33 protein-coding genes and 4 pseudogenes are annotated in these 46,140 nt (G+C 38.5%); 9 read left to right on the forward strand and 28 right to left on the reverse strand.

The window, feature by feature from the left end:
* Window positions 1-498 precede the first annotated feature (498 nt).
* The 4 genes from pyrF to ACFINK_RS07080 all read left to right on the forward strand — a co-directional run bounded on the left by pyrF (window position 499) and on the right by ACFINK_RS07080 (window position 4,300).
* Window positions 499-1,344 (forward strand): orotidine-5'-phosphate decarboxylase, encoded by an 846-nt coding sequence (gene pyrF, locus ACFINK_RS07065; RefSeq protein ID WP_375627884.1) that lies wholly within the window; start codon window positions 499-501, stop codon window positions 1,342-1,344.
* 49 nt (window positions 1,345-1,393) lie between these two features.
* Window positions 1,394-1,651 (forward strand): hypothetical protein, encoded by a 258-nt coding sequence (locus ACFINK_RS07070; RefSeq protein WP_375627885.1) that lies wholly within the window; start codon window positions 1,394-1,396, stop codon window positions 1,649-1,651.
* A gap of 42 nt (window positions 1,652-1,693) precedes the next feature.
* The gene (gene hisS / locus ACFINK_RS07075; RefSeq protein ID WP_375638515.1) at window positions 1,694-3,178 is read left to right on the forward strand and encodes a histidine--tRNA ligase; all 1,485 of its coding nucleotides are present in this window, start codon (window positions 1,694-1,696) and stop codon (window positions 3,176-3,178) included.
* Between the two features lie 588 nt (window positions 3,179-3,766).
* Window positions 3,767-4,300: a replication protein gene (locus ACFINK_RS07080; protein WP_375613583.1), complete on the forward strand. Its 534-nt coding sequence runs from the start codon at window positions 3,767-3,769 to the stop codon at window positions 4,298-4,300.
* A gap of 882 nt (window positions 4,301-5,182) precedes the next feature.
* Here the strand turns inward: ACFINK_RS07080 and ACFINK_RS07085 are convergent.
* On the reverse strand, window positions 5,183-5,707 hold the full coding sequence (locus tag ACFINK_RS07085) for a peroxiredoxin (RefSeq protein ID WP_375613588.1): 525 nt from the start codon (window positions 5,705-5,707) through the stop codon (window positions 5,183-5,185).
* 217 nt (window positions 5,708-5,924) lie between these two features.
* Between ACFINK_RS07085 and ACFINK_RS07090 the strand changes: the two genes are divergently transcribed.
* The 3 genes and pseudogenes from ACFINK_RS07090 to ACFINK_RS07100 all read left to right on the forward strand — a co-directional run.
* Window positions 5,925-7,553 (forward strand): alpha-D-glucose phosphate-specific phosphoglucomutase, encoded by a 1,629-nt coding sequence (locus ACFINK_RS07090; RefSeq protein WP_375613582.1) that lies wholly within the window; start codon window positions 5,925-5,927, stop codon window positions 7,551-7,553.
* Window positions 7,554-8,637: 1,084 nt separating this feature from the next.
* Window positions 8,638-8,973, forward strand: coding sequence for a zinc ribbon domain-containing protein YjdM (locus tag ACFINK_RS07095; RefSeq protein ID WP_273790940.1), 336 nt, complete (start codon window positions 8,638-8,640; stop codon window positions 8,971-8,973).
* An 875-nt stretch (window positions 8,974-9,848) separates the two neighbouring features.
* Window positions 9,849-9,929, forward strand: a pseudogene (locus tag ACFINK_RS07100) (DUF4102 domain-containing protein); the annotation flags it as partial.
* A gap of 448 nt (window positions 9,930-10,377) precedes the next feature.
* Here ACFINK_RS07100 and ACFINK_RS07105 read toward each other — a convergent pair.
* The 26 genes and pseudogenes from ACFINK_RS07105 to ACFINK_RS07230 all read right to left on the reverse strand — a co-directional run bounded on the left by ACFINK_RS07105 (window position 10,378) and on the right by ACFINK_RS07230 (window position 42,291).
* Window positions 10,378-10,956, reverse strand: coding sequence for a NifU family protein (locus ACFINK_RS07105; protein WP_273723704.1), 579 nt, complete (start codon window positions 10,954-10,956; stop codon window positions 10,378-10,380).
* Between the two features lie 59 nt (window positions 10,957-11,015).
* On the reverse strand, window positions 11,016-11,507 hold the full coding sequence (locus ACFINK_RS07110; protein WP_375612177.1) for a universal stress protein: 492 nt from the start codon (window positions 11,505-11,507) through the stop codon (window positions 11,016-11,018).
* A gap of 62 nt (window positions 11,508-11,569) precedes the next feature.
* Entirely contained in the window at window positions 11,570-12,640 is a 1,071-nt protein-coding gene (trpS, locus tag ACFINK_RS07115) for a tryptophan--tRNA ligase (RefSeq protein WP_375613581.1), read from the reverse strand.
* A gap of 60 nt (window positions 12,641-12,700) precedes the next feature.
* Window positions 12,701-14,272 (reverse strand): murein biosynthesis integral membrane protein MurJ, encoded by a 1,572-nt coding sequence (gene murJ, locus ACFINK_RS07120; protein WP_375638516.1) that lies wholly within the window; start codon window positions 14,270-14,272, stop codon window positions 12,701-12,703.
* Window positions 14,273-15,060: 788 nt separating this feature from the next.
* Entirely contained in the window at window positions 15,061-16,929 is a 1,869-nt protein-coding gene (locus tag ACFINK_RS07125) for a BID domain-containing T4SS effector (RefSeq protein WP_375638517.1), read from the reverse strand.
* A gap of 316 nt (window positions 16,930-17,245) precedes the next feature.
* On the reverse strand, window positions 17,246-19,210 hold the full coding sequence (locus tag ACFINK_RS07130; protein WP_375638518.1) for a BID domain-containing T4SS effector: 1,965 nt from the start codon (window positions 19,208-19,210) through the stop codon (window positions 17,246-17,248).
* Window positions 19,211-19,504: 294 nt separating this feature from the next.
* On the reverse strand, window positions 19,505-20,791 hold the full coding sequence (locus ACFINK_RS07135; protein WP_375638519.1) for a BID domain-containing T4SS effector: 1,287 nt from the start codon (window positions 20,789-20,791) through the stop codon (window positions 19,505-19,507).
* A gap of 354 nt (window positions 20,792-21,145) precedes the next feature.
* Window positions 21,146-21,970, reverse strand: a complete 825-nt coding sequence (locus ACFINK_RS07140) for a BID domain-containing T4SS effector (RefSeq protein WP_375638520.1) — start codon at window positions 21,968-21,970, stop codon at window positions 21,146-21,148.
* A gap of 342 nt (window positions 21,971-22,312) precedes the next feature.
* Window positions 22,313-23,524, reverse strand: coding sequence for a BID domain-containing T4SS effector (locus tag ACFINK_RS07145; RefSeq protein WP_375638521.1), 1,212 nt, complete (start codon window positions 23,522-23,524; stop codon window positions 22,313-22,315).
* Between the two features lie 310 nt (window positions 23,525-23,834).
* Window positions 23,835-25,433, reverse strand: coding sequence for a BID domain-containing T4SS effector (locus tag ACFINK_RS07150; RefSeq protein WP_375638522.1), 1,599 nt, complete (start codon window positions 25,431-25,433; stop codon window positions 23,835-23,837).
* Window positions 25,434-26,291: 858 nt separating this feature from the next.
* Window positions 26,292-26,411: pseudogene (locus ACFINK_RS07155) on the reverse strand (integrase); the annotation flags it as partial.
* Window positions 26,412-26,986: 575 nt separating this feature from the next.
* A pseudogene (locus ACFINK_RS07160) lies at window positions 26,987-27,178 on the reverse strand (type IV secretory system conjugative DNA transfer family protein); the annotation flags it as partial.
* Between the two features lie 248 nt (window positions 27,179-27,426).
* A complete protein-coding gene (locus ACFINK_RS07165) occupies window positions 27,427-29,055 on the reverse strand; it encodes a BID domain-containing T4SS effector (RefSeq protein WP_375638523.1) in 1,629 nt (542 codons plus the stop codon).
* 516 nt (window positions 29,056-29,571) lie between these two features.
* Window positions 29,572-31,488, reverse strand: coding sequence for a Ti-type conjugative transfer system protein TraG (gene traG / locus ACFINK_RS07170; RefSeq protein ID WP_375612187.1), 1,917 nt, complete (start codon window positions 31,486-31,488; stop codon window positions 29,572-29,574).
* 155 nt (window positions 31,489-31,643) lie between these two features.
* Window positions 31,644-33,284: a BID domain-containing T4SS effector gene (locus ACFINK_RS07175; protein ID WP_375638524.1), complete on the reverse strand. Its 1,641-nt coding sequence runs from the start codon at window positions 33,282-33,284 to the stop codon at window positions 31,644-31,646.
* A 10-nt stretch (window positions 33,285-33,294) separates the two neighbouring features.
* Window positions 33,295-33,510, reverse strand: coding sequence for an antitoxin VbhA family protein (locus tag ACFINK_RS07180; protein WP_375612189.1), 216 nt, complete (start codon window positions 33,508-33,510; stop codon window positions 33,295-33,297).
* A 65-nt stretch (window positions 33,511-33,575) separates the two neighbouring features.
* Window positions 33,576-34,646, reverse strand: coding sequence for a P-type DNA transfer ATPase VirB11 (gene virB11 / locus ACFINK_RS07185; protein WP_375638525.1), 1,071 nt, complete (start codon window positions 34,644-34,646; stop codon window positions 33,576-33,578).
* Entirely contained in the window at window positions 34,643-35,803 is a 1,161-nt protein-coding gene (gene virB10 / locus ACFINK_RS07190; protein WP_375627908.1) for a type IV secretion system protein VirB10, read from the reverse strand. Before virB10 ends, virB11 begins: the two co-directional genes overlap by 4 nt.
* Window positions 35,796-36,662, reverse strand: a complete 867-nt coding sequence (virB9, locus tag ACFINK_RS07195; protein ID WP_375612192.1) for a P-type conjugative transfer protein VirB9 — start codon at window positions 36,660-36,662, stop codon at window positions 35,796-35,798. The genes virB10 and virB9 overlap by 8 nt, the downstream gene beginning before the upstream one ends.
* Complete coding sequence (locus tag ACFINK_RS07200; RefSeq protein ID WP_375610599.1) at window positions 36,659-37,363, reverse strand: VirB8 family type IV secretion system protein; 705 nt, start codon at window positions 37,361-37,363, stop codon at window positions 36,659-36,661. Before ACFINK_RS07200 ends, virB9 begins: the two co-directional genes overlap by 4 nt.
* A complete protein-coding gene (locus tag ACFINK_RS07205; protein ID WP_375610598.1) occupies window positions 37,317-37,619 on the reverse strand; it encodes a type IV secretion system protein VirB7 in 303 nt (100 codons plus the stop codon). Before ACFINK_RS07205 ends, ACFINK_RS07200 begins: the two co-directional genes overlap by 47 nt.
* Before the next feature lie 210 nt (window positions 37,620-37,829).
* Entirely contained in the window at window positions 37,830-38,816 is a 987-nt protein-coding gene (locus ACFINK_RS07210; RefSeq protein ID WP_375610597.1) for a TrbL/VirB6 family protein, read from the reverse strand.
* Complete coding sequence (locus ACFINK_RS07215; RefSeq protein WP_375612193.1) at window positions 38,803-39,288, reverse strand: type IV secretion system protein VirB5; 486 nt, start codon at window positions 39,286-39,288, stop codon at window positions 38,803-38,805. Before ACFINK_RS07215 ends, ACFINK_RS07210 begins: the two co-directional genes overlap by 14 nt.
* Window positions 39,285-41,639, reverse strand: coding sequence for a VirB4 family type IV secretion/conjugal transfer ATPase (locus tag ACFINK_RS07220; RefSeq protein WP_375613568.1), 2,355 nt, complete (start codon window positions 41,637-41,639; stop codon window positions 39,285-39,287). The genes ACFINK_RS07215 and ACFINK_RS07220 overlap by 4 nt, the downstream gene beginning before the upstream one ends.
* A gap of 22 nt (window positions 41,640-41,661) precedes the next feature.
* Window positions 41,662-41,970 carry a VirB3 family type IV secretion system protein gene (locus ACFINK_RS07225; RefSeq protein ID WP_273723684.1) on the reverse strand — a complete coding sequence of 103 codons (309 nt, stop codon included), beginning with the start codon at window positions 41,968-41,970 and terminating at the stop codon, window positions 41,662-41,664.
* A complete protein-coding gene (locus tag ACFINK_RS07230; RefSeq protein WP_375638526.1) occupies window positions 41,971-42,291 on the reverse strand; it encodes a TrbC/VirB2 family protein in 321 nt (106 codons plus the stop codon).
* Window positions 42,292-42,689: 398 nt separating this feature from the next.
* On the opposite strand from ACFINK_RS07230, the gene ACFINK_RS07235 reads away from it, so the two are divergent.
* A complete protein-coding gene (locus ACFINK_RS07235) occupies window positions 42,690-43,415 on the forward strand; it encodes a hypothetical protein (protein ID WP_375638527.1) in 726 nt (241 codons plus the stop codon).
* A 1,149-nt stretch (window positions 43,416-44,564) separates the two neighbouring features.
* Window positions 44,565-44,687 (forward strand): annotated as a pseudogene (locus ACFINK_RS07240) (EexN family lipoprotein); the annotation flags it as partial.
* Between the two features lie 358 nt (window positions 44,688-45,045).
* Here ACFINK_RS07240 and ACFINK_RS07245 read toward each other — a convergent pair.
* Window positions 45,046-46,089, reverse strand: coding sequence for a tyrosine-type recombinase/integrase (locus ACFINK_RS07245; RefSeq protein WP_375638528.1), 1,044 nt, complete (start codon window positions 46,087-46,089; stop codon window positions 45,046-45,048).
* Window positions 46,090-46,140 lie beyond the last annotated feature (51 nt).

Below are 46,140 nucleotides of genomic sequence, written 5' to 3' on the forward strand. Positions count from 1 at the left end.
GGAATGCGAGTTTCCATGTTTTATCTCCTTGAATATGCTGGAGATACAATGCCTTTTTGCTAATTATGTTCCAAAAGGGATATAGATATGCGCCAAAAGGAATAGGAAAAATCTAAAGCTAAGATCGAGATCATCATGGTGGGGCATTTTCTTTTGAAACTTTTGTTTAAAGCGCGTTCATAGAGAGTTTTTGTTGATCATAAAAAAGGGGGGTGAAAACGACAAGGCATGCCTATAGGGCTTTATGAGGTCATTATAATATAGATGCTGTTTTGTTTATATTCTTTCATAAATTTGAATTTTTATCTCATGACAACGTCTTGGTCGATAAACATATGATAAGCGTTACGAATGGGAATATATTTATGTTTCATAAATAAAAGCACATTTTGTATAGAGAGCTCTTTCTTTGTGTTTGCGCTATTGTATTCTTTTGACAAATGCTTTTCTTTTTGATTGTATCAAAAAGTTTAAAGAGAGACCTTGTTAGGATATAAAATGTTTCGTTCAACTTTTTTTAAAAATCGTGAAATCTATGGACCTCTTTGTATTGGATTTGATCCGAGCCATAAAGTTTTGCAATCGTGGAAACTAAGCTTTGATTATAAAGGTCTAAAAGATTTTTGTGATATTCTCTTAACAGCAGTTGTTGGTAAAGTAGGTATTATAAAGCCGCAAGTCGCATTTTTTGAATTATATGGTGTGGAAGGTCTTCAAGCTCTCAAAGAACTGATTGAAAATGCACACGAACAAGGCATATTGGTTCTGGCGGATGCAAAAAGGGGGGATATTGGCTCTACTGCTGAAGCCTATGGTAAGGCTTGGCTTGGTCCAAGTAGTGCGTTCAAGGTGGATGCCATGACAGTTAATCCTTTTTTGGGTTTTGATGCTCTTATTCCTCTGATAAAGGTTGCAGAAGAAACAGGAGCAGGGGTTTTTGTGGTTGTTCAGTCTTCTAATCCAGAGGGGAAACAAATACGAAATGCGCTTATTGGTGACCAGACACTCTCTCTTCATCTTGCACAGTGTATTTGTGATTATAATAGTCAGTCTTCGGTTATTCATCATAATATTGGCCCCATAGGTGCGGTTATAGGAGCGACATTAGGATCTGAATCAAAAGACACAATCGAGCAGTTAAAAAATAGTCTGTTTCTCGTTCCGGGTATTGGCGCTCAAGGTGGAACAATGACACAACTAGCAAATCAATTTCCACAAAGACTTTGGCAGAATGTTATTCCCTCTGTATCACGCTCTATTACAGATGCTGGACGAAATATTGTTGATTTAAAAAATGTTATCAATCATTTTGCAGAACAAGCGCAAAGCACACTGATGTCTTGAGGATTTTTGCATCTGTAATAAATCTGAAGAATTCTGAAAGGGAGGGGTTTTGAGGGGGATGCTTCCGATTTATCAAGAATCAACTGTCGCTTTGAGGTTTCTTTCAACAAGCACAGATGTCTTTTCATTGAATGTTAAGCGGGCATTTCATGTTGAGCGGGAGGCTATGTTCCTATTGAAAGTACAAATATTTTCAGTAGATTGCCTTAAGGGTAAAGGTTTGCATCTTTTAAAAGCAAAAGCTTATGCATATTGTTACCAGTTTTCAGTTGATAAAGTTATTGCAGCGTTTGTTTCTATAAGATAGACACACGTTATCGGTGAATATATATTGTTGTTAGAGAAAAATATGTTATCAAAACAAGAAAAAACCAAAGCCCGTTTACCCCGTGGGTTTGTTGATCGTACAAGTGCACAGTTGTATGCAACTGAAACAATGATTGCGCAAATTCGTGAAGTTTATGAACTTTATGGTTTTGAAGCACTGGAAACACCAATTTTTGAATATACAGATGTGCTGGGTAAGTTTTTACCGGATTCAGATCGTCCAAATGCGGGCGTTTTTTCGCTACAAGATGATGATGAGCAATGGATGTCTTTGCGCTATGATCTTACCGCGCCTCTTGCTCGTTATTTTGCCGAGAATTTTGAAGTTTTGCCAAAGCCTTATCGCAGTTATCGTCTTGGCTTTGTTTTTCGCAATGAAAAACCAGGTCCAGGGCGGTTTCGGCAATTTATGCAGTTTGATGCGGATATTGTTGGAACACCAACGGTAGCGGCTGATGCCGAAATTTGCATGATGGCAGCCGATAGTTTGGAAAAATTAGGGTTTCAGCATCATGAATATGCCATTCGTCTGAATAACCGAAAAATTCTCGATTGCGTTTTAGAGAAAATTGGTTTGGGGGGAAATGAGCAGGCTGAAAAGCGCTTAACTGTCTTAAGAGCAATTGATAAACTGGATAAATTTGGTTCTGAAGGGGTGCGTTTGCTTTTGGGAAAAGGGCGTTTGGATGAAAGTGGTGACTTTACAAAAGGGGCGGAGCTTAAGGAAAAAGAGATTGAGTGTATTCTTACCTTAACTGCTGTTGGAGCTGAAACAGCAGAAGAAACGCTTGAGGCTCTTAAAGAAGTGGTTGGTGATCATGTTCAAGGGCGTGAGGGAATTCGTGAGCTTGAGGAAATGCAAGCAATTTTTGCCGCAAATGGCTTTCAGAATCGTATCAAGATTGATCCATCGGTGGTGCGTGGACTGGATTATTATACAGGTCCTGTCTTTGAGGCTACGTTGCTGTTTGATGTTTTCAATGATGATGGGCAGAAAGTTGTTTTTGGCTCCGTTGGTGGTGGTGGGCGCTATGATGGATTGGTGGCACGCTTTCGTGGTGAAAATATTCCGGCAACAGGTTTTTCAATCGGGGTCTCACGCTTGATCGCTGCTTTGCAAAATCTTGAAAAGTTGCCTATGAAGGAGACAACAGGGCCGGTTGTGGTGCTGATGATGGATAAAGAGCCAGAGGCGGTTGCTGGTTATCAAAAAATGGTGATGCAGTTGCGTGGTGCGGGAATTCGTGCTGAGCTCTATTTGGGGGCATCGGGGATAAAAGCGCAGATGAAATATGCAGATCGACGCCAAGCGCCTTGTGTGGTTATCCAAGGCTCACAAGAACGTGAGAGCGGAAAAATACAGATTAAAGATTTGATTGAAGGGGCGCGTTTGTCTCATGAAATTAAGGATAATCAAACATGGCGTGAAAGTCGACCAGCACAAGTGACGGTTGATGAAGATCAATTGGTCAAAACAGTACAGGATATTTTAGCCGCCCAAAAATGATAATGGTAAAAGTCTTTATCGAAGTGATTGTTTGAAATATTTTGGAAATTTGAAATTCAATTTTTAAAATTTGTGCTTTGCTCGTTTATACGTGTTGGTGCACGCGTTCAAAAGCGGGGTTTTGAAGTGCGTGCGGCATAAAAGAGAGATTTTTAAGAGATAAATAAGCACTATTTGCTATAAAACGTGCCCTTCTGAGGATGCGATGATAATGCGTTAAAATGAGCAAAAAAATTGTAACGAACAAAAACTCTGAGAAAATTAAAAGGTTTCACGCAACGCTTTCCCAAAAGTTTATAAAAATATTGACAAGTTCATATTGGCTTCATCTTTGAATTCTCATCTATGAGTATCAAATCCTTTGATGTTCTCTTCTTAGACATTACAAAATTTAGCCTTATTGCAAAAGGAGGAAGAACTAGAGCGTTTTATCCTAAAAGACTTTTTAAGCTTCAAAAAACAATGGAATGACTTAAATCGAACAATTTTTTACAGGAGCATGTTTGGATGAATTGTAAGCTGCCATAATGGTAACTTACTGATAATATGCATTTTTCATAAAGTCAATTCTTTAACGGAGAAATGAAAATGGTCCAATATGATTTTACTCTGCTCTATGAACGAAATCCCTTTATTCTTGAAAGACCTGAGAATATTGGAAAATCATTTAAACTTCCTCCTTCAAATTTCGGATTTGAAGATCTTCCGCAAATTACCTTTTCAGGCGCCTCGTCGTGTCGGCGTATGATTTTTGGGTTATCATTTAGTGGTATGAAAGCATTTTTTGTGATGTTGTGGCAGGTAGGGAAAATGTTAGATGAGGGGGATGATGTGGATTTATGGTTTGATCAGATAACATTGGATCATGATATTCTTGAAGAATTTTTGACTTGCGATCTTTCAATTCAAGAACCAGAATATCTTAATTTTGAAAGTTTTAAAGAAGGTATCAAAGAATTAGAAAAGAATAAAATTGTAGCGAAGGGGACAAAAAAAGATTGTTATTTCATCAATCCAGATATTTTTGGTCTTCCTGAATGTGATGAAGATTTTGAGTTCGATGAAGAGGAAGAGATAGAAGCACACTTTACGGTAGAATACCCGAATAAACAACTCCTTTAATCGTTTTTCTCTTAGAGAAAAATAAAGGCTTAGAATAAATGGCTATGAGAACAGCAATGAGTCTGTTTAGGGTATGTGAATTGGAATGTTTGCGGGATCTGTTTTGATTTAATATTCTCCATGAATGGTTCTTTATGCAGAGCGGTTTTTATGCCATATTTTCTTCTTTTTATGAGACATAAGTTAATTTGAACTGTGCACCTCTTCAAACAAATGTTTGATCTGTATTTTCTTTCTTGGTACTTTTGTGAACTTTGCAGTAATGATGTTCATAGCTCTTGTATTTTGGCGCGTTTACGAGAGGTATTTTTACTCTTTTTAATCGTTTATTCATATGCCAATCCCGCTTGCTAATGAGCAAGAAAATAGTTTTAAGGGATTCAATATAAGAAGGGATAAAATAAAACAATCTTATGATATTCGGCTCCTCTCATTCAATATGCAAAATTATAAATTATCTTTATAAATCAAAGTATTGTTTAATACAAAGTTTTTCTCAGTATGAGAAATTTAGCATTGATCTTGCATATTTCATCAATACGTTAGTCCTTGATGTTTCTGAGAGAGTTTTGCATGAATTTGCGCATTTGGCAATTGCATCCCCATTTTTTGATAGCGTGCAACAGCTTTTAACTCTTTGATTTTTTAGCCCCACAACGGGTCCAGATTTTTCATCAGCAATTTTTCAAACTTTTTCAAAGCAGTTAAAACATAAAATATTTATTGAAAAAATTATTGCTGTAATCTTTTTTCACAGAAGGCGTACAATCAACTTATCGGGTCTGTTTTCACGAATAGATGTTGTAAAAAGTCAACGACACAAATCTTCCTCCTCAGAAAATTTGTGTCGTAAAATTTTGTTTAAATAGACGATTGGGGGAATTAGCTTTTCAATGCTTTTAAAACATGTTGTGGTGAAGAAACTTCATAAGGATCTGTTGCACAATTATCTGAAAAACCTGCTTCTTCGAACCATTGTTCAACCACACCATCATTAATAACAGCTGCATAGCGCCATGATCGCATGCCGAACCCAACATTGTCTTTTGCAACCAGCATACCCATTTTGCGTGTGAATTCACCAGAGCCATCGGGAATTAACTTCACGTTTTTGATATTTTGTGCTTTTCCCCAAGCATTCATGACAAAAGCATCATTGACGGAAAGACAATAAATTTCATCAATACCCGCTTGTTTAAATTCATCATAGAGCTTTTCAAAATCAGGCAGCTGAAAGGTTGAGCAAGTAGGGGTAAAAGCTCCAGGAAGAGAAAAAAGAATAACACGCTTTCCTTTAAAGTAAGCATCGCTGTTAACTTCTTGCCACCGATAAGGATTGTCTCCAGCCACTGATTCATCGCGTACGCGTGTGTGGAATGTTACATTGGGAACTGTTTTTTTCATCATCATGATGCTCCTGTATTCTTTTACGAAAATTTTGTTTTAAAACAGCCTTTGTATTTAAAAACATATGGTAAAAAGCGTTTTAAATAAAAGGGCTTCTTTAAAAATTCTTACTTCTAACGAGTGTGCAAATATTTCACACTTCCGTCAAGTAGAATTAATGGTCGACTTTGGATACTCTTCACCTTAAAATTATAGGAAATCATATAAAGGTATTGATATGACCATAAAGACAGTTTTAACCACGGCTTTTGAGGGGCAAAAACCGGGAACGTCTGGTTTGCGCAAAAAAGTGTCTGTTTTTCAACAACCCCATTATGTAGAAAACTTTATACAGTCTCTTTTTGATAACATTGGGCCTCTTGAAGGAAAAATGTTGATTCTTGGGGGGGATGGGCGCACTTTTAATCGTACTATCCTTCAGATTGTGTTGAAGATGGCAGCGGCGCATGGTGTCTCTTGTGTTAAAATGGGAAGGGGCGGTATTCTTTCTACACCTGCTGTTTCGCATCTTATTCGTAAAACTCATGCCCATGGTGGACTCATTCTTTCTGCAAGCCATAATCCTGGTGGTCCAGAAGGAGATTGTGGTATTAAATATAATATTTCCAATGGGGGACCCGCTCCTAATTCTTTATGTGATGCTATTTTTGCAACATCGCAACGTCTTTCTTTTTATAAAATTCTTGAAGCACCAGATATTGATTTAGATAGGCAAGGTACGATCTTTATGGGAGCCATGCGGATTGATATTATTGATCCTGTCGCTGATTATGTTGCTTTGATGCAGGAGCTTTTTGATTTTGACTGTATTGCCAAGGCTGTTGCTCGAGGTCTTACTTTACGGTTTGATGCCATGCATGCGGTAACAGGGCCTTATGCCCATGAAATTTTTGAAAAATGCTTAGGATTTTCTGAAGGGACGGTGGTTAATGGTATTCCTTTGCCAGATTTTGGAGGCGGTCATCCAGATCCCAATTTGGTTTATGCTAAGGATCTTTATGATTTATTGATGTCAGAGCAAGGACCAGATCTTGGCGCCGCCTCTGATGGTGATGGAGACCGTAACCTCATTATTGGTCGTCAACAATTTGTCTCGCCTTCGGATTCTTTGGCTATTATGGCTGAACATGCACACCTTATTAAAGGATATCGAAAAGGTGTTGTGGGGATAGCGCGCTCTATGCCGACGGGGCGTGCTGCTGATCTAGTTGCGGAAAAACACGGATTAAATTTTTTTGAAACGCCAACGGGATGGAAGTTTTTTGGAACCCTTTTGGATGCGGGAAAAGTAACCTTTTGTGGTGAAGAAAGCTTTGGAACGGGCTCTCATCACATCCGCGAAAAAGATGGTTTATGGGCTGTCCTATTTTGGTTAAATCTTGTAGCGGTAACAGAAAAAACTGTCGCACAGATTGTTCAACAGCATTGGTCCACCTATGGGCGTTTTTACACGTTACGGCATGATTATGAAGAAGTCGAAGCAGATAAAGCTTTGGCATTACTAGAGCATTTGCGTGCGCACTTACCACATGCAGGAACTGAAATTTCTGGATTTTTCGTCAAAAAAGCAGATGATTTTACATATCATGATCCCGTTGATCAGAGCGTTAGCACGCGGCAAGGTATACGTATTTTTTTCGAGAATGGAGCAAGGTTGGTGGTTCGTTTGTCGGGAACAGGGACGCTAGGTGCTACTTTACGACTTTATTTTGAACAGTATGAAAGTGATCCGCGCAAACACAATTTTAATCCGCAAGAAGTTCTCCAACCTTTGCAACAGGTAGCACTAAAACTGTTAAACATACAACAAGCATTGGGGCGAGATCGTCCTGATATTATCACCTAAGATCATTGGAATGTTTTTTTGTAAAGGTATGATGATTGATCACATGGATGTGATTTTAGGGGTGTGATTTTATGTGCATAAGGGAGAGCTTAACTCTATTTTTAGGCGAGACTTGTTTTTTCCACCTTTCCATATCAATCGGATTCCTAAAACTGCGGGATTCTTAAAACTAAATGCTGTAGGAAATTATAATCGAGCATAATCGGATCATTTATGTCCAATGGGTTTGCTCAATGGCTTGATAGCAATTTTTGTTTAATAGGGGAATGTTTCTCATACAAAACAAAATACGATCATTGTTGCACATTTCATATGTTTGTTTTAAAGAATCTTCTCTCTCAAGACACTAAAAACGCATCTTATGCGTGTTGCTTTGAAAGGGATAACCGGCCATCCATCCATTGAGCAGCACCATTTTTACGCTTATGAGAGAGTAAGACGGCACCATTATTCACTTTGCCCGCTTTCAATGTTGGCTCTTATATTTGAGAGTATTTAGTATTTTGGATAATCGTTTTACACGGATTTTCCTACTTGTAACATGCAAACAAAAGGCTTTGGTTGTTTCAATGTAAAAGGGGTTGAGAGAATCTCAGCTTATTTATCGGCTCTCATTCAATATACAAAACCATTAACTATGATCATAAATCAGTCTGTTCTCTAACATTATGACTGTTATCTTTACTTAAATAAAAGGTTAAGTTGGGGACATCATTTTCTTGTTTCTCAATGCTGCAATAGTTTTTAGCTCTCTGAGAACGTTTTATTCAGAGATGTTCCTTTTCTAATTGTTTTGTTATCCATTCGTTAATTGCATTGGTGATGTATAAGAAAATGATTTTGATTAATTTATTAGAGAGAATGCAGTGAGTAAATTTTATGATATGCGGGGGGCTTATTTGAGTTGTATAATGATCAATCATTTTTATAAACTTGTGTATAGTATGTGATGATAGCATTCATGAATACAGTTGGCAGATGAGGATTGAAACAAAGGGAAACATTTTTCTAAAATAATGGACAATAAGCACTTCTTGCTTTATGACCAGTCATAATGAATGTTTTTTCTAAAAAAGGGAAATTTATGACCCAATATCCCAAATGTCCTCGTTGTGATTGTCTTTATACTTATGAAGATGGTGAAAATTTTGTGTGTCCTGAATGCGCGCATGAATGGCCACAAAAAAACGATGATACGGTTCTTGCCAATACTGTTTATGATGCCAATGGTCAGATTTTAACAAACGGAGATACCGTTATGGTGATAAAAGATCTGAAAGTAAAAGGCGCTTCATCTGTTTTAAAAGGGGGGACGAAGGTAAAGAATATTCGCTTGGTGGATGGGGATCATAATATCGATTGCAAAATTCCTGGGATCGGTCAGATGAGTTTAAAGTCGGAGTTTGTGAAAAAAGTTTAGGCATTTATCTTCTTGCAATTGTTTTTGCATTTCGTTGGTTTTCTATTTTTACATTCTTCTCTAATTGGGCATATTTTTCTCCAATGGGCTTCTTTTCTTGTTTCATAGATTACACCAATCAGATAGGAGCAATATGTTTTCCTTTATTGCAAAGCCATGTATAGCAGAGAAATAGCGACTCTTTCTTTTCTTTTAATATGCGGTTATGAGGGGACTGGATGTTGACTCATAAGCAACAATAAAAGTGTGCGTTTTATGAGAAAAACAACGCCGTAAAGTAGACAAACTTATTTCTGCTGAATTGAAAAAATATTCTCATTTTTTTATCAGATAATTTCTCAAACAACCATAATAGATCTGGCTTCAATGTATTTATTTTTTATGGGTAGTTACACCTTTTGCGTCATATTTATGGAAATGAGATTGAAAATGATAGAGGAAATTCTTGATTTTAAGAATGGAAAAAGGACGCTATGATCTTGATAAGGTCTTATTGCCATGCATTTTCCAGCTCTTAGTACTGCAACAGTCTCTTATAAAAGTGTACATAAGAGCTATTAAAAATAGTTTTTGTTATTATCCAGTTTGTGCTGTGTAAGCGGACGATTTTGATTGATGCAATAAAAACAGAATTGAAATAAGAAAAATGTCAGAATTCTCATTCAAGTTGCAAAATGTGATCTTTGTCGAGTGGCTGAAACAACATATTGATTTATAATAATAAATTAGCGTTATTCATATTGAATTAGAACCCCGAATAACGTGGGATTCTCTCATTTCAAATCTGTTCCATGTTGAATCAATTAAAATCACTTGCTTGCACACCACAAGCGGGGCTGGCGTGTGGGTAAAAATGAGGAAAGAAAGGAGTAAAAATGACTCTTATGAATCGTCTTAATGAAAGAGCTGTCGCATCATTAGGGGCTGGCAGATATGATGATGGTGCCGGCTTGCTACAAGAAGTATTTTGCGTGATTTGTCGTTGGGAGCACTGAGAAAGATGAAGCAAATGGGCACTCTATCTTGCAATGTTTTCTTTTTTGGGTTTTCTTTTTTTTAACGAGGTCGTGTTTTCCTCGTTAAAATTGCATGACAAGATTATAAAACAAAATAAATTTAAAGTGCACATCCATGCATTGTACTTCTGTGTACGTATAAATTGGTTTATTGAAACAACTTATGCTCTTAAAAGGGCAGAAAGCTTTTTAAGGCATATGTGGAGGTGAAAGGTGAGTGAAGGTATCATTATTGGACAGATTTTTTTAACAGTACTCTATTTTTATGGCTGCATGGCTTACTTCGAGAATTTCAGGAATAAAATGACGTAAGATCTTTACATTCCATGTTTGAGCGCTGTTGAAGAGGGGCAATCGGTGTGGTTATTTTACCTATTGAGGTCAATATTTATTGTGGCATGGCTTCAACGCCTAAAACTTCAGGGATAAAATGGCGTAAAAGATTTTCAATACCATGTTTGAGGGTTGCCGTTGAAGAGGGACATCCAGCGCAGGAGCCGCGCATATTGAGATAAACAATACCATTTTCAAATCCACGAAAAGTAATATCTCCACCATCATTGGCAACCGCTGGGCGGATACGCGTTTCAAGCAGCTCTTTAATGGTTAAGACAATATCAGCATCTTTTTCGTCATAAAATTCTTCGTTAAGGGCATGGGTTTGTGCTTGTGTTGTAGCGTTGGTAGTGATCACTGGCTCATTGGATAGAAAATGTTCCATGATTGTGCCTAAAATGACGGGCTTGAGATGTTGCCATTCCCCTTCTTTTTTGCTTACGGTGATAAAATCATAGCCTAAAAAGACACCATTGATATTGGGAATATTAAACAGTTTAGCCGCCAAAGGTGAGTTTTTAGCTGCTTCTTCAGGGTCACGAAATTCTAATACGCCCTCAGAAAGAACCACGCGTCCTGGCAAGAATTTAAGAGTTGCAGGATTTGGGGTGGTTTCAGTTTGAATAAACATAGATTCTCCTTTTATAATGAAGGCTTGGGAAGATCTTACATTGTAGAATATTATATTTTTTAGGCAATAGATCTAATATCTTCATCGGCAAGATTGCTAGGAATAACAATGACAGGGATTGAAAAAGCTGTTCCTTTATTCCCGATTAATTGAACAAGGGGTCCTGGTCCTTCTGTATGTCCACTGGCTGCTAAAACAATCAGTGCAATCCTTTTATCTTCGTCGATCAGTTTAGAAATCTCATCAATTTTTTTTCCTTCACGCACTACTATTTCTGTTTCAAGCGCATGGGTGGTGCGGACTTCACTGGCAATGTCTCCTAATATTTTATGAGCACTTTGCTTTGATTCTGTACGCATAACGTTGTTTACACCCAGAAAATGTTGAAATTCTACACTATCAACGACACAAAGTAATACCAATGTTCTACTGGTATTTTGGGCATGCTGTGCGGCAAACGCAACGGCACGCCGACACTCTGGTGTTTCATCGATAATAACTAAGTTTTTTTTCTTTGGTTCTTTTTTCGGATTTTGGGGTTTGGAAATCATGCACTTTCTCTATTTTGTACAAACGATTTTTTTGCTCTCTACAGTTTTTAGTTTTATTATTTTTATGTATCGTGCAAAAATCCAATAATTTCACGAATTTTTTTCATATTTTCTTCTGCGAGCATACTAGCACGTTTAGCGCCATCATGCAAAACAGAGTCGATATAATCATTTTCTTGATGAAGGCGACGTAATTCTTCTGTTATAGGGGCAAGCTTATGGACAACAAGGTCGGCTAGAGCTGTTTTAAAATGCGAAAATTGTTGACCAGAAAATTCTAAAAGAATCTTTTCTTTGCTAACTTTGGCAAAGGCGGCATAAATACCAAGCAGGTTATCTACTTCTGGTCGTTCTTTTAAAGCGGCAAGGGTATCGGGAAGTGGAGCCGAATCCGTTTTGGCTTTGCGTATTTTTTTTGCGATAAGATCAGCGTCATCGGTCAAATTAATGCGTGAAAAATCTGAAGGATCTGATTTTGACATTTTTTTCGTCCCATCGCGCAAAGACATAACGCGTGTGGCTGTTGTTCCAATCAGTGCTTCTGGAAGAGGAAAAAAGCCTTGTCTTTTTTCTTCATCTGTTTGCATAGAGATGCCAAAATTTAATTCGGCAATACGCTGTGCATAGTCGTTGTTAAATTTTTGTGCAATATCGCGTGTGAGTTCAACATGCTGTTTTTGATCTTCGCCTACTGGAACATGCGTTGCACGATAGACTAAAATATCAGCAGCCATCAAAGTGGGATAGGCAAAAAGCCCGATGGATGCTTTTTCGCGATCTTTTCCCGCTTTATCTTTAAATTGTGTCATGCGTTGAAGCCAGCCGATACGGGCAACACAATTAAAAATCCAGGCGAGTTCAGCATGTTGAAAAACACGTGATTGGTTAAAAATAATGTGTTTTTGAGGATCAATACCGGCGGCTAAAAAAGCTGCTGTCACTGTTCTGGTGGATTCGCGTAAAGTAAAGGGATCTGGGTTGACTGTGAGCGCATGCATATCCACAACACAATAGAGGCAGTGATGAGAGTTTTGCAGTTCAACCCAACGCTGAATGGCTCCAAGATAATTGCCAAGATGTAAATGACCACTCGGTTGTACGCCGGAAAAGACAAGTGGTGTGAAGGTATCCATAGGAGTGCTCTTTCTTCAATTAAGGTTATTCATTTTATTGTTTTTGACAAAGTATAGATATTATGAGCGTTTTTTCAAATTTTTAAGCGTGTGAAAAAAGGAACGGGTGTTGAATAAAAAATAGGCACTAAAATAGATCAAAAATATGCCAATCATGATCCCAGCTAAGGTGATCGCGCGCAAGAAAAATGATGCTTGTGAGGATAAAGGAAAAGACAAAAAACCAAACACATTCAATCCGTAATAGAGGGCTAGTGCACTCAAAAGAGTTGCCATCATGAGACATAATATTCGTTTTATCAGTTGGAAGTCGTATTTCCAATAACCGCGTTTGATAAGGACACTCCACAGCAAAAGGGTGTTGGCCCATCCAGAGGTAATTTCAGCAATAACAATGCCTCGTGCAGATAGAATAGGAAATAATGTTAAGGCGAGACTGATATTGATGAAAACGCAAATACCTGTAAAAATCATCGGTGTTTTGGTATCTTCATGGGCAAAAAAATTAGGAATAAAGACCTTAATAAGAACAAAAGCTGGAAGTCCTAATCCATAAAGTTCTAGTAATTGTGCAACATGGTGTGTTGATTGACTGGTAAATTGTCCTCGCTCAAAGAGCAAACTGACAATGGGAGTGGAGAGCAGCAAAAAAGCAATGGATGCTGGAAGTGTTAACAACAATGTTAATTCAATAGAGCGATTTTGTAAATGGTGGGTTTCTTTATGCTTTTTGCTCCGCAAAGCGCGTGTTAACTCTGGTAAAAGAACGGTTGCAACGGCAATGGCAATTACGCCTAAAGGCAATTGATAAAGACGATCAGCATACATCAAAGAAGAGACAGCACCCGATTGACTAGAAGCAATGTTGGTATTAATAAGCAAATTAATTTGCGTGATGCCACCCGTAATGGCTGCGGGGAATGCTAAAGTTAATAGCTTACGAACATTAGGACTTAAATGGGGCTGGCGGAAGGAAATTTTCATGCCACTTTGACGCAAAGCAAGGGCAATTAAGGTGAGTTGAATAAGACCTGCTGCCAATACACCCCAAGAGAGATTTAAGCCGATATGCCAAGCGTCAAGTTTATAGATCCAAGCATAGGCAAGCACACCAATCAGAATAATGTTTAAAAAGAGTGGGGCAATGGCGGCAATAAAATAGCGTCGCAGTGCATTAAGCATGCCCCCCATCATGGCAGCAAGCGACATGCAGGTTAAATAGGGAAACATGATCGCCGTAAAATGAATTGTAGCGTTAAGCTTTGTTGCATCTTCGGTAAAACCTGGAGCAATAATGGTTCGTACCAAAAAAGGCATACTGAGTTCCATCGCAATCGTTAACAGTAAGAGCAGTGAAAAGAGAACGCCAAACACCTCTTCTGCAAACTTGCATGCCGTTTCGTGACCATCTTCAGTGATTTTTTTGGCAAAAAGAGGAATGAAAGCAGCATTAAAGGCTCCTTCAGCAAAAAAACGGCGGAATGTGTTGGGAAAACGGAAAGCAGCATTAAACGCATCAGAAACAGGACCAGTTCCTAGTGCTGCTGCCATAAGCATTTCGCGTACGAAGCCAAAAATACGGCTCATGAGGGTTCCGGAAGCAACTGTTGCAATTTTTTTAATCAATGTCATAAAGATATATCAACTTTGTTGTAAAAGAGAAGCGATGACAGGAGAAATAAAGCGTTTTAAATCGTAAAAATCTGATCTCTATCCTAATCAAGGATACTTTTTGAAAGCGTTTTACGACGGTGTTTATCTTTCTGTCAACAATGGTGCTTGAAGACTTTTTTTATGCTCCTTGTTTACTGTTGCATTAAAATTTTTATTGTTGCCATAAAATAATTAAAATTTCTTTTTCAAACTGAAATATGGGAGTGATATCATAACAGTTTGAAGAGACATGTAGGGATATATAATGATAATTTCTCTTTATGGTGTGATGTCGTGAATAGTGCAACCCAATGCCGTTCTGTTTTATGTGAGGGGTGTGACCCTATTAAAAGAATGCAAATAAAATAAAAGCGTGGAGCAATACGTAATTTCCATTATTTATTCATTATTAAAAAAAACAGCGCTTTAGATGTTTTAAAAAGTCGTAAGGCTAAGCTAAAAGGTGATGGTAAAGCTGGTGATTACTTTTCACTTTTACGGCTTTATGTTCTCCCCAAATGTGGCTGCCTTCCCATTTTAGAGATTACATAAACAAGAGGATAGGAAGACATGATCTTTCAACAGCATTTTTCTTGTTCAGGTTTCTTTTCACAGTTGATGAGGATAAAATCTGAGAAAATAAGATAAAGTTGCTCTCTCATGGTTTCCATTCTCGTTGAGGTGCGATTGATTTGCCGATGAAGGCAAGGGGATAAAGGCTATCATTTTTACCAGAGGGGGCGAAAAAGTTAAAGTTTATGAACCTTTTAGACATTCATTGCCGTTGCTTTTGCGTGCGCCGTTTTGTGAGGTTGAATATTTTCTTGTCTTTTGGGACTCTGATTGACGTTTTCTGTCATTTTTTGCACTTTAATTGCTTCTTTATCAGGCGTGTTGGAACATTTTTTTTCATTGTTTTTCTTTATAGATTGATACTGGTTTGGTGCGAAGCGCTCATCGAATTTATGGTTATAAAAATACATGGGTTGTATATGCTGTTCTATCTCTTTTATCTGCTTGATTATTTCCATAATCTCTTTTGCTTTAATGGTTGATGTGCCAAGACTCTTCGCAAGTCTTTCAGGATTATTTTCTTTTATAGCTTCATGCTCGTTTGAAGATAAGCGCTCATTGATTTTTTTGATATAAGCCCTTATCTCCCCCCTTAATTCAGGAGAGTTTGATAACGTTTCTTGCTGTTGTGCTTTTGACAAGGAAAGGAGATTTTTCATCCAAGCCTTAGGGATTTCTACCGACTGTTCACACCGCCTTTGTTTTACATGATGGGTATGGAGAATGTCTCTTTCTGTTTGTTTAGAAATATTGATATAACGATCAATGGCTCTACAGAGGGGCAAAGTATTTGCTTCAGCATGGGCGCGCGCGTTGTTTTTTATGCCAAATACATTGCTACCAGAAAGCTTAGAAATAGATTGGGGAGAGGTGGCAATTTGATAGGTGAGTTGTTCTCCTTCAGTATGATTTTCATGGATCATCTCAATTCTTTCCCGCAAAATATGACGATTGCCATAAATGATTTGGCACAAAGTTTCTATTTCTTTTCTTCTTGCTTGAATGGAAACGTTGTTTTTTATCCTTGTGGCAATTTCATTGTTGGTAAGGGGGGCTATTGTTTGTGCGGGGATAAGCACTTCTTGCTGGTTTTGAATTTTTGGTGCTGTAAAGGAGAGGGCGTCACCGATTTTTAATGTCTGTATTTGCTCTGGGGTGAGATCTTTTTTATTTCCCAAGATGAAAATGCCGTTGGCATCAAGCATGAAGCCATTGGGTCCACTGCCTCTATAGGTACCATGATAGGTTTCTCCTTCTTTTGCAACGACAGCGAGATGATAATTTTTTTCATCTAATCCAAGCTCTCTCATAGAGTTGGTGAATTCTCGTAATAGGAGCAATTTTTCTGGATTTGAGATATCCTCAAGAAGATGCTTCATAGGCTCTGGGTTGCCATGTTCCATGGCAGCGGCGCGGACAAAGTCTTTACGTTTTTTGCTCACAAGAGAAAAGTCTAGCTCATGTCCTGCTGCTTGAGAGAGTTTTTCAACAAACAGTCTCTTTGTGCGCCTATTGCCCTCTCTGAAAGGATGCAAGTGGTGCAAATCTATCATTATACCAGCTGCTTGTTCAACGAATTCTTCGCGCGTTAAGCCTTGTAAATTATTCTTTTCAGCAAGCGTTTTATCTAACTTTTCTAGTCCCTCCTGTATTTTTCTGCCAATCGCAAAAGTTTTTGTAAATTCTTTTCTTTTCAAAATGGGCATAGAAGCAACAGTGCCATCTTCAAATGTAAAAGGCTTTTCGCGTGTTTGTCCGGCCCATTCAAATGCATGGGAAAAGAGGCGTTGATGAAGGTATTTTAGATAAGAGGCATTAAACTGCTCTGGTAGAGGTTCTTGGTGCAGTTTTATCATTTCTTTTTTTACATCATTAGAACAGCATTCTTTTAATATTTCGTTATCTTTGATGCGGTATTTATTTTTAAGCACTTTGCTATTGGGGTAGAAAAAATTTTGCGCTTCTTCATTGATTTGCTTTGAAATGGCTGCATTAATTGCAGAGTGTTGTTCTTGCAATTCTTCCTGTGTAGAGGAGGCACAATGTTCTGTATTTTCTTTCATGCATATTTCCTTTCAAATGGTAACATTATTTTTGAAATCTTCTTTGTTTACATTTTTTGCCTTATATTATTTTCATAGCGTTTTCTTCAAAGAAGAATGCCTATTTGAATGATTGAAAAAATTGATCTTATTCGCATGGAACAAAGTTAAAGTTTATAATTTTGAAGTATTATCGTGAAATTTTATCAATGAATTCTGTAAAATAATGGGGTGTCTTATTCAAAAATTTCTGTATTTCATACACCGTCTTTGGTGCAATCTTGGCAAGATAATTGCACCAAAGTTTTGGATAAAAAGCCAACAATTAGGAGATTTATCACGACAAAGCCATTGCTTTTGATGTTTCGGCTCTGCGCGGTCGAACATGCGGCTGGTCTTCTTGTCTAGAAGTTGCTGCAACTTCTTGATGCCGCTTTGCTGTTGAGCGTTCAGGTAGCTTCGGGGACTGCGATAAGTTTTGCTGCTGTTGCAATTTTTTATCGAGATCGTTAAGCGGTTGATGACGTTTTTGTTGTTCTGCCTGATGGTTTTGCACAATTGCTTCTCTTAACTGTTTTATCGTATCAGCATAATCCTTAATGGCGGTACAAAGGGTAGGAAGATTTTCTTCAGCAGCTTTTCGTGCTCCGTTTTTTAAGCCAAGGACTTGCTTACCAGCAAGAGGAGCAAAAGATGTACAATCCTTTTCAATTTGAAATACAATTTCTTCTCCTATATCTGGAATTTTGTGCATATCTTCTAGTCTATATTGCAAAATAAATGGATCATTATAAACAATTTGGCACCAATATTGGATCTCTCTTTGACCATATTGAACCGATGGATCTTGTTGAACTCTGCGGGCAATTTCCTCATTTGAGAGAGGCTTTATTTTCTTTTCTGAATTGAGCGGATTTTGTAAATGTTGATTTGTTAGCTCTTCCTCCTGTGCTTGTCGCTGATGTTGTTGTTCCGTGTGAGGACCTTGAGAAATATTTTCACTTTTTGTATATTTTGAAGTATACACATAACCGTTAATAGCAGCACATAGGGTGGGAAGAGTTTCTTCAGCTTGTTTGCGCGCATGATTTTTTATGCCAAGAACTTTTCTACCAGCAAGCTTAGAAATAGACTTAGGCCGTTCTGTAACATCCCATAAGAGCTGTTCTCCCATATCGGGGTTTTCTTTGATTGCTTCTATTCTTTCACTTAAAATAAGCCGTTCGCCATAAACCTTTTCACTCAAAAATCGTATTTCTTCTTGATATGCTACGAGCAATAGCTCTCTTTCCATTGTATTAATAGATGGTTTTTGTTCGTGAGACGGTTTTGGTTGTTCAATTGCTGTGTGTGGAGAGGAAGTTTTTGGGACGACAGTATCGCTTTGTTTTCTGTTTTGTATACGGTGCGGTTTTCTTGAAGGCGGGACGGCATATGTTCCACTGTCTTGTGATGATGAACTGCTTTGCTGCCTGACTTTCATATGTGATGATATTTTGGGTCTAACACTTGGTTCGTGTGTTTCAGGATTTTGAATTTTTGTGCCGTTTTGTACTCTTTCTCTCATGCGTGGGGGAAGGGGCGGAGCCACTTTTGTCTGTAGAGAAGGGGATTCTTGAGCAGTTGGTTTATTTTGTTCTCTATCTTTTGCACGCGGTGGTCTTTGTGGGGCCATTTTTATGCGCGTGGAGGGGCTTTCTTGGGTTTCATGCTTTTGGATTGTTGTGCCGGTTTGTGTTTTTTCTCTCATACGTGGGGGCGGGGGCGGAGCCACTTTTGTCTGTAGGGAGGGGGACTCTTGAACTGTTGGTTTATGTTGTTGCCTCTCTTTTGCACGCGGGGGTCTTTGTGGAGCTGCTTTTGTGTGCGTGGAGGAGCTTTCTTGGTTTTTTGAGTTGGAGATTGTTGTGCTGGTTTGTGTTTTTTCTCTCATGCGTGGAGGAGGGGGCGGAGCCACTTTTGTCTGTAGGGAGGGGGACTCTTGAACTGTCGGTTTATGTTGTTGTCTCTCTTTTACACGCGGAGGTTTTGGCGGAACTGCTTTTTTTTGTGGGGGAGGCGTCTCTTGGTTTTTGGCGTTAGGAGGCATTGTGCTGGTTTGCATTGGGCTTTTCATACGTGGGGGAGGTGGTGGAGCAACTTTTGGGTGGGGGGATAAATTTTCTGGGCGTTTTTCTACAGTTGCTTTTGGCAAATTTTGAGAAACTTGGGAAGGAGGGGTTCTAGTGGGGGATTGTTCAGCCGGTTGTTGAAATTTTTCCATCATTTCGGTGATAAAAGGGGAGGGATTTCTTTTTTTCATGCATGTTCCTTTCAAACTCTTCCAATATTGTTTTTAAATACTATTTAAAAATGCACGTTGGTTTTTATTCTGTTTTATGCTTTTTCACTTACTCTAATATGAAAGAGAATATGAAACTGAGAAGCTTCACAAGATTTGACTCTCATGGTTCAGATCATAATCACTCTCTAAATATTGTTTGATCAATAGCTGAGATTAAGTAGTGGAGGAATGAATTTCTCCATTTCTTGGCGCAAATCACCTCTGCTATGGTTGCGCCAAGACGTTGGATTCAACGTGAAAACTTATGTCTGTTTAGCTGGCAAAAGCCATCGCTTTTGGGGCGGCAGTTTTGCGAGGACGAATATCTGTTTCTCTTTGTTGAGTAGAGGTTGTTGCTCCTTCATGCGTTACTGTTGAAAGCTCAACGCGTTGAGCAGGCTGTGAGACGCTTTGTTGTTGATGCAAGATTTTCGCTCTCTCAGAAGATGCTTCATTGTGTCCTTGTTTTGTCTGCTGAGTTTTTGAAAGGCTCTCTCTTACTTGTGTTACAGCTGTTGCATAATTGTCAGTGGCGTCAATGAGGTGAGAAAGACCCGCTTCAGCATGTCTGCGTGCTTTATTTTTGAAGCCACAAAAGTTACGACCAGCGTACTTGTGAAAAGATTGAGGATTTCCGGCAAGTTGTTGTGCGAGTGCTTCTATTGTTTCAGGGTTTTGGAAAAGCTCGTCTGTTTGTGATTGCAAAATGTTTGCGTTACCAAAAACAACTTTACACCAATATTGGATTTGGGCATGGTGTCTTCTGACTTTTGAATGTTGTTGAATTTGGGTAGAAATTTCTGTCTCTGAAAGCGTTTCTTTTTCACGATGATCCGGTTTTTTTAGAAGTTCAGCGACGGCTTCCTTCCCCATAAAGCGTTCATAGTTTTTGAGTTCTTTCTCTGGAGATTGTACAAGGCTCTCTCTTGCCTGTTTTACAGCTTCTGTATAACAATCAATGGTGATACTGAGAGCGGAATAACTCTCTTCCGCTTGTCTACGTGCTCGATTTTTAAAGCCCAACGCGCTGGTGCCGGAAAGTTTAGCAAGACTTTCAGGATGGGCTGCCATGCGCCATGAGAGCTCCTCTCCTGCAGCGGGATTTCTTTGAATTTCCTGCATTTTTTCTTGCAAAATGTTTGGGTTACCATAGGCACTTGCGGATAAATGTTGGATTTCTTCTTGATAGGTTCGAACCAATGAATGGTGTGGAAGCAATAGAATGATCTCTTCCTCTGAGAGAACTCTTGTTGCCCTTTGTAATGCTGCTTGTGAAGGAATTGTTGCGTGTGTCGTTTCAGCTTCTTGCGGTCTTTTGGTAGAGCCGCCTCTTGTTAACGAAGCTGTTCGATTTGTTGATGCATATACAGTTTCTTCGCTTAAAAGAGATTGTCTTTCCTCATCTTCTTCCGGTATGGATGACAGTCTTTTGCTTTTTGAAGGCGTTTCTTTAGGAAGGGGGGCTGCAGCGCCTGAGACCTCTGCCGCCGCTTGTTCATAGAGCTTTATAAGTTCTTGTATTGAAGAGGATGGAAAAGGATGAGGGTGTTTTTTTTTCATGCATGTTTCCTTTCAAAAATTGTTTTAGAAAACCTCTTTGGTGCATTCTTGCCTTTTATGCTTGGATCGCTTTGAGACAAAAGAAATATCGAGCTGAATGAGCTTCCAAAGATCTGCGCTATTTGCAATCAGCTTAATGGATATTTGTGTCTTTTATACAGTTTTTTTGTGAAATATTATCAATAAGTTATCAATATTTATCGTGAATTACAGGCGTCATTTTTAGGACTATTTTTTGTAACATTCTAAAACAATTCTTGGCGCAATCGCGATGAAACGATTTGCGCCAAGAAACTCACTGAAAAAAAGATTAAATGAAAAACAAAAACTATCTGTTTTTATGTTTACGCCCCTTTACATGGCATAAGCCATTCCTTTTTCTCCGTGTCTTTGTCGTTGTGGACTGTGTTCTGGACTATTTTGTTCTTGTCCTCTTTCGTGATGACGATGATGATGATGGTGATGATGGCGTCTTTGTTCCGCTAGAGGGGTTTGCAATAGCTGTTCTTTTGCGTTTTCTACAGCTTTCGTATAACCATCAACGGCATCAACGAGCAATCTAAAACCATCTTCAGCTGCTCTTCGTGCTTGGCTTTTTATGCCAAGTGTTTGGTGGCCCGCAAGCTTATGTATAGACTCAGGATTTTCAGCAAGTTGATTTGAAAGGTCTTTTCCTTTACGGGGATCTGTAAGTATGTCTTGCAAGTGTTTCTGAAAAATATTGTCCTTTCCATAGACAGTTGCACCCCAATGTATGACCTCTTCCCCATATGCTTTAACATGTGGATCTTTTAAAAGTATGACAGTTATTTGCTCCGTTGTGAGGGAAGATGGAGATCTTCCTCTTTGGTGCGGAGCAACCGTTGTATAGTCGGTTTCAGGACTTTCTCTTCCCCGATCAGGATGTCTCCCTCTTGAAAGAGGAGAAACGCTGCTCACTGATGCGTATAGAACTTCCTCTTCACGTTTTGGGGGAGCAACCGTTGTGTAATCGGTTTCAGTTTCTCGCTGTCTTTGCTTAGGGTGTCTCCCTCTTGAAAGAGGGTCAATTTCGCTAACTGATGCGTATATTAGCTCTTCTTCTTGGTTTTGGGTGCGCTGGTTTCCTCTGTTTGGTTTATTAACTGTTGCATAGAGGGCTTCTGGATTTGCAGAAGGATGTGAATGATGTTTTTTCATACATATTTCCTTTCAATATTTTTAGAAAACCTCTTTGGTGCATTCCCCACTTTTAGTTTTGATAACTTTTATATAAGGAAGATATCCAACCGAATGACCTCCAAAGATTTCGCGCTATTCAATATTGATATGTAATGAACATTTATGTCTTTTATACAGTTTTTTTATGAAATTTTATCAATAAGTTATGATAAATTATAGGATTCTTTTTTAGAACTATTTTTTGTAATATTTTAAAACAACTCTTGGTGCAATCACGATAAAATGATTTGCACCAAGAAACTCACTGAAAAAAAGATTACATGAAAAACAAAAACTATCTGTTTTTACGTTTATGTCCACTTATATGGCATAAGCCATTCCTTTTTCTCCATGTCTTTGTCGTTGTGGGCTGTGCTCTGGACTATTTTGTTCTTGTCCTCTTGCGTGACGATGATGGTGGTGGTGGTGTCTGTGTTCTGCGTCTCTTTCTGGACTTTCTTGTCTTTGATCTCTTTCCTGTTCACGTGTAAACTGTTTATGGAGCTTTTGTACCGTACGTATATGCTTCTCAAGAGCTGAGCAAAGGGGAGAAAAACCATCTTCAGCTGCTCTGCGATTGGGGCTTTTTACGCCAAGCACTTGCCTACCAGCGAGCTTAGCAGGGCTTTCAGGATGTTCTGCAAGGTCCCATAAGACTCTTTCTGCATTCTTGGGATCGTCAAGAATCTGAGCAAGTGGTTCATTCAAAGCATGTGCGTTACCATAAACAACTGTGCACCATTCTTGGGTTACTCTTATACCATGTTGAAATTCTCTGCTTTGTAAAAGCTTTGTTGTAACCACATCTTTTGGGGTTCTGGGAGGGGGTGTTGCTCCTCTGCCAACACCTTGATAGATGGGATTTTCTCGTTGTTGGGACTCTTGCCCGCCTTCAGCCCCCATGCCAACAGTTGCATAGACAGATTCGAGTGGTTTATGGGGAGAGAGTCCACCATTTGCACCAAAATCAAGCTCTGCGTAGAGATGTTCTGGTTTTTGAGGTTCTTGACCGTCTTCAGCGCCCATGCCAAGTTTTGCATAGACAGATTCTAGTGGTTTTTGAGGAGAGCGTCTACTATTTTTGCTAAAATCAGGCTCGGTATAAAGATGTTCCTCTGGTTTTGGGGAACGTTGCAAATCCTGAGTACTTTCCCTCGATGTATCGTAGAGGGGGTTTCTTTGTTCTTGGAACTCTGTTTCACCCGATGTTAGATTAACGACTGCATAGGGATTTGTAGGGTTTTCCGGAGAAGGCTCACGCGAACCTCTGCCAACCGCTGCATGGGTAGCTCCTAATGGGTATTGGGGGGCATAGATAGTTCCTAGTGGCTGTTGGGAAGGGGGCGTGTTATATGCACCTGTTCTTGGTGTATTGTAGGGAGAATTTTTTTGCTCATTTGTTCTCCCTCTCGGTCTGTCGTAAGGAGATGCTTCGCTTGGTATGCGCCGACCTCCGCTTCTTTGTGATTTATCCACTTGTGCGTATAGAGCTTCTGGGTTCTGGGGAGCTGGTTGTGGATGACTTTTTTTCATGGCTGTTTCCTTTCAATATTTTTAGAAAACCTCTTTGGCGCATTCCCCACTTTTTTGATATTTTTTAGGACAAAAGAAGAATATCAAACTGAATGGTCTCCAAAGACTTCACGCTATTCATATTGATATGTAATGGATATTTATGTCTTTTATACAGTTTTTTTATGAAATATTATCAATAAGTTATAGTAAATTATAGGATTCATTTTTAGGACTATCTTTTGTAACATTTTAAAACAATTGGTGGGCGCAATGGAGATAAAATGATTGGCATAAAGAGTTCTGTTGGAAGGCAAAAGTTTACGCGTTTTTAGCCGGTAAGAGCCAGCGATGAGGAACGACTAACTTTCAAGCTGCGAGCTTGGCATTGTGCTTCTTGGGTGTTCTTTACTGTATTCGCAATTTCTTTTGCTTTGCTTTCCGATGTCCCAAGGAGGCACGCTAGTCTGGTATGGTCTTTTTCTTGTATGGCTTTACGATCTTCTGAGGATAGACGATTGTGTAGTTGTCGTGAAAAGGTATGGAGTTCTTGTCGCAGTGAATGAGAATGCAATAAAGCTTCCCTTTGTTGTTCTTCTGGTAAGGCAAAAAGGTTTTGTAAATTTTTTCTAGGTTTTTCGACAGTGTGGTTCAGGCGATTTTGTTCTCTTTGGTGTTGCTCTAGAATTGCATCTTTTGTTTGTTGTGTTATTGCGCCATAATTTTTAAGGGCTTGGCTGAGTTGTGGAACAGCCTGTTCGGCTTGTCTGCGATTTGAACTTTTCATGCCAAGTATTTTACTCCCAGCAAATTTAGAAATTGATTGAGGGTTTTGTAAAGTTTCATCGGCAAACTGATTTCCTAAGTTTGGAGCTGCCGTTATGATATCTAATGTTGTCTTTAAGGCGTGGGTTTTACCATAAACAGTCTTTGATAAATTTTCGATTTCTTTTCGGCATGCTTCAACATAAGCGTCATTTGAAATCCTTTCAAATAACTCTTCATGGGTAAGAGGGGCTAATGTTTCTTTTGGGATCAGTGTTTCTTTTAAGCTTTGAACGTTGGTTTTTTGAAAGCAGAGGCGGGCACCGTTTTGTAATGTTTTGACGAGTTCTGGGGTGAGATCATCTTTGTGTCCGACGACGAAAGCCCCTTCTATTTCCATGACAAAACCTTCTGCTGAAAAACCTCTAAAGACGCCTTCATAGGTTACATCTTCCTTTGCTGCAACAACAACACGATCGTTAATTTCATCCAGTCCAGCGTTTCTCATTTGGGAGACGAATTCTTTTAAAACAAGGGATTTTTGCGGATGGGTGATATCTTCAAAAAGATCTTTCATCGGTTGGGAATTGCCATATTGCATGGCTTCAATACAAGCTGTTGTCATGCGTCCTTTTGTGATGAAAGAAAAGTCAATGGTATGTCCTGCGGCTTGTCCAAGTTTTTCCATAAACATTCGATTGACGCGCCCATTGCCTTTTCTAAAAGGATGTGCGTGCTCTAGCACCATAAAAACATCAGCGGCACTTTCAGCAAATTCTTGGCGCGATAAACCTTTTAAATTGTTCTTTTCATTAAGTGTTTTTTCGAGTTGTGTGAGTTCTTTTTTAATCTGTGGACCGATAGCAAAAGGAACTTCATAACCTTTGGGACGCATCGCCGGCATATGGGCAGTGGTGCCGTCTTCAAATGTAAAGGATGTATCGCGGGTGTGGCCCGCCCATTCAAAAGTTTTGTAGAAGAGGCTCCAGTGGATTAGTTTTAGATAGGAAGCATCAAATTTTCGTGGGGGTGGTTCATGGCGAAAATTTACGGCTGCTTTAGTGACGTCATGGGTACTGCGTTGATACAGTTTTTTAGGGTCTTTGATGCCATATTTATTTTTGAGTGTTTTGGTTCCTTTATATAGATAATTTTGCTCTAACATGTAATCTCTCCTAAGTAGGTAGGGTGGTGGTTGATGAGCGTCTTAAACGCTGCATGTGAAAAATTCCCCTTCGCGTATTCTTTTGAGATTTTGGGTGTTATGAGAGGGAGTGCTTTTCCCTTCAGTGTATGGATGTTGTATCAATCGTTTTGTGATGCTTTTGAAAAGCTTTTCTGATGTTTCCTTTGTTTATTATCTTGTACTGTAAAATGCTGGTATTTAGGGCGCTGATATGAAGCCCATGAGTGGTCAGAAAATGGATTTTCTATAAATTGACTCTGGGTAAAATCTTCGTTTTTTGAGGTGTAAGGAAGAGGTCAAAAAGAAAAATGTTGCTTAAAATTGTTGTTTTTTCCTTTAACAAAGTTGTTTGCAAGAGCGCTTTGATGAGGGGCGTGGATATAGCGGGTGTAATCGCTCTTGGTTAGTGGATGGTGCTGGTACTTTTCATACACAGCTCTCAGATTGGTGAATCTATGGGCAAAAGCAGTCATCAAAAATTTTTCTCCATTATATTTTTTTTATTGCTCCATATGAATATCTTGCCATACGAACATCTTTTTTGTGTATTTTTGCAACAAAATGTTTTTTACTTTGTGTTGTTGCTCTTATTGTGTGCGCTGCTTTAAGATTTAAGACCCATAAGAGAATAAAAACTTTTCTTTGGTTGGGGAGAAAAGCCTTTTTCAGCGCTTTATCATTAAAATAGAACACTTTATGATATCGTAAAGGGGGAAAAGCTTGTATAAGAATGATTTATTCATTTTGGTGTATATCTTGGATGTTTTTTGGGGGGGAGGGAGAAAATCGATGTTTGTCGTGTGGGTGTTTTGAGAACTTCTTGTCTCAAAGGCAAATCTTTTGTTGATTATGTTCTTTAATGGAGGAACGCCCTTGACGTAAAACAGAATACCATTGGGGTGCTAATTCACGGGCTTGTTTTAAAGAGACATCTTTTAACACACCCATTTGGCGACGGTGCTCATAAATAGTACAACGTTAAAGCCCCCCATGAAGTGTATAAAATCTATTGAGCTTTCCCATTTTTACGCTTCATAAAGAAGCCAGTATCCTCACATACTTTGAGTGCCTAATGTTTCGGACAAGACCTTGGTCCTTAGAGACGGTTCATAAAAAGGTATGCCTTTCTTGTACAGTTTTACTCTACATGAGGCTCTCGCTTGTGACATGCAGGCGACAGAGTTTTGATTGATGCAACACGACATGGAACAGATTTAAGATGAGAGAATCTTACGCTATTTAGTCTCTTATTTAACAAAAAAATATAAATTATCATTTATAAATCAATTTATTATATAAATTATAGATGAAAAACTTTGTAGAAATGGGTTCCTTTTCCAAGTGGAGATATTAGTGTCGCTATTGGTTGGGTGTATGGGCGTTTTTATAAAGACTTTTTAAAGACCATGGGCGCTGATAAAGCTGATAAAACGATGCACAAAATATAAAACAGAAAATATAAAAAGAAAAATCATGGATTTTTTGAACCTGTTTTTCTTGTATGCGGGCGGTTATTTTTTGTCAATATCGCATCATGGAGGGTAGTTTTTCTTTTGTGGGGTAAAGTGGTTTTTTGTAGCTGCGGCTAACATTTCTTTCCTTCTGAAATAGATGGCGCAACCACATTGCGAAGGGGAGCCTTGCATCAGAATAATTTGTTCATCTTGACGCATTTCTCGAATAACTTCGTGGGGTAAAATGAGTGCTCTTTTTAAAATATTCATATAACCACGAAAATCGACTCCATCTAAGACAAATAAAATAGGCTTTTGTAGCTTTCGTCAGTAGTAATCATGACGTTTAAAAGGAATTAACAATTATCCTGTCCAATTGCTTTGGATATGGTGTATATGCTATGTGCAAAATTGGTGGTAGGGCGCTTAAGTAGTCTGTTTTTTGCATGTATGATAAGAATATTAAAATATCTCTTCCACATAGGTGTTTAAATCAAAAAAACAAAGTTTCATATTTTTTAGTTGGCCATAGCAAGTGTATTTGAACGATTTTGTGTGCGTGTGTAGAATTGGCTATGAGCGTTCCTTGCTTTTTGAACAATGTCGGTAATTTCTCGTGCTTTCTGTTCTGATATACCAATACTTTGTGCAAGTGTTTCATAATCTTTGTTTGTGATCGCACTACATTCGTTTGATGAGAGACGATGTTCTAAACTGTTTATAAAAGTACGGAGCTCTTGGTGTAATTGAGGAGATTGAGACAAGATTTCTCTTTGTTTTTCCGGTGATAAAGCAAAAATATTTTTCAAGTTTTGACTGGGATTCTCTACCGCTTTTCCAAGGCGTTCTTGTTTAATTTTATGGTCTCGAGTGACTATATTATAGGTAGCTTCTACAGTATACACATAATTCTCAATTGCAAGAGAGAGCACATCAAGATAATTTCGAGCGTGTACACGTGCCGGATTTTGTAGACCGCATATACTAAAACCTGCAAGAGGAGAAACAGAGTGCGGTGCCTGTTTAATCTGATTAGCAAACTGTCTGCCTAATTCTGGATTTTTAATAATCTCTTCTATCTGTTCGTTTAATACGTTTGCGTCACCATAAACAGTTTTTGCGTAAGCTCGGACTTGCTTTTGAGCTTTGAGAACGTAACTATCTAGCGCAACTGTTTTGGCACATTCACTTTTTGTGAGAGGCGCTAATGTTTCTTTTGGAATAAGCGTGTTTTCAAGCTCTTTGCTGTTGGGGGCGGTAAAGGTAATGATATCACCAGGTTTTAATGTTTTTAATCGTTCTGGTGTGAGATCATCTTTGCTACCAATGATGTAAGTTCCTTGCATATCGAGTATAAAACTTTCTGAATAACAACCTTTATAAGTTCCTATATAGGTTTCTCCTGCCTTTGTTGCCATAACAAGGCGATCATCCACGTTGCGTCCCGTATTGTTTACGTGGTCCATAAATTCTTTTAAAAGACGTATTTTGGGGGGATTGGAGATATCCTCAAAAAGATCTTTCAACAGTTGTGTATTGCTATATTGCATTGCTTCGCTACAGGCAGCCATCATACGTTTTTGTGTGACAAGCGAAAAGTCAAGCTGATGTCCTGCAGCTTTGGCAAGATTTTCAAAAAAGACTTGTTCTGTGTGCTCATTGCCATCTATGAATGGGTGGATTTTGTGAAGAGAATAAAATAGACTCGTTGCTTCCTTGACAAATTCTTCGCGTGTTAAGCCTTGCAAATTGTCTTTTTCGGCAAGCGTTTGATCTAATTTTTGTAAGAGTTCAGGGATTTCTTCACCGGTTGCAAAATTATTGCCCCATTCCATTCTTTTCATTTCTGGCATGGCGGCAATGCTATCGTCTGTAAATGCGAAGGGGATATGGCGCAGATGTCCAGCCCATACAAAGGTATTTTTAAACAATTGTTGGTGGATATGGCATAGATAAGTTGAATTAAAATATTCTGGCAGGGGTTCTGCACGCAGATTGATCATGGCTTTTTGCCTATCATGTGAGCATTTTTCCAGAAAACGTTTTAAATCTGTTTCTCCATATCTATTTTTGAGAATTTGGGTACCAAGATAGATATAATTATGGGGTGAGGGAATTCCTTTTGTTTTTTCTTTTGCTTTGGGCATTGTTACATTCCTTATAATGTTACATTGTCTATGAGAGTGTGTTAAACTTTTTGTTTGAAAATCCCCCACGCATATTGTTTTGAGATGTTGAGACTTGGGTGAGGAAAAAATCCCTCAAATTCGTAGGTGTTTTTGAGTGTATCAATCTTTATCTTGGCATTTTTTTCTTTTACTGAGAGAGAATGGTTCATTTGGGTTGTTTTCATGCATATTGTCTTTTAATTTTTTTGTAGAAAAATTTCCCTATAAAAGCGGTGCCTTCAAAAGTTTCCTGATAGGATTCTCAAGGCATAGATATGATTGGTATTTATTATTTGGAGATGAGGAGAGTGCTTTATAAAGAAAATTGGCATTGGTAAGCACAGGCATAATACCATCATTTAAAGACTTTTCCCCATATTTTTCTTGTTGTATCAAGCGGGAATTCCTTCTTTATAGGCTTTTATGAGATAGAATCTCTGCTTTTATCCTTTGATGTTTTTGTTTTGATGCATTGCCTCCATTAGAGGGTGTTTTTTAGTTTTTCTTTTGTGGAGCAAAGCGGTTTTTTGCAGCTGCGGCTAACATTTCTTTTCTTCTAAAATAGATCGCTCGACCACAACGTAAAGGGGGTTGTCCTTGCATCAGAATAATTTGTTCATCTTGACGCATTTCTTGAATAACTTCGTGGGGTAAAATCAGGGCTCTTTGTTGGTAATTGACGTTGTATGAACTCTTTCCTAAAGATAAACCTCTTGATTTGTTCGTTCCGGTTACTTCAACGGTCATTTGACCACAGCGTTCTGAAATGTCTTTGGCAGTTTGGAGATCTTTAATGGCAGCATAGCTGACAAAGGAACAACTTTCAAACCATGAACGTGCTCCTGCTTCTCCAAAGTGGTTGACCAACTGGCCAGAGGATTGATAGAAGAGCATCAAGGATGTACCGTATTTACGTCCACGGTCGCGGGCTTCTTCTAAAATATTCATATAGCCTAAAAGATCAACTTCATCTAAGACAAATAAAACACGCTTTTTATAGTTACCGTCTGCTGTAACCATGGCATTGAGAAAGGCGCCAATAATCACACGTCCAATAGCTGGATAACTGTTTAAAATGCTTGCGGGGAGATTGAGAAAAACATCTGTATTGCCATTGGTAATATCTGAGGAAAAAAAATCATCTCCGCAGACAAGATCTGCATAATTGGATAAAGAAAGCCATTGGGTGTCTTTTGAGGCGGTGGTATAAACCCCTGAAAAGGTTTGTTCTGCCATTTCTGTAAAAATACCAACCATTTCACGAATAAAAGGAGAAGGTGTTGTTTCTTGAATCATGCGTAATTGATTAACAACAGCTGTTTCTGATTGAGAGAGAATACCACGCAATGTTTTTAAATTGCGCTCGCTGTCTTCATATTCATCAGAAAATACAACATGAGCAAGAAGAGCTGTTAATAGATTATGGGCTTGTGTTGAGAAATATTCCGCTGAAGAATTGTCTGATTTTTTATCTGTAAGAAGCAACTTTGAAAAGCTTACAATATTCGCTTCGCGTTGTGTGCGTGGTACGCTGTCGTCTAAAAGCCAATCGATGACATTAAAGTTTTTTGTTAACAATGAGTTGGGATCGAGAACAATGACATTTCTATTTCCCATTTTTTGACGCGCAAATTTGACCATTGGGGCAACTTCTGTTGAAGGATCAAGACAAATAATAGACCCTGGATAGGTTAAACACGTGGGAACTACTGTACTTGTTGTTTTATAGCCACCAGAACCAGCAAAAAAGATCATATGAGTTGAACCAAAATCAAGATTAAAGGTTAGCAAAGGGGCTGTTCCACCCTTTCCCCATGTTGTTTTATTGCTAGGTGCAAAGGGAATGTTGCACACATTATCTTGATCGACACGGTATCTTTCACCCACAACAATTTGCCCATTGGCAGGAAAGATTTTTGCTGCCTCTCTTAAATTCATCCAAGCTGCCTCACCAAAAATACCTTTTTTTGCACGCTTGACCTTACTTTTAGGGGGAAGGGTTGTTACGAATTGAATGATGGAAAAAAAAACACCAATAATGATGCCAAAAACAACCATGGGGTCCATGAATTGAAGAGCATAGCCCCATGTTATTCCTTGTTGGCCAACATAGGGACTTAAACGTTTTATTTCACCACTAATATAGTAAAGAGCGGTTGTTCCAAAAAAGACAACGGAGACAAAAGTGATCATTTTACGCAGGTGCAGTTTTTGCGAGAGACTATACAACAATGAAACAGCAGCCGTTAGTGCTAAGACTAATAAAGGCTCAGAACGAAGTGTCCAATAAATTTGATCGCTTTTTAGTCCATTTGTTATAAACAATAAAAAATGAGGGACAAGGAATATCGTTAAAGCACCTAAAGCGATCGGTGTTAAAATGAGTACCATTTGTGTTTTGGTATATTTCATTGTATTTTACTTTCAATTCTGTCAGAATATGTTGCGAAGTGCTCTTTTCCAAGTGTGTGATATGAACTCTCATCTCTTTTTGCAAAGGTGCAGATAACGCCAAACAGTTTTCGTTTATGAGCCTTTCTCATTAAGGAGGAAGGTTTTGTCTATTCTTAGCAGGCCATAGCGAATGCTTTGGAACGGTGCATTGTGCATACTTGTGCTTGCTGGTGTACTTCTTTGGTTTGCTTAATAATTTGTGTAATTTGTTTGGCTTTATTTTCTGATACACCAATGCTTTGAGTCAATGTTCCATAATCATTATTTTGAACTGCGTTATGTTCATTTGGTGAGAGACGGGTGTTGATCTTTTTTACAAAGTTGCTGAGCTCTTTTTGACATAAAGGATTTTTTGCTAAAGCTTCTTGCTGTAATTCTTTTGGCAAGGCGAAGAGGTTTTGCAAGCTTTGACTTGGCATTTCTACCATTTTTGCAAGGCGACTTTGTTCTGTTGCATGTTCTTGCGTAATTTCCTTTTCAGCATGTCTCACTGCATGGGCAAAATTTACAACGGCAGTACAGAGCATCTCAAGATGATTTTTAGCGTTTGCACGTGCCTGATTTTGTAGTCCACATAAACTGAAACCGGCAAGATGAGAAATAGAGTGCGGTGCTCTTTCAATCTGGTTGGCGAGCGGTTGGCCTAAGTTTGGATTTTTGATGATTTCTACCATCTGTTTGTCTAATATTTTTGTACTACCATAAACAATTTTTGACAATTGCTGAACCTGTTTTAGGCTTGCGTGGACACAAGAATCTTCTGCAACCATTTGGGCCGTTTCATTTTCTGTCAAAGGGGCTAATCTTTCTTGTGGAATGAGAATGCTTTCAAGCTTTTTTGTTTTGGGAACGGTAAAAGTAAATCTATCACCAGGTTTTAATGTTTTGAGTTGTTCTGGCGTGAGCTGTTCTTTATTGCCGATGATGTAAGCGCCTTTCACATTGAAAGCAAAGCTATCATAACCAGCACCCCTATAGGTACCTGTGTAAGTTTCACCTTCTTTTGCAACCATAACAGGACGATCATTAACATTGCGCCCAAGTTCTTTCATGTTGTTCATGAATTCCTTTAAAAGAAGTATTTTATTGGGATTAGAGATATCTTCAAACAGATGTTGCATTGGCTCTAGGTCACCATTTTCTGCTACAGCAACACTGGCGAGCATCATGCGTTCTTTTGTAACAAGTGAAAAGTCAAGCTGATGCCCTGCGGCTTTGGCGAGATTTTCAAAAAAGACCCGTTGTGTACGTCCATTTCCTCCCCTAAAAGGATGGAGTTGGTGAAGGAAGTTAAATAAGCTTATTGCTTCAGCGTTAAATTTCTCACGTGTTAAGCCTTGCAAATTATCTTTTTCGGCAAGCGTTTGATCTAATTTTTGTAAACCGTCTTGGATTTCATCGCCGAGTGCAAAAGGATTTTCCCATCCTGTTCTTTTCATTTCGGGCATGGCGGCTGTGGTGCCATCTTCAAATGTAAAGGGGAGATGGCGCAGATATCCAGCCCATTCAAAGGTATTTTTAAATAAGTGGTGATGAATAGAGCATAGATAGGAGCTATCAAACTTTTCTGGTAAGGGGGCTTCACGCAGATTAACCATTGCTTCTGCTGTATCATGTGAGCATTTCTCCAGAAAGGATTTTAAGTCTTTTATTCCATATTTATTTTTGAGTGTTGTGGTGTTTGGGTAGACATAATGATGGGGAGAAACTGTCTGTATATTTTTTGTCTTTGCTTTTGCTTTTGCTTTTGGCATTGTAGCTTCCTTATAATTTTACGTTATCCATAAGAGTGTTAAATTCCTCGAGTGAAATATTCCCCTTTGCGTATTCTTCTAAAATTTTGAGTGTTGTAGGATGAAGCGCTACTCCCTCTATCGCATGGGTGCTGATGGCTGCTTCAACGGCTTCACGGCGTTTTTTTAATTCTTCTTCTGTCATCGATAAAAGGTTTTCTCTATTTTCTGTTTCGTTGATTTTCATGCATTTTTTCTCTTATTTGCAATCGTTGCTTTAAAAGAACCTTTGGCAGCCGGTGTGATCTTCTTTTAGTCACCTCCAAAGATGTTTCGTTGTTTGAAGGGATCGTAATAAATTTCTGTGACCTTAAATTTTCCTTCAATCCGTTTGCATTGGATGATGATATCAATCATTGAAATCAACAGGCCTCGAATATCATCACGCTCTAAATCACCACCGCCTTCACTTTCTTTGACCAAAAGGGTCATCTGCTCAAAGGCTGCAAGGGCTGTTGATGCGTGAACCGTCGTAATGGAACCTGGATGGCCTGAATTGACATTGCGGATATAATAAAAGGCTGTACCATCTCGAAGTTCTTGCAAAAGAATACGATCAGGACGCATCCGTAAAGATGATTCAAGCAACTCTTTGGGGCCAACGGAGGCTAAGCCTTGTCCATCTTTTGAATAGAACATTGAGACATGGTTAGGGTGTGGTATCACCAATTCTTGCGTGTCTTCAATGGTGATAATACGCTCTTCTTGAGGGATTTTGGCGATTAATGCTTTTGATAATGTTGTTTTACCCGAACCGGTTTTTCCCGCAATTAAAATATTTTTCTGGCATGCTACAGCTTGATTTAAAAAAGAGACAAAGTCTTTATTACAGTAGGCATGAGCTAAGTTATGCTCGATGATTTTGAGTTCGTTAAAACGAGAATGATAGTCATGCAAGGGCGTGAAAGAGACCTGTTCACAGAGCGAGAAGAGGCCCTTATTTGCGAGTTCTTCGAGAGAAAAACTCTGCGATGATGGTTTACGAATTGTCATACTAATCGTGTCTTTTTCGACAGCGGGTGGAATGACAATTTGAATGCGCTCATTGCCTGGTAGCGTTGCAGATAATATTGGGTTTTTGTCCGATATGTTTTGCTTGGAATAGGAGGCGACAACTTTCGCAATCCCCATAAGCTCATTAAAAGAGAGAGCCGGTGCTTCTATTGTTTTCCATCCATCAAATCCTTCAGTCATGACTTGATAGGGACGATTGATAACAATTTCAAAAAGACTATCATCTTTCAAAAAAGCATTGATGGGTTCAAGTTTTGTGAGAACAATCGCAACGGTTTCATCGCACATGGTATGTAAGTTTGAGTTCATTCTAAAGTTACCGCAGAATTTTTGTAAAAGTTTCTTGAAACAGCTCGATTGATAATTTGTTTTTTGTTTTCGATGACTTTCAATTTATAAACGCTGGAAAAATCTAAATCGCGGGCAACAAAGATATTCACCATTTCCCCTTGGTTTTTGGATAATGTTGGAGGAATATTGGCGTAATTTTCTACGAGAATGTTTGCGATGTTTTGTCCTGAAGAGATTGTTTCAGTTTCTTCTTTTTCCTGTTTTTTTGATAAACGTTTATTGGCATAGTGTGTTGCATCTTTTATTAGTGAGACAAGAAGCGCAGACCCAATCCTCTCGAGCCAATGGTTATCAATATCTCCATCCATACCAGAACGCCCTAAAGCATCCGTTGCCGGTGAAGCTAAAGATATAATGATACCATTGGGGGTTTTTGCTCTATTCCATAGTACAAAGAGACGTGTTTGGCCTTTTTTCAATCCGGCGCGATATTCACCAACAATTTGGGTGCCTTTATCAAGAAGCACAACACGACCATTGTCTGATAAGATATCTCTGGAGATGATACAACTGGCAAAACCTTGTTGATCACTGTTGATGGCTGTTTCTAAAATACAAGGAATAGAAGTTCCCATCGCGATGATGTAGTTTCGATTGCCAAGGGTTGAAGCACGAATACCTTCAAGCACTGTGGGTTTGAGAAGATGATTAAAACGTTGTGTCGTTTCATCAGGTTTGCTTTCAAGTTGGTGAGGCAAAGCACCATTATTTGTTTGTGAATCTATTTTGCCTTGTTGTGTACTTGCATAAGCTAATACAGGAGCACGTTGTGCTGCTTCCAGCAGTGAGTTATCAGAATTTAATTGATTGATGTTTGGTGTTGGTAGCTCGACTTTTGGTAATAGAGCGTTATTTCGTTGAGGCTGTTCAAAGGGGGGAGGGGTAGGCTTTGCAGGACGAAAAAGCTCTGTTTGTTTTATAACTTTTCCTTCTTTTGAAGATTCAATTGGTTGCTTTTTGTCTGTAACAAGTGTTGAATAGGCTAAATAAAGACAGACACTGAAAAGAATAATAAGAGCAATAGCTTTCCCCACATTGTTCTGTTGACTTTTCCCTTGAGCATTTTTTATTGTATCGCGATCATTAATGCTTTTTTCATCCACGGTGTTATTCATGGCTGCTTCCTAGGTTCACTTTACGTTGTACAGATGGTGATGTCGTACCTGTTTCAGGATTAATTCCTTTTGGTACGAACCTTTTGTTAAAGATGCACAATACTTCATTCCCACGTCGTAGCGTGAATTGTGCAGCTGTTGCATGAACAATAACCTTGTTGCCTTTAATCGATTTGGGAATAAGCGCTTCTTGCCCATCAGGCGATACAATGTAAATGGCAGGGATTTCAATGTTGCCTAAAAAGGTAAAGGTTGTTGTTTTCCCATTATCATAGACAGAAGCAGGTTCAATAAGAGATGAGCCTTGAGCTTCATAAGCCCAATTGCGTGGTCCAAAATCTTCATGGATATTTAAAATATCATTGACAAAGTTTTCTTCACGTTGTTTTTCTTTTTCTGCTTCGGCTAATTTCTTACGTAAGGCTTCATCTTCTGGATAACGAAACTTTACCAAGAAATACGTCTCATTGCCGGCTGAAACATCGCCTTCACGGACTTGTAGCTCGAATTGATAAGAGCGTTGTGTTCCATCTTGGCGGCTTGTGACAATTTGTAAATTTGTCACAGGCTGAACTTCACGTGGTTTGAGAAAAACAAAGTGTCCAGCCGGTGCAACTTGCCAAGCAACCGAATTTCCAATTCCTACATAGGTTACTTCTTCATCAACGGCAAATTCTAGTTGAACCGAAGAGCGAATGGAGCCAATGATTTGTACGACGTTGTAGGGGTCATAATTGACAAATCTGATGCGGTTATCTTTACGTGCACTGACAGGCGCTGTTTCCGCAAGTGAGAGAGCTGTGTGAAAGCTGACAGTGATCGTAAAAATTAAAGAGATTGTTTGTAAAAGTCTGATCATTTTATCACCTCTGGATCAGATCTATATTCCGATACTTGAAAACCAAGAGGGTTGATAAGACGATCAGACGTTGAAATGTGTGCGTTCACGTAGGAAAAATTTAAGATTGAAATCCAATGGGAAATATTTTCTTTTTCATTCAAGTCTCTGATCGTTTTATAGTAACGAACTTGGATAAGATCTTTACTTATAAAAGAGATTGATTTGATTGTGATCGTAGCAATCATGTTATGATAAATATTTTGCGGACTTTCTGGATTATTGCCCGCGTACCATTTTGCAAAACGGTTTTGTTCTTTTGGAGAAGATAAAAGAGAGACTAAGCGAAAATTGTTTTCTGCTTCTGATGCTTGAAAACCTTCACGAGCGCGAACATATTGGCTGGCAAAATAACGCGTTATCGCTTCATCATAGTCGTTAGGGGATTCTTTTAGGGCGCTTACAGTATCAATAATGCCTGTTGAGTTATCAACGCGGATAACAAAAGGCTCTACCGTTTTCAAAGGTGTCAAAGCTGCGACAGCTAAAGCCAGCGCAATTGTCATCAATCCAAAAAGCACTGTTAAAGCCATGGAGATTTTCATCCGCACGCGCATGCTATGCATGCGATCAATGTCAAATGAGCGCGCTTCTTTTATATATTCTTCAAGGGCATCACTTTTCACGCATAACCTCCACAGTTTTATCAGATCGTGCTTCATGAATAACCGGCTTTAATAAAGCTGAATTGGCTGTTACTTTTTCACTTTCCAAAGTATTGAGAATGATGGGAGTGGTAACAGGCTTTACACTCTTTTCTGGGTAGACAATGTTTTTATTGTCCCAATTCCACTTATCTTTATTTAAAGCGCGTGTATGTTTGCCATTACAGCGTGGTGGTTTTTTAGGGCCACTCAAAGAGGCACAACCAGTAAGAGCGATTGTTAGGACCATAACAAAAGTTATTTTTCGTTTCATTTTTTGAACTCACAAATATCTTGGAATACAATGCATGAGAGCCTTTGTTCTGAACATTTTTACAAGTTTATGTGATGCAAGGTTTTGATTGGTTTTATTGTTAGACCCAAGATGTTAGATCTTATCTGGAACAGGATCATGGCGTGTACGCCAAAGGGCGCACACAAGGCAAAAACAAAAATGCTTATTCTTTTAAAGAGGTGCTTTATCTTAAAATCGACCACGACCGCCTCCAGATTTACCTGCTTTTGCTGCCGCCCCTGCCGCACTTCTAACAGCGTTACCGGCAGCTCCTGAGATTTGTGAAGTGGCACTTTTTACTGCATTGCCACTCGCTCTTGCACCATTGGAAAGCATTGTAAAAATCTGTCCTCCTGAAGAGACACCAGCGTTAAAGTATGGTCCGCCAGAGGCCAGCGCTGTTGCAATACCAGGAAGCGCACGGAAGATAATAACTCCTATGATCGAAATGACGATGACAGGGGGAAAAAGAACATAAATTGATTCATATGAAACTTTGAGAACCTGTAGGATAACTTGACATATAATGGTTCCAAGCATGATTACGAGAACTTGTAAAATGGTAAAATTGATCAAAGTTGTAATCCATGCATCGGAGTATTTTCGCGTTGCATTGAACAAATACAAACTAATGAATAGAGGCCCAAGACCTATAATCATGACGAGTGCAACTTGTGCAAACATTTGCACAATAAAACCACCTATACAAAAAAGAATAACCGCGAGAAGCATGATAGAACCAAGAAGACCCACAATGATCTTTTCAAAAAACCAAGCATTGTATAAGACTTCTTGATAACGCGAACTTGCCTTTAACAAAATATAATCAAAAACATTGGAGCTTGCAGGGTTACTGTTAAGCGCATTCCCAATAGCATTGGATAAATCATTGAAGAAAATATCCTTGACATAAGTATTAAATGTATCCGCATTCGTTGCCATTGTTGTAACAACAACGATTTTAACAACATTATTGAGAAGACTATGCATGGAAAGCGCAACGCGACCTGTCATAACATTATAGCCATAAAGAAAGATAAAAATGATTGCGGCGAGATTTAAGGGCGCTGAAATAGCAGAAGACAGCCCACTCACCGTCGTGTCCATCACATTATCAAGGGGTTTTAAAATATACCCAGAAACGCTTTCAAAGGGAGAAAAACTAAAGTCTGACATTTGTACTTGTACTTTCAAGTTTTTCTTTTAATTCTTTTTCTTTTTCTTTTAATTGTGCCTCAAGATATTTATGCTTTTTTTGTTCCTTTTCTTCACGTAATTCATCTTTTGTCTTCGTATCTCTTGCTTGAATCATATCAAGAGACTGAAGTTTTAAAGAAGCTACTTGAAGATCGGCTTGAAGAAGAGAAAGCTTTACTTGAAGATCTTGTCGAAGGGCTTGCAATTCTTCTGGTTTTGTGTCTGGTTTTGATTTAATATTTTCAAGTTGTTGACTTATGTCTTTGATTTTTTTTGCAGTTTCAGTTGCGCTTTTATAAATGTTTTCAGCTGTTTCTGATTTTGCAGCATCTAATTTTTGTGTGTTCTCGAGTGCTTGTTTATAATATTCATCCACATCAGATGTTGTTTGCGCTATTGCATGAGAAATAAAAGAAAAAGATAACAGTGTAACTAAGCCATATTTTTTCATTGATTTTTTCTCCTTTGATAAAATATGGGCAGCCATTTGTCAGGGGCAGCTCCATATTCGTTGATAATTTCATTCATGAGTTCAATGTTTTTTGTTGTGCCGCTTAAAACGGCGATCTCATCATTCATTCCACGTAAGTTAAGTTCTGCAACGACGGAACTTTGTCCTTGTTTGATGAGAAAACGACGGGACTCTCTGCTTAACTCTGACTGTATCAGTTCAAATTCACGCTCAGTAAGTTTGAAAGCTTCGACATAATCATTGTAATTTGCTTTTTGATTTGGAAAAAATATTTGGGTGGGGCATTGCTCAATGATTGTGTGCGCGATTGTTGAGTTCAAAGCATCTTTAGGGCTTTGTGTTGCAAAGAGCATCATGCCATTTTGTTTACGAATTGTTTTTAGCCGATCTTGCGCAAAAGCTTTAAATGAATCATCTTCTAAAGCTTTCCAGAATTCATCAACGACGATAATGATGCGCCGCCCATCAATCAGATCAAGAATGCGGTGAAAGAGATACATCATTAAGGGGCGCCGAATTTCTTCATTATCTAAGAAATCGGTCATGTCATAGCCAATGAACTGCGCATTTAAATTGAGATCATCTTGGTCATTATCAAAAACCCATCCTAAATCATTGCCTCTAATCCAGCGTTGCAGCCGTATGGCAATTCCTTCTTTGGATGTGTTGTCAAAAAACAGTTGAAGGGCACCAAGAGAGCGCTGGGTTGGGGGTAAGTTTTCCAAGGAATCAATGGCTTTGGCGATATCTTGTCGCTCTTCTTCTGTTACGATTTGCCCTTCAGCGGTCACCAGCTTTAAGATCCAATTACGAAGAAAGATTTTATTTTTTTCGGTGTATTCCATGCCCTTTAAGGGAGCAATACCCGTGGGCTGCCCATTTTTTAAAGGTTTGTATTTCCCTCCTCCAGCCCGTACAAAAATCTCTGCTCCTTGATCTTTATCAAAAAAAACCATTGTTGGATTGTGTTTTTGTAATTGTGCAAGAAGAAAATTAACAATCACTGTTTTACCAGATCCTGATGGACCACAAACAAATGTGTTGCCAAGATCGCCATAATGAAAATTAAAATAGTAAGGTGAACCAGCCTGTGTTTTTAGCAATGCGACAGCAGCTCCCCAAACATTATCGTTCAGTTTGCCAACAGGGAAAGAATGGAAGGGCGATAAAGCGGCAAAATTTCTGCTGGTAATGGCGCCTGAACGCGCACGATAGCTAAAGTTTCCAGGAAGCTGTGCCCACCATGCTGCTTCCAATCCTAAATCTTCTCTGGCAATCACGGCTCCTCCATTGGTTAAATGGGAACGTGCTTTTGATAAGTTTTCAGACAATATTTTGGGATGATCAGCAAAAACAGCTAAAGAAATGTGGTGTTCTCCCAAAACAAAACGGTTTGATTCTAAATCATCTAGCGCTTCATCCAGTGCATCGATTTGTGAGCTAGCACGGTCAGCTGCATTGATCATTTGATTTTGTTTGCGGCTCATAATCGCACTGGCGGCTGCCTTACTTTTAAAGACAAAGGATTGTGTTAAAATGAATTCAAATGGCACCGTAAGCAGACCATCAGTCATACCTGGGCGTGTTTTAGAAGGATACTCTTTCCATCCAAACATGCCCACAAAGCGTTCATTGCTTTCATGGCGAATTTCGATAATTTCTTTCCCAAAAATAACACGATCCGAGTAAATTGTTGAAGCAATAGTTCCAAATGTGAGAGGAATACGCTCACGTCTTCCCCCCACTAGCTGGTGGAGAAATTCACTTTGTTCGGCAAATAAAAGTCCTTCATGTTCATAGATTGATAGTAGACGGACTTCATACTCTTCCAAACCTTGCATAAGATCTTGACTTAACTCTTCGAGTTTACGAATAGCTTCTTCATCGGGCTCAGATTGTGTTTTCTTCGCTTTGCTCAAGCGCTGAAAAAATGAAACCAGCTTTTCTGTTTTATCCGCAGCCGGATTCCAAACCAGTGAAATAAATAGATCATTTCTATACAGTTCTTGCGAAACCATTTTCTTTTTATATTTTTCATCTAATGTTGTTGCAAAAGATGAAAGAAAATGACCTTCTGGGTATATCGTTTCACGGCGGCGGATGATGTGAGAATATAAAGCAAGCCGTTCATCTGCGATATTTTTTAAAAGGGTGTTTAATTGGTTGTGTAAAGAATTTAATTGATCAATATCCGCGGTGTCGAAATTTATACCCTCAACAGCCATCACAACCATTAAACAGCGTGAATTTAAAGCAACGACATGTTGGTTGATGTAGCGTATATAGGGAATATATTCTTCAGGCAAAGTTTCCCGTTTCATTATTGACATCTGTTTCACCAATTTCGTTCCTTCAGCTTAGTTCCTTATAAGTGCGGATAAGGCGTAAAGGGGAGGTTGAACCTCCTCCCCATCGGTTGAGGTTTTTTTGTTTTCCTCGGGTATTGAGCCATGCAAATAATACGCGAAATTGGTTGTGATCGTACTTTGTCACTTCTCGCAAAATAAAGTGTATCCCAATCCCAAGACCAAACATGGTAAAATCACTGGTCAAAATGAAAAGAATGGATGTCGCCATGACATTGAGCGCCATGGCTTCCATTGTAACACCAGCAAACATGGCTGGGCGCGTACAGGCAAGGAAAAGAGTATCTTCGTTCATTTATGTTGTGCCCGCTAATTTGCCGACGAGAGTGGGGGCACCAAAAACAATAGCAATCCCCAGAACACAGTAAGCTGCTTTGCGTAAATCAATAAAGCCGTACATCCAACCAATCCCCACAGCAGCAACACATATAATAGCAATAAGCCTTGCCGTTGGACCCGTCATCATTGTGACAATGTTGTCTAAAACACCATCAAGCTTCCCGAAACCACCTCCATTAGTAGAAGAAGCAGCATAAGAAGGATCTGATACAAGCAATGCTGTAAAAAGCAGCATGGTCACGATAAAAATGATGTTTTGGAATCTATTATCTGTCATTTTACCTCTCTTTAACAAATAATATTTGTTTATATGTCGACATTCCATCGCCTCTAACAAACTGGAGAGTGTTGTCATTTGATGACAGTTTAATTCTTCTCATTTGTTTGTTTTAAAAGCCTTGATCGTGGATCTGTTCACTCTCAAGCTCTTCTTCGTAAAGAGACAGAAGTCTTTTCAAATTGAGATTGTGTTATATGAAAATGGCAATTTTAAGTTGTGTATATTGGTAAAAATAACAATATTAAAATAATGAAAGAAAGAATATCATTCTTTACAAAATGTAGTTAATCTGCAACACTTATATTTGGATTTTTTCTTTAAAAACAAGGGGATTGCTGATCAATAATCTGACATGATAGGAAAAAAACGAATTTTTTGAGCGAGCGTGTTAAGAGATGCTATTTAAATTGATTGTTATTATTTACATTATGGGGGCTACGGTGTGGGGATTAAGCCAATATAAAGATAAAATGGATTTCAGCATTCTTAAAACATTTGAGACGCAAGATATCCAAGATATTGTTGATCTCTATCGAGAAGAAAAAAAGTTGGGTAGATCTATCACCAAACAGCAATTAGAAAAAAATGAACCAGCTCTCGATTTGCAGAAGAGTGTTTCATTAAATGATGTTGCAAATAATGCTGTTGTTTTTCATGGTAAGGCTTCTGTTACAAGTGGGGTTACATTTAAATTACTGACGCCTGCTGCACAATCTTGGCGCTCACATATCTCCCGTGATATTCATCTTTATGGTGTTGACACATGTGCACCCCGTCAAAAAGCAAGATTAAATGATCAAGAATGGCCCTGTGGTGCGGTTACAACGGCTTGGCTTGTCACCAAAACACTTGGGCAGGATTTATCCTGTAAACAGGCTTTGATGCACAATGGTGTTTATTATGCGCAATGTTTTGTTCAAGGGGTTGATTTAGCTGAGGAAGGTCTTAAAGAAGGTATGTTGGTACTCTCAAAAGAGGGGAAAAATCCTATTCCAGCCCAGTATCATCATGCGGAAGAAAAAGCACGTGGCAATAAGATTGGTCTTTGGTCGAGTGATTTCACTGAACCTTTAAAATGGCGGCGAGATAATGGATCCTATAACCCCTTTGCTAGTCCATGATTGGTTTTAACGAACATATTTACTTAAATTTTTATAGAGAAAACTTTATCAATAAAATTGTACCAAATCGTAGAGCAAATTTGAATAAACGGTGAGATTATTTTCGTTTAGGAAGTAAATGGATGGTACTTTCCTTTTCAAGGGAGGGTTGCTTTCAAAATCGCTTCTCTATTTTTACTTATGTGTTTTATAAAAGCGGGAAAATGTCATTGTTGGTGGCAAAGCATTTTTGAGTATTTGTGTTTGAAGGAGAAAGTGAGGCGATAAAAAACGCTCAAGAAACGGATTTCTAGAGCGGTGTTGATAAAAGTAAAAAATAAACAGACCCAAAAATGGTGTAACGTTTGATATAACGGATAAAATCTTTCACAATGCCTTAAAAGAATTCATAGCAAAAGTTTTTTCATCAGAATTTTGTCTTCAGGATTGGATCACGTTTTTTACTTCTTTAAAAGTGATCAATCTGTTGCATTCCTTGAAAAGCTTTCATAATTATCTGCTTTTAAATTCAGACTTTCAAATGATGGATGGATTTCAAATAGACTCTATACGAAGAAATCTTCGTAAAATGATTTGCATTGCTGATTGTTTTCTATATATCACAAAACGTTTCTATTTAGGCCTCGATGGAGGAACAATAATCAACATACAAATAGGTAAAAAGAGTTCATACTTTTTTGTTATGGCTGCATAGTCCATTGATCGTGAGATTTAAGTATTATAATGCTCATAGGCTTTCTATAGAGCTAGGGGCGATGCCTATTGCAATGTAACTATTTGAAATCAGTTGAACAAAAGCATTAATGCGCCTTCTGATTTCATCGTTTGTATTCAGTTTGGGCTCTTTCCCTTCTTATTGTATTTTATGACAAACTCATACGATGGCTATTGTGAGCTCTTCTTGCGTCACTTTACTCAGAGTGTTCACTTTGAAAGCAAGCAAGTGGATAGTGAGGCTGTATTCTCATACAGTGTGAAAATTCAACCCTCATTTGGGGGGATAATATTAACAGATAAGGTATTTAAAGAGGAGTAAAATGAAAAAAATTATTTATTATGCATGACTCTATTATTCGTCGTGGGGTGTGAAAAAACTATAGCCTAGAAGATTTTAAAAAAGATGCAAAATTAAGAGAAGAATGGGGAACGAAGTGTTTTCTTTCAGGACAATTTGTTAAGGAATCTAAAAATTGTCAAAATGTCTTACAAGCAGATACTGAAATGTTTTTCTCGCCAAAGCTTGATGCTCTAGACCGTGGTCATGTATTTTAATAAATACATATTACTCAACAGTAAAGTGTGATATAAAAATTCTAAAATAAAGAAGTTACGGCTTAACGAATGCTCGCTTCTTCAATTGTTATAGCGGAATTTTTTTATCATTTTTCATCTTTCAGATGAGCTCCCCAAATCATATTCGCAATCCTATTGTTTGTTTCAACTTTATCAGATTGAGGATTATAATCATGAGAGAACTGGATAGCATTGTCTTATAGAAATATCTCTCAAGGTATCCAAGCCTATTTTGCGACGCTGTTCGTAAAGGGTATATAAAAAGCAAGTAAAATAAAATAGTTATGTCTAATATGGGGGAATAGGTGAATCTTGATTCTATTGAGTTTTTTTGCCTCTATCCCTCATCTTTTTGAAGCTTTTTTATCGCCTCTATAGCTAACCTTTTACGGTCTGCGCTCTTTGTGTAAAGAGATGCCATAGCATCATTTGTCCAGCCAAAGAGTGCTTTCAATTGTGATACTGTTGCACCAGAGTTAGCTGCGCGTGTTGCTGCTAATTTTCTTAATCCATGCGCCGATTTTTTAATTCCAGCAGCATTACAAGCGTCTCTAAATGTATCGCCAAAGCTTTCTTTGGAGAGTTTTTGATTAGTTTTACTACAGATGAATGTTTCTACTCCAATAGGACCAGCTTCAAGCGTTTTGGCTAATTCCGGTAAAATAGGTAGAAAGACATCTGTTTGGAATTTACTTTTCTCTGTTTTGAGATGAATAATATTGTCTTTGACATCTTTCCAGCCAATGCGAACCGCATCACCACGACGTAAGCCCGTATACAAAAGGACATCAATCCAGACACGTTCATGGGTACCATGGGACCATCTTTGATAATATTTCTCAACATCTTCTTCTGTCCAAACAGGAAAGCCGCTTTTATTTTTAAGAGGAGGTTTTTTGACGCCTAAAGCTGGATTATTTTCCAAAAGACCTTGATCAATTGCCCAATTAAAAAGTCCATTAAGGGCTTTCAGAAAGTTTCTAGCCATTGCTGGTGTTTCTTTGCGCCGTTCAACACCGGCTATGATATGTTTCTTTTCAATTGCTTGGTATGGAATATTTCCTATGGAGTCGCATATCTTCATAAGAATGTATTCTTTTTGTTTCTTTGTAGTATTAGAGTAGCTATGCCAATTAGAGCTGTTAAAGTATTGTTTAAGCAGCCATGCAAATGAACCTTCAACAAGTTTACCAGTTTTTGATTTAGGAAGTATAAGTCCTTGTAACTCGGCAAGTGCGCTTTTGTAGTTATCAACAAACTCTTGCGTTCCATAGGTACCGCGTATTCTAATGCGTTTGCCATGACCAATACGTACATACCATACAATTTTGCCATGTTGAGTAATTTGTTTAACGAGATGAGGAGGACGTGGTTTAGGCATGGTATTTTACATCTTAGAGAGTGCGGTTTCGTAATATTCATTCTTTGACAA

Source organism: Bartonella sp. AA16NXGY (genome assembly GCF_042197325.1).
Classification (GTDB): domain Bacteria; phylum Pseudomonadota; class Alphaproteobacteria; order Rhizobiales; family Rhizobiaceae; genus Bartonella.

What these genes read in the sequence shown, in the direction of transcription:
- ACFINK_RS07105 (WP_273723704.1), bottom strand. Translation starts at nt 10,956, where the DNA reads ATGTTTATTCAAACTGAAACCACCCCAAATCCTGCAACTCTTAAATTC.
- virB11 (WP_375638525.1), bottom strand. Translation starts at nt 34,646, where the DNA reads ATGAACTCAAACTTACATACCATGTGCGATGAAACCGTTGCGATTGTT.
- ACFINK_RS07230 (WP_375638526.1), bottom strand. Translation starts at nt 42,291, where the DNA reads ATGACAGATAATAGATTCCAAAACATCATTTTTATCGTGACCATGCTG.
- ACFINK_RS07150 (WP_375638522.1), bottom strand. Translation starts at nt 25,433, where the DNA reads ATGTTAGAGCAAAATTATCTATATAAAGGAACCAAAACACTCAAAAAT.
- ACFINK_RS07225 (WP_273723684.1), bottom strand. Translation starts at nt 41,970, where the DNA reads ATGAACGAAGATACTCTTTTCCTTGCCTGTACGCGCCCAGCCATGTTT.
- ACFINK_RS07175 (WP_375638524.1), bottom strand. Translation starts at nt 33,284, where the DNA reads ATGCCAAAAGCAAAAGCAAAAGCAAAGACAAAAAATATACAGACAGTT.
- traG (WP_375612187.1), bottom strand. Translation starts at nt 31,488, where the DNA reads ATGAAATATACCAAAACACAAATGGTACTCATTTTAACACCGATCGCT.
- virB9 (WP_375612192.1), bottom strand. Translation starts at nt 36,662, where the DNA reads ATGATCAGACTTTTACAAACAATCTCTTTAATTTTTACGATCACTGTC.
- ACFINK_RS07210 (WP_375610597.1), bottom strand. Translation starts at nt 38,816, where the DNA reads ATGTCAGACTTTAGTTTTTCTCCCTTTGAAAGCGTTTCTGGGTATATT.
- trpS (WP_375613581.1), bottom strand. Translation starts at nt 12,640, where the DNA reads ATGGATACCTTCACACCACTTGTCTTTTCCGGCGTACAACCGAGTGGT.
- ACFINK_RS07200 (WP_375610599.1), bottom strand. Translation starts at nt 37,363, where the DNA reads ATGAAGCACGATCTGATAAAACTGTGGAGGTTATGCGTGAAAAGTGAT.
- ACFINK_RS07235 (WP_375638527.1), top strand. Translation starts at nt 42,690, where the DNA reads ATGCTATTTAAATTGATTGTTATTATTTACATTATGGGGGCTACGGTG.
- virB10 (WP_375627908.1), bottom strand. Translation starts at nt 35,803, where the DNA reads ATGAATAACACCGTGGATGAAAAAAGCATTAATGATCGCGATACAATA.
- ACFINK_RS07095 (WP_273790940.1), top strand. Translation starts at nt 8,638, where the DNA reads ATGACCCAATATCCCAAATGTCCTCGTTGTGATTGTCTTTATACTTAT.
- ACFINK_RS07245 (WP_375638528.1), bottom strand. Translation starts at nt 46,089, where the DNA reads ATGCCTAAACCACGTCCTCCTCATCTCGTTAAACAAATTACTCAACAT.
- murJ (WP_375638516.1), bottom strand. Translation starts at nt 14,272, where the DNA reads ATGACATTGATTAAAAAAATTGCAACAGTTGCTTCCGGAACCCTCATG.
- ACFINK_RS07145 (WP_375638521.1), bottom strand. Translation starts at nt 23,524, where the DNA reads ATGAAAAAAAGTCATCCACAACCAGCTCCCCAGAACCCAGAAGCTCTA.
- ACFINK_RS07180 (WP_375612189.1), bottom strand. Translation starts at nt 33,510, where the DNA reads ATGAAAATCAACGAAACAGAAAATAGAGAAAACCTTTTATCGATGACA.
- ACFINK_RS07135 (WP_375638519.1), bottom strand. Translation starts at nt 20,791, where the DNA reads ATGAAAAAAAAACACCCTCATCCTTTTCCATCCTCTTCAATACAAGAA.
- ACFINK_RS07090 (WP_375613582.1), top strand. Translation starts at nt 5,925, where the DNA reads ATGACCATAAAGACAGTTTTAACCACGGCTTTTGAGGGGCAAAAACCG.
- ACFINK_RS07165 (WP_375638523.1), bottom strand. Translation starts at nt 29,055, where the DNA reads ATGCCCAAAGCAAAAGAAAAAACAAAAGGAATTCCCTCACCCCATAAT.
- ACFINK_RS07125 (WP_375638517.1), bottom strand. Translation starts at nt 16,929, where the DNA reads ATGAAAGAAAATACAGAACATTGTGCCTCCTCTACACAGGAAGAATTG.
- pyrF (WP_375627884.1), top strand. Translation starts at nt 499, where the DNA reads ATGTTTCGTTCAACTTTTTTTAAAAATCGTGAAATCTATGGACCTCTT.
- hisS (WP_375638515.1), top strand. Translation starts at nt 1,694, where the DNA reads ATGTTATCAAAACAAGAAAAAACCAAAGCCCGTTTACCCCGTGGGTTT.
- ACFINK_RS07080 (WP_375613583.1), top strand. Translation starts at nt 3,767, where the DNA reads ATGGTCCAATATGATTTTACTCTGCTCTATGAACGAAATCCCTTTATT.
- ACFINK_RS07215 (WP_375612193.1), bottom strand. Translation starts at nt 39,288, where the DNA reads ATGAAAAAATATGGCTTAGTTACACTGTTATCTTTTTCTTTTATTTCT.
- ACFINK_RS07110 (WP_375612177.1), bottom strand. Translation starts at nt 11,507, where the DNA reads ATGATTTCCAAACCCCAAAATCCGAAAAAAGAACCAAAGAAAAAAAAC.
- ACFINK_RS07140 (WP_375638520.1), bottom strand. Translation starts at nt 21,970, where the DNA reads ATGAAAAAACATCATTCACATCCTTCTGCAAATCCAGAAGCCCTCTAT.
- ACFINK_RS07085 (WP_375613588.1), bottom strand. Translation starts at nt 5,707, where the DNA reads ATGATGAAAAAAACAGTTCCCAATGTAACATTCCACACACGCGTACGC.
- ACFINK_RS07205 (WP_375610598.1), bottom strand. Translation starts at nt 37,619, where the DNA reads ATGAAACGAAAAATAACTTTTGTTATGGTCCTAACAATCGCTCTTACT.
- ACFINK_RS07220 (WP_375613568.1), bottom strand. Translation starts at nt 41,639, where the DNA reads ATGTCAATAATGAAACGGGAAACTTTGCCTGAAGAATATATTCCCTAT.
- ACFINK_RS07130 (WP_375638518.1), bottom strand. Translation starts at nt 19,210, where the DNA reads ATGAAAAAAAGAAATCCCTCCCCTTTTATCACCGAAATGATGGAAAAA.